The sequence below is a fragment of the Streptomyces sp. NPDC004609 genome (assembly GCF_042873655.1).
Lineage (GTDB): Bacteria > Actinomycetota > Actinomycetes > Streptomycetales > Streptomycetaceae > Streptomyces.
On sequence record NZ_JBIALS010000032.1, the window covers coordinates 1 to 57,671 of the forward strand.

45 protein-coding genes, 8 tRNA genes and 1 other RNA gene (1 of these 54 running past the window's edge) are annotated in these 57,671 nt (G+C 70.8%); 23 read left to right on the forward strand and 31 right to left on the reverse strand.

What is annotated here, in order from left to right:
- Window positions 1–81: 81 nt before the first annotated feature.
- From ACFYT4_RS27115 to ACFYT4_RS27140, 6 genes are all read right to left on the reverse strand, one after another.
- Entirely contained in the window at window positions 82–1,032 is a 951-nt protein-coding gene (locus ACFYT4_RS27115) for a hypothetical protein (protein WP_389274283.1), read from the reverse strand.
- Window positions 1,033–1,460: 428 nt separating this feature from the next.
- Window positions 1,461–3,878, reverse strand: a complete 2,418-nt coding sequence (locus ACFYT4_RS27120) for a DEAD/DEAH box helicase (RefSeq protein WP_389274286.1) — start codon at window positions 3,876–3,878, stop codon at window positions 1,461–1,463.
- 206 nt (window positions 3,879–4,084) lie between these two features.
- A complete protein-coding gene (locus ACFYT4_RS27125; protein ID WP_389274289.1) occupies window positions 4,085–4,660 on the reverse strand; it encodes a hypothetical protein in 576 nt (191 codons plus the stop codon).
- 389 nt (window positions 4,661–5,049) lie between these two features.
- Window positions 5,050–5,412 (reverse strand): fluoride efflux transporter CrcB, encoded by a 363-nt coding sequence (gene crcB / locus ACFYT4_RS27130; RefSeq protein WP_389274292.1) that lies wholly within the window; start codon window positions 5,410–5,412, stop codon window positions 5,050–5,052.
- Window positions 5,409–5,879, reverse strand: coding sequence for a fluoride efflux transporter FluC (locus ACFYT4_RS27135; RefSeq protein WP_389274295.1), 471 nt, complete (start codon window positions 5,877–5,879; stop codon window positions 5,409–5,411). The genes crcB and ACFYT4_RS27135 overlap by 4 nt, the downstream gene beginning before the upstream one ends.
- Window positions 5,876–6,226: a metallopeptidase family protein gene (locus ACFYT4_RS27140; protein WP_389274298.1), complete on the reverse strand. Its 351-nt coding sequence runs from the start codon at window positions 6,224–6,226 to the stop codon at window positions 5,876–5,878. Before ACFYT4_RS27140 ends, ACFYT4_RS27135 begins: the two co-directional genes overlap by 4 nt.
- Window positions 6,227–6,350: 124 nt before the next feature.
- On the opposite strand from ACFYT4_RS27140, the gene ACFYT4_RS27145 reads away from it, so the two are divergent.
- The 4 genes from ACFYT4_RS27145 (at window position 6,351) to ACFYT4_RS27160 (ending at window position 8,527) form a co-directional block, all read left to right on the forward strand.
- Window positions 6,351–8,141 carry a metallophosphoesterase gene (locus ACFYT4_RS27145; RefSeq protein WP_389274301.1) on the forward strand — a complete coding sequence of 597 codons (1,791 nt, stop codon included), beginning with the start codon at window positions 6,351–6,353 and terminating at the stop codon, window positions 8,139–8,141.
- A gap of 103 nt (window positions 8,142–8,244) precedes the next feature.
- Window positions 8,245–8,317: transfer RNA gene (locus ACFYT4_RS27150), tRNA-Glu, on the forward strand.
- A gap of 38 nt (window positions 8,318–8,355) precedes the next feature.
- Window positions 8,356–8,430, forward strand: a tRNA-Asp gene (locus ACFYT4_RS27155).
- 20 nt (window positions 8,431–8,450) lie between these two features.
- A tRNA-Phe gene (locus ACFYT4_RS27160) sits at window positions 8,451–8,527 on the forward strand.
- Window positions 8,528–8,570: 43 nt separating this feature from the next.
- Here ACFYT4_RS27160 and ACFYT4_RS27165 read toward each other — a convergent pair.
- The 3 genes from ACFYT4_RS27165 to ACFYT4_RS27175 form a co-directional block, all read right to left on the reverse strand.
- Window positions 8,571–9,491, reverse strand: coding sequence for a cytochrome c biogenesis CcdA family protein (locus ACFYT4_RS27165; protein WP_389274304.1), 921 nt, complete (start codon window positions 9,489–9,491; stop codon window positions 8,571–8,573).
- Window positions 9,488–10,210 carry a DsbA family protein gene (locus tag ACFYT4_RS27170; protein ID WP_389274307.1) on the reverse strand — a complete coding sequence of 241 codons (723 nt, stop codon included), beginning with the start codon at window positions 10,208–10,210 and terminating at the stop codon, window positions 9,488–9,490. The genes ACFYT4_RS27165 and ACFYT4_RS27170 overlap by 4 nt, the downstream gene beginning before the upstream one ends.
- A gap of 64 nt (window positions 10,211–10,274) precedes the next feature.
- Window positions 10,275–10,817, reverse strand: coding sequence for a hypothetical protein (locus ACFYT4_RS27175; protein WP_389274310.1), 543 nt, complete (start codon window positions 10,815–10,817; stop codon window positions 10,275–10,277).
- A gap of 125 nt (window positions 10,818–10,942) precedes the next feature.
- Between ACFYT4_RS27175 and hrpA the strand changes: the two genes are divergently transcribed.
- From hrpA to ACFYT4_RS27190, 3 genes are all read left to right on the forward strand, one after another.
- Window positions 10,943–14,893 (forward strand): ATP-dependent RNA helicase HrpA, encoded by a 3,951-nt coding sequence (hrpA, locus tag ACFYT4_RS27180; protein ID WP_389274313.1) that lies wholly within the window; start codon window positions 10,943–10,945, stop codon window positions 14,891–14,893.
- Window positions 14,894–15,011: 118 nt separating this feature from the next.
- Window positions 15,012–15,089 (forward strand) — tRNA-Asp (locus ACFYT4_RS27185).
- 675 nt (window positions 15,090–15,764) lie between these two features.
- The gene (locus ACFYT4_RS27190) at window positions 15,765–15,992 is read left to right on the forward strand and encodes a DUF6274 family protein (protein ID WP_389274317.1); all 228 of its coding nucleotides are present in this window, start codon (window positions 15,765–15,767) and stop codon (window positions 15,990–15,992) included.
- A 391-nt stretch (window positions 15,993–16,383) separates the two neighbouring features.
- Here ACFYT4_RS27190 and bldC read toward each other — a convergent pair whose 3' ends face one another.
- Together bldC and ACFYT4_RS27200 are read right to left on the reverse strand one after the other, a co-directional pair.
- The gene (gene bldC, locus ACFYT4_RS27195) at window positions 16,384–16,590 is read right to left on the reverse strand and encodes a developmental transcriptional regulator BldC (RefSeq protein WP_003949541.1); all 207 of its coding nucleotides are present in this window, start codon (window positions 16,588–16,590) and stop codon (window positions 16,384–16,386) included.
- A 478-nt stretch (window positions 16,591–17,068) separates the two neighbouring features.
- Entirely contained in the window at window positions 17,069–17,911 is an 843-nt protein-coding gene (locus ACFYT4_RS27200; protein ID WP_389274320.1) for a hypothetical protein, read from the reverse strand.
- 162 nt (window positions 17,912–18,073) lie between these two features.
- On the opposite strand from ACFYT4_RS27200, the gene ACFYT4_RS27205 reads away from it, so the two are divergent.
- Window positions 18,074–19,165, forward strand: a complete 1,092-nt coding sequence (locus ACFYT4_RS27205) for a Leu/Phe/Val dehydrogenase (protein ID WP_389274323.1) — start codon at window positions 18,074–18,076, stop codon at window positions 19,163–19,165.
- 281 nt (window positions 19,166–19,446) lie between these two features.
- A complete protein-coding gene (locus tag ACFYT4_RS27210) occupies window positions 19,447–19,698 on the forward strand; it encodes a DUF3073 domain-containing protein (RefSeq protein WP_389274326.1) in 252 nt (83 codons plus the stop codon).
- Between the two features lie 119 nt (window positions 19,699–19,817).
- Here ACFYT4_RS27210 and purM read toward each other — a convergent pair whose 3' ends face one another.
- The 9 genes from purM to purS all read right to left on the reverse strand — a co-directional run bounded on the left by purM (window position 19,818) and on the right by purS (window position 28,579).
- The gene (gene purM / locus ACFYT4_RS27215) at window positions 19,818–20,912 is read right to left on the reverse strand and encodes a phosphoribosylformylglycinamidine cyclo-ligase (RefSeq protein ID WP_389274328.1); all 1,095 of its coding nucleotides are present in this window, start codon (window positions 20,910–20,912) and stop codon (window positions 19,818–19,820) included.
- A 76-nt stretch (window positions 20,913–20,988) separates the two neighbouring features.
- A complete protein-coding gene (purF, locus tag ACFYT4_RS27220) occupies window positions 20,989–22,506 on the reverse strand; it encodes an amidophosphoribosyltransferase (RefSeq protein ID WP_389274331.1) in 1,518 nt (505 codons plus the stop codon).
- Window positions 22,507–22,590: 84 nt separating this feature from the next.
- Complete coding sequence (locus ACFYT4_RS27225) at window positions 22,591–23,409, reverse strand: META domain-containing protein (protein WP_389274334.1); 819 nt, start codon at window positions 23,407–23,409, stop codon at window positions 22,591–22,593.
- 52 nt (window positions 23,410–23,461) lie between these two features.
- Window positions 23,462–24,253 (reverse strand): sterol carrier family protein, encoded by a 792-nt coding sequence (locus ACFYT4_RS27230; protein WP_389274336.1) that lies wholly within the window; start codon window positions 24,251–24,253, stop codon window positions 23,462–23,464.
- Between the two features lie 83 nt (window positions 24,254–24,336).
- Entirely contained in the window at window positions 24,337–24,690 is a 354-nt protein-coding gene (locus tag ACFYT4_RS27235) for a hypothetical protein (protein WP_389274338.1), read from the reverse strand.
- A gap of 17 nt (window positions 24,691–24,707) precedes the next feature.
- Window positions 24,708–25,208: an ArsR/SmtB family transcription factor gene (locus ACFYT4_RS27240; protein WP_389274341.1), complete on the reverse strand. Its 501-nt coding sequence runs from the start codon at window positions 25,206–25,208 to the stop codon at window positions 24,708–24,710.
- A 175-nt stretch (window positions 25,209–25,383) separates the two neighbouring features.
- On the reverse strand, window positions 25,384–27,633 hold the full coding sequence (purL, locus tag ACFYT4_RS27245; protein WP_389274344.1) for a phosphoribosylformylglycinamidine synthase subunit PurL: 2,250 nt from the start codon (window positions 27,631–27,633) through the stop codon (window positions 25,384–25,386).
- The gene (purQ, locus tag ACFYT4_RS27250; protein WP_389274347.1) at window positions 27,630–28,334 is read right to left on the reverse strand and encodes a phosphoribosylformylglycinamidine synthase subunit PurQ; all 705 of its coding nucleotides are present in this window, start codon (window positions 28,332–28,334) and stop codon (window positions 27,630–27,632) included. The genes purL and purQ overlap by 4 nt, the downstream gene beginning before the upstream one ends.
- Window positions 28,331–28,579: a phosphoribosylformylglycinamidine synthase subunit PurS gene (purS, locus tag ACFYT4_RS27255; RefSeq protein ID WP_389274350.1), complete on the reverse strand. Its 249-nt coding sequence runs from the start codon at window positions 28,577–28,579 to the stop codon at window positions 28,331–28,333. Before purS ends, purQ begins: the two co-directional genes overlap by 4 nt.
- 343 nt (window positions 28,580–28,922) lie before the next feature.
- On the opposite strand from purS, the gene ACFYT4_RS27260 reads away from it, so the two are divergent.
- The 8 genes from ACFYT4_RS27260 (at window position 28,923) to ACFYT4_RS27295 (ending at window position 34,169) form a co-directional block, all read left to right on the forward strand.
- The gene (locus ACFYT4_RS27260; protein WP_389274352.1) at window positions 28,923–29,258 is read left to right on the forward strand and encodes an Lsr2 family protein; all 336 of its coding nucleotides are present in this window, start codon (window positions 28,923–28,925) and stop codon (window positions 29,256–29,258) included.
- Between the two features lie 116 nt (window positions 29,259–29,374).
- Window positions 29,375–29,446: transfer RNA gene (locus ACFYT4_RS27265), tRNA-Gly, on the forward strand.
- Window positions 29,447–29,524: 78 nt separating this feature from the next.
- Window positions 29,525–29,597, forward strand: a tRNA-Gly gene (locus tag ACFYT4_RS27270).
- Window positions 29,598–30,108: 511 nt separating this feature from the next.
- Window positions 30,109–31,026, forward strand: a complete 918-nt coding sequence (locus ACFYT4_RS27275) for an ABC transporter ATP-binding protein (protein WP_389274355.1) — start codon at window positions 30,109–30,111, stop codon at window positions 31,024–31,026.
- A gap of 1 nt (window position 31,027) precedes the next feature.
- Window positions 31,028–31,819, forward strand: a complete 792-nt coding sequence (locus ACFYT4_RS27280; RefSeq protein ID WP_389274358.1) for an ABC transporter permease — start codon at window positions 31,028–31,030, stop codon at window positions 31,817–31,819.
- A gap of 26 nt (window positions 31,820–31,845) precedes the next feature.
- Window positions 31,846–33,366 (forward strand): sensor histidine kinase, encoded by a 1,521-nt coding sequence (locus ACFYT4_RS27285; RefSeq protein ID WP_389274361.1) that lies wholly within the window; start codon window positions 31,846–31,848, stop codon window positions 33,364–33,366.
- A gap of 100 nt (window positions 33,367–33,466) precedes the next feature.
- Window positions 33,467–34,075 carry a response regulator gene (locus ACFYT4_RS27290; RefSeq protein ID WP_389274364.1) on the forward strand — a complete coding sequence of 203 codons (609 nt, stop codon included), beginning with the start codon at window positions 33,467–33,469 and terminating at the stop codon, window positions 34,073–34,075.
- 21 nt (window positions 34,076–34,096) lie between these two features.
- Window positions 34,097–34,169, forward strand: a tRNA-Gly gene (locus ACFYT4_RS27295).
- A 106-nt stretch (window positions 34,170–34,275) separates the two neighbouring features.
- Here ACFYT4_RS27295 and ACFYT4_RS27300 read toward each other — a convergent pair.
- The 6 genes from ACFYT4_RS27300 to ffs form a co-directional block, all read right to left on the reverse strand.
- Window positions 34,276–35,178, reverse strand: a complete 903-nt coding sequence (locus tag ACFYT4_RS27300; protein WP_389274367.1) for a phosphoribosylaminoimidazolesuccinocarboxamide synthase — start codon at window positions 35,176–35,178, stop codon at window positions 34,276–34,278.
- Between the two features lie 49 nt (window positions 35,179–35,227).
- Entirely contained in the window at window positions 35,228–36,685 is a 1,458-nt protein-coding gene (locus ACFYT4_RS27305) for a N,N-dimethylformamidase beta subunit family domain-containing protein (protein WP_389274370.1), read from the reverse strand.
- 581 nt (window positions 36,686–37,266) lie between these two features.
- Window positions 37,267–38,934 carry a hypothetical protein gene (locus ACFYT4_RS27310; RefSeq protein ID WP_389274373.1) on the reverse strand — a complete coding sequence of 556 codons (1,668 nt, stop codon included), beginning with the start codon at window positions 38,932–38,934 and terminating at the stop codon, window positions 37,267–37,269.
- Window positions 38,935–39,656: 722 nt separating this feature from the next.
- Window positions 39,657–40,907 (reverse strand): phosphoribosylamine--glycine ligase, encoded by a 1,251-nt coding sequence (gene purD, locus ACFYT4_RS27315; protein WP_389274376.1) that lies wholly within the window; start codon window positions 40,905–40,907, stop codon window positions 39,657–39,659.
- Window positions 40,908–40,965: 58 nt separating this feature from the next.
- Window positions 40,966–43,386, reverse strand: a complete 2,421-nt coding sequence (locus ACFYT4_RS27320) for a DNA polymerase III subunit gamma and tau (protein WP_389274379.1) — start codon at window positions 43,384–43,386, stop codon at window positions 40,966–40,968.
- 63 nt (window positions 43,387–43,449) lie between these two features.
- Window positions 43,450–43,546, reverse strand: an RNA gene (gene ffs / locus ACFYT4_RS27325) — signal recognition particle sRNA small type.
- A 72-nt stretch (window positions 43,547–43,618) separates the two neighbouring features.
- On the opposite strand from ffs, the gene ACFYT4_RS27330 reads away from it, so the two are divergent.
- Together ACFYT4_RS27330 and ACFYT4_RS27335 are read left to right on the forward strand one after the other, a co-directional pair.
- Window positions 43,619–43,706, forward strand: a tRNA-Ser gene (locus tag ACFYT4_RS27330).
- A gap of 314 nt (window positions 43,707–44,020) precedes the next feature.
- Window positions 44,021–47,089, forward strand: a complete 3,069-nt coding sequence (locus ACFYT4_RS27335) for an N-6 DNA methylase (RefSeq protein ID WP_389274382.1) — start codon at window positions 44,021–44,023, stop codon at window positions 47,087–47,089.
- A gap of 70 nt (window positions 47,090–47,159) precedes the next feature.
- On the opposite strand, the gene ACFYT4_RS27340 is transcribed toward ACFYT4_RS27335, so the two are convergent.
- From ACFYT4_RS27340 to ACFYT4_RS27350, 3 genes are all read right to left on the reverse strand, one after another.
- Window positions 47,160–48,929 carry a tyrosine-type recombinase/integrase gene (locus ACFYT4_RS27340; RefSeq protein WP_389274385.1) on the reverse strand — a complete coding sequence of 590 codons (1,770 nt, stop codon included), beginning with the start codon at window positions 48,927–48,929 and terminating at the stop codon, window positions 47,160–47,162.
- Window positions 48,930–48,940: 11 nt separating this feature from the next.
- Window positions 48,941–49,243, reverse strand: a complete 303-nt coding sequence (locus ACFYT4_RS27345; RefSeq protein WP_389274388.1) for a helix-turn-helix domain-containing protein — start codon at window positions 49,241–49,243, stop codon at window positions 48,941–48,943.
- Between the two features lie 138 nt (window positions 49,244–49,381).
- Window positions 49,382–49,945: a helix-turn-helix transcriptional regulator gene (locus ACFYT4_RS27350; protein ID WP_389274391.1), complete on the reverse strand. Its 564-nt coding sequence runs from the start codon at window positions 49,943–49,945 to the stop codon at window positions 49,382–49,384.
- A 232-nt stretch (window positions 49,946–50,177) separates the two neighbouring features.
- Here ACFYT4_RS27350 and ACFYT4_RS27355 point away from each other — a divergent pair, with 232 nt between their 5' ends.
- From ACFYT4_RS27355 to ACFYT4_RS27370, 4 genes are all read left to right on the forward strand, one after another.
- Window positions 50,178–51,737: a DnaB-like helicase N-terminal domain-containing protein gene (locus tag ACFYT4_RS27355; protein WP_389274394.1), complete on the forward strand. Its 1,560-nt coding sequence runs from the start codon at window positions 50,178–50,180 to the stop codon at window positions 51,735–51,737.
- A 260-nt stretch (window positions 51,738–51,997) separates the two neighbouring features.
- Window positions 51,998–52,723, forward strand: coding sequence for a DUF2637 domain-containing protein (locus ACFYT4_RS27360; protein ID WP_389274397.1), 726 nt, complete (start codon window positions 51,998–52,000; stop codon window positions 52,721–52,723).
- Window positions 52,724–53,158: 435 nt separating this feature from the next.
- A complete protein-coding gene (locus tag ACFYT4_RS27365; RefSeq protein ID WP_389274400.1) occupies window positions 53,159–53,575 on the forward strand; it encodes a MobC family plasmid mobilization relaxosome protein in 417 nt (138 codons plus the stop codon).
- Window positions 53,572–55,284: a relaxase/mobilization nuclease domain-containing protein gene (locus ACFYT4_RS27370; protein WP_389274403.1), complete on the forward strand. Its 1,713-nt coding sequence runs from the start codon at window positions 53,572–53,574 to the stop codon at window positions 55,282–55,284. Before ACFYT4_RS27365 ends, ACFYT4_RS27370 begins: the two co-directional genes overlap by 4 nt.
- A 185-nt stretch (window positions 55,285–55,469) precedes the next feature.
- Here the strand turns inward: ACFYT4_RS27370 and ACFYT4_RS27375 are convergent, their stop codons facing one another.
- Together ACFYT4_RS27375 and ACFYT4_RS27380 are read right to left on the reverse strand one after the other, a co-directional pair.
- Window positions 55,470–56,999 carry an amino acid permease gene (locus ACFYT4_RS27375; RefSeq protein ID WP_389274406.1) on the reverse strand — a complete coding sequence of 510 codons (1,530 nt, stop codon included), beginning with the start codon at window positions 56,997–56,999 and terminating at the stop codon, window positions 55,470–55,472.
- A 36-nt stretch (window positions 57,000–57,035) separates the two neighbouring features.
- Window positions 57,036–57,671, reverse strand: the 3' portion of a protein-coding gene (locus ACFYT4_RS27380) for a hypothetical protein (RefSeq protein ID WP_389274408.1). It continues 294 nt past the right edge of the window; the window shows 636 of its 930 coding nt (coding positions 295–930); the start codon falls outside the window, past its right edge; its stop codon occupies window positions 57,036–57,038.

Here is a 57,671-nt window from a genome sequence, read left to right on the forward strand (position 1 = left end):
GTGCGGACCCGTGCGCACAGCGCGAGTCAGAGCACTTCTCAGAATCGCTCCACCACCGGGCCAAAGCCCGGTGCACTGCGATTAGACCCGGTAGCCGTCCGGCACAGTTGTGGTGATCGGTGCCGCCTCGGGGTTGCGCCGGTCCCATGTGATGGCGTTGCTCCCACGAAGCATGAGCATATGGCGTTCGCCGAGTACGACGCTGTCCATCTCAAGCGGCTCCGGAAGCCGGGTCAGGTGCCCGGTCCCATAATCGAGCGCATAATCGAGCCAACCGTCCTTGCCCGGTTCCTGGAAGGCCAGGAGAACACCCTTCGCGTCCCTGCCCGTCCCATACCTGATACCCAGCAGTGTCACCGACGCCGGGATGCCCGTGACCGCTCGTTCCTCGACCGTGCCGTCCGCCGCGCGCCTCAGGATGCTCATCGCGCCGACCGTGCCGTCCGCCGCCTCCCGGACCGTGACGATCGAGTCGGCGGTGTAACCCTCGGCCCAGTAGTGGCCCTGGGGCACCTCCAGCGTGGTGACCGAACCGGTGGCCAGATCGGTGATCGCGACGCTCGTGGTTCCGTCGGGCCCCCTCACCACCTTGGCCCGCAGACCGGAGTGCCCGTCCTCCTCGGCGGCGGCGGGCGCGGGCTTCGTCTCGCCCGTCGCGTAGTCCGTCCACTGCTTACCGGTGAGACCTTCCCTCGTGTGCAGATAGCCGGTGGCCCCAGCCTCCAGGAGGGCTTCCTCTCTCGGCATGAACCGGGCGGGAGGCGGCAGCACCACGTCCTGCGCCGCGGGCTGGGCGGGCGCGGTGGTGTCCGCGGCCGTCGCCGCCGGGGCGGTCGCCGTGCACAGACTGGCGGCGAGGGCGATCGCGATCAGCGTCGCGGCCGTCCGGCCGGGGCCGGTCTGTCCCGTACCGGCCCGTCCGGTACCAGCCTGTCCCGGGTCCGAAGTCCTCCGGCCCGAAAGCCCTCGGCCCGTACGTCTCGGACCCGTGCGGCCGGCATCCGTCCGGCCGCGGTTGGAGCGATGGTGCACTGAAGATCCTCCCCTGCGCCCGGGCGGCGCCGATGCGTCCCGCCGGGCACGGATGCGCTGTCTGTCACCGGGGGTTGCCGGGCGGTGGGTCCCGGGGGCGTCACGGGCCCTGAGTCATGTGGTGACGGGGCGGTCCCCTGGGGCCGGAGGACATGTCATCGGCCCCGGGGCCATCGCACGTCGGCGCGCGCGTGTGTGCGTCGACGCGGCGGCCGGCCACGGTGGTACGGAGAACACACCCCGTATCCCCACCCCGAGCAGCCGGATCGTAACAGCGGCCTCACAGGCGGTGGAAGTACTTGGGCAGACCATGTTCCACGCAAAGGGCCCGCACCTCACGAGGAGGTACGGGCCCTGTCGAGCGATCGGTGACCGTGCGTCAGGCGTTGGCCGGCCGCGGACGGCCGGTGTTGCCCGGCGGCGGTACGTCAGCCGTTGCGCTTCCAGCGCGGCTTGTCGTCACGGCGACCGAAGGAGCCGGTGTTGGTGCCGGTGCCGGTGCTGCGGTGGTCACCGCGGTGGTCGTCGCGGCGGGCGTACGGGCGGTCCGAGGAGCCCGGGCGGAAGCCGCCCGAGGGACGGTCGTCACGCCGGTCGCGATTGAACGGACGGTCGCTGCCACGGTGGCCGCTGGGGCGGTCGTCACGGCGGAAGCCGCCCGAGGGGCGGTCGTCACGACGGTCGAAGGAACGCCCACCACGGTCATCACGGCGGTCACGGTTGAACGGACGGTCGTCACGGCGGTCACGGTCGAAGGAACGCCCACCGCGGTCGCCGCCACGGTCGCCACCGCGGTCGTCACGCCGGTCGTCACGGCGGAAGCCGCCCGAGGGACGGTCGTCACGACGGTCGAAGGAACGCCCACCACGGTCATCACGGCGATCGCGGTTGAACGGACGGTCGTCACGGCGGTCACGGTCGAAGGAACGCCCACCGCGGTCGCCACCACGGTCACCGCCACGGTCGTCACGGTCGTCGCGGCGGTTGTCGTGCGAACGGCCCCGGCGCTCGAAGTTGCCCCGGTCGTCACGACGGTCGTCACGGCGGTCCGCCTGCGGCTGCGGGGCCGCGGCTACGGCCGCCTCCAGCTCCGCCTCGGCGGCCTCGGTCACCTCGGCGATCGCGGCCTCGGGGTCGTCGCCCCGCTCACGCGCGGCGCGGGCCACCAGACGGTCGGCCTCCTCGCGGAGTTCGGCGGCGCGGCGCTGGACGCGCTCCAGCTGCCGGGCGAGGTCGGCGGCCTCCCGCTCGGCCTGCTTGGCGGCGTTGTTCGCGGAGTCGGCCTGGACCTCGGTCAGGGAACGAGCGCCGGTGATCTCGGCGACCTCCGGGTCGAACGCGCCCGCCCCGCCCACGATGTGACGCGAGGCGTCGACGCCCGCGTCCTCCATCAGCCGGAAGATCTGGCGGCGCTGGTGCGGCAGCGACAGGGAGACGACGACGCCGGACCGTCCTGCGCGGGCGGTACGGCCCGAGCGGTGCAGATAGTCCTTGTGGTCACCGGCCGGGTCCACGTTCAGAACCAGGTCGATGCCGTCGACGTGGATACCGCGCGCGGCGACATCCGTGGCGACGAGCGCGTTGACGTAGCCGTCCTTGAAGTCGGCGAGCGTCCGGGTGCGCGCGCCCTGGGTCATACCGCCGTGCAGCGCGTCCGCCTTGACGCCCGACTCGCGCAGCTGCTCGGCGATGCGGTCCGCGCCCAGCTGGGTGCGGACGAAGATGATGGTGCGGCCCTTGCGGGCGGCGATCGCGGCCGTGACCGGGGCCTTGTCCTTCGGCTTCACGACGAGGACGTGGTGGGTCATGGTGGTGACGTTGCCCTGGGCGCTGTCGACCTCGTGGCTGACCGGGTCGGTCAGATAGCGCCTGACCAGTGTGCTGATCTCGTTCTCCATCGTCGCGGAGAAGAGCATGCGCTGACCGCCGGTCGGCACCTGGTCGAGCAGTTCGGTGACCTCGGGCAGGAAGCCCAGGTCGGACATCTGGTCCGCCTCGTCGAGGATCGCGACCTGGACCTGGTCGAGGGAGCAGGCACCACGGTTGATGACGTCCCGCAGCCGGCCCGGGGTGGCGACGAGGATGTCGACGCCGCGCTCCAGGGCGTAGATCTGGTTGCCCATCGACGTACCGCCGCAGACGACCTTCATCTTCAGGCCGAGGACGTCGCCGTACGGCTGGAGCGCGTCCGCGACCTGCATCGCCAGCTCACGGGTGGGGGTGAGGATGACACCGCGCGGCTTCTTCTTCTCGGTGAATCCGCCGGAGAGGGTGGCCAGCAGCGGGAGACCGAAGGAGAGCGTCTTACCGGAGCCGGTACGGCCGCGGCCGAGGATGTCCTTTCCGGCCAGGGCGTCCGGAATGGTCGCGGCCTGGATCGGGAAGGGGACCGTCACGCCGTTCTGCGCGAGCTTGCGGACGACGCTCTCGGGGAGGCCGAGGTCCGCGAAGGTGGCCTCGGGGGCCGCGGACGGGTCGTCGGACGGGCCGTCCGACCCGGACGGCACGGAGGACTCGGCGGTCTCCACGGTCTCGGAGGCCTCGATGGTCTCCGGGGTCTCCGGGGTCTCCGCAGTGTCAGCGGCCTCGGACGTCTCGGTGGCCACGGTGACGGTCTCCGCCGCCGAGGCCGTCGTGACGGCGGCCTCGGCCGAGTCCGCGGACTCGGGAAGCTCGCTCCCGGGAGCCGCGGTCTCGACGTCAGGGGTCTCGACGCCGAGGGTTTCGAGGGTCACGGTTCCGGTGGCCGCGGCGGTCTCCGTGGCCGTGCCCGCGGTCTCGGTCAGGGCCTCGGCCGCCGACTCGTTCTCGGGCATGACGGGGTGCTCAGTACTGAAAGTGGACATGCGAAATGCGAAACCTTCCGGAGTCTCGGCACGCGCCCAAACTCCGTGATTTCGCAATTCGACCGCCTCTATGCGGTCAGCCACGGCTAGGGAGAGTACGCGCCACGCGGCGCTCTTCTGTTTCGGCGCCGGGCAATGGGATCAAACGATCTACCACCATACGCACCCTCCCCCACCCTAGGCAAACCACGCCGGAGTGACCCCCGTTACACCGCTCCCCTCCGCACCGGCCCCGGCTGCGGTGACGCCACCGGCTCCCAGGCCACCCCGGGGCCGTCGGTGTACGCCAGCCGCATCGCGCCCGCGTGCACCTCGGGCGCGGAGGAGGCCGACGGCGGATCGGTCGGTTCGACGGGCGGCTGTGTGGTGGGTTCCACAGGCGGCTCGGTGTGCGGCTCCTCCGGCGGCTGGGTCGGCTGTACGGACGGGGTGGGCCCGTCTCCGGTCGGCAGGGGCGCACCGGGCGGGTGCGGCCGGTCCCCGCCCCCGGGCGGCCGGGCGGCGGGACCCGCCGTACCGCTCGGGCTCGGTGTCGCGTCCGGCGCGTCGCCCTTGTCCCCGGATGCACCGGAGTCTCCCCGTCCGCCGCGGACGTGACGGCCGCCCGACCCCCCGTGGGCGCTCTCGTGCTCGGCCACGGCGCCACGCCGGTCCGAGGACTTGCCGGGCGCCGGCTCGGCGCTCTTGTCGTCGCTCACGCTCATACAGCCCGCCGTGGCTGCGAGCGCCAGCGAGGCGGCGAGCGCGACGGCCAAACGGCCGGGTGCGGACAACTGGCGCACGGGGGCACCTCCGGGGACGGTACGGGGACAGGGGCGCGGGATCCGCCACCGCGCGCGGGATGCGCACCCGGGCGCGGGGGTGCCCTGTCCAACTCCCCGTGCCCCGCAAGGGACACGCCCCAGAGCCTGACAAGTACACGACGGCACCGGGGCCCGCGCCACCACGGCCGCCGGGCCCGTACGGGCGACCCCGTACACCGGCCCGTACCACCGGACCCGTACACCGGCCCCTGCCGGCGGACCGGGCCGCCCCGCCGAAACCGCGCCCCGACGTGCCCGGGAGGCAGGCCGGGCACCCCGCCGCACCCGGCCGGTGGCAGGCAGCCCGGCCCACGCCGACCGCCCCGGGCCCCGGTCCGCCGCGCCGCCGGCCCCGGGAGCCCGCCGCACTACCCCAGCAGCGCCCGGGCCGACTCCGCCCCCAGCACCACCGCCGCGAGCCCCACCACCACCGACCCCACCGCGTTCGCCGCCGCGAGAAGGCCCCACCCGCGCTCGGCCAGCCGGAGCGTCTCGTAGGAGAAGGTCGAGTACGTGGTGAGCGCACCGCACAGCCCCGTGCCCAGCAGCGCGTACGTCTGCGAGGACACCGACGCCCCCGCCACCGCGCCGAGCACCAGACACCCCGCCGCGTTGACCGCGAAGGTGCCCCAGGGGAACACCGAGTCGTGGCGCGCCTGCACCGCACGGTCGGTCAGATACCGCAGGGGCGCCCCGACGGCCGCGCCCAACGCCACCAGCAACCACGTCATCTGACGGCCCGCCGGGTCAGCGCCGCGGCCAGCCACACCGCCCCGACGCAGCAGACGACGGTGCCCACCGCGTAGCCCAGGGCCGCCCCGGGCCGGCCGCTCTCCAGCAGCTCGCGGAAGTCCAGCGCGTACGCCGAGAACGTGGTGAATCCGCCGAGCACCCCGACCCCGGCGAACGGCCGCACCAGCGGATGCGCGCTCCGGCCGCCCTCGCCGATGAGGACCATGAGCACACCGATGAGGGCCGAGCCGACACCGTTGATCACCAGGGTCACCCAGGGGAAGTCCTGCGCCGGCCACGCCCGGGAGAGGGCGTAGCGCGCGAGGGCGCCGACGACCCCGCCCGCCGAGATCGCCGCGAGGACGGCCCACCGCCGCGCCCCGGACACCTCTGCCCGCTGGGCCGGCACATGAAGATCGACGTCCGGGTCGATGGCCTCCCCGGATCCCGGGGAGCCGGGGCTCACCCGTACCCCAGCGCGTGCAGCCGATCGTCGTCGATACCGAAATGGTGGGCAATTTCATGGACTACGGTGATTTCCGTCTCCTCCACCACCTCCTCGCGGCTCTGGCACATCCGCAGGGTCGGCCCCCGGTAGATCGTGATCCGGTCCGGCAGCACCCCGGCGTACCACTCGCCGCGATCGGTGAGCGGGGTCCCCTCGTAGAGCCCGAGCAGCTCGGGATCGTCGGCGGCCGGTTCGTCCTCGACGAACACGGCGACGTTGTCCATCAGCCGCGTCAGCTCGGGCGGGATCCGATCCAGCGCCTCGGCGACCAGTTCCTCGAACTCCTCGCGCGTCATCTCCAGCACGTGGCCATTGTCACGTACATCATGACGGCGGTCTCCCCGAGTCCTCCGCCGCCCGTGCGCGGTCCGTGCGCGGATCCGAGCCGGTGTTCGCATGGCGGCCGGTCCCGCTGGGCATACGCGCCCAATGGCACGCTCAGTCCGCGAAGTCCGGGAACGGGTCCGAGAACCGGTCCGAGCTGCCCTGCTCCGGCTCAGGAACCGGCGCCGGAGCCGTAACCGGAACGGGAACCCGAGCAGGACCGGGACCCGGCTCCGGCACGGGATCGGGACCGGGCTCCGGCACGGGTACGGCCGCCTCCGGGGGGTCCGGATCCCGCTCCCGTACGGACCGCTCCGGCGCGTACGCGGCCCGCTCGGGCGCGGATTCGGCCGGCTCCGGCAGCCGTACGACCGGATCCGGCGGCACTACCGCTCCCGGCACACCGAGCAGCCCACCAGCACACTCGTCCACACCCCGCACCCCTGGGCCCGCGCGCTCGGTCTCACCGTCGTCGTGGTCGCCGGCGCCTGGCTCGGGCTGCTGATCGTGGGCAGCGTCCACACCCCCGTCGGACCGATGAACACCAGCATGACGCTGCGGCCGGATCTCAGCGGCGGCACCAAGATCAACGTCTCGCCGCTGGGCGCGCTGGAGCTGGACTCCCACACGGCGCCCCTCCGGCTCGACGTGGACGTCGACCAGCTCGACCCCGCCCGCTCCACGGCGCTGGTGGAGCACCCCGAACGGCTGTCCGGCCTCCAGGACGAGGTCGCCCAGGACGTCGTCAGCGGCACCACCGAACTCGCCGTGCGCTCCTGTGCCGCCGTCGTCGGCGGAGCGACCGCCCTCGGGCTCGCCGTCTACCGCCGCCCCCGCAGGGCGCTGGCCGCCGGCGGGCTGGCGCTGGCGCTGCTCGCCGCGTCCGGGGTCACCGCGTTCGCGACCTGGAACCCGAAGTCGGTCCTGGAGCCCAGGTTCTCCGGTCTGCTCTCCAGCGCGCCCTCGCTCGTCGGCGACGCCCGCTCGATCGTCACCGAATTCGACGTCTACCAGAAGGAGTTGGCGCGTCTGGTCACCAATGTCACCAAGCTGTACGACGCGACCTCCACCCTGCCGGCGTATCAGCCGGACCCCGGCACCATGCGGGTCCTGCATGTCTCCGACATCCATCTCAACCCCGCCGCCTGGCACATCATCGCCACACTCGTGGAGCAGTACGGGATCGACGTGATCATCGACTCCGGCGACACCATGGACCACGGAACCGCCGCCGAGAACACCTTCCTCGACCCCATCCCCGACCTCGGCGCCCCTTATGTCTGGGTGCGCGGCAACCACGACTCCCGTATCACCCAGGCGTACCTCTCCCGGCTCAAGAACGTGCACGTGCTGGACGAGGGACGGGCCGTCAGCGTCGCCGGGCTGCGCATCGCGGGCAGCGGCGACCCCCAGTTCACCCCCGACCGCTCGGTGGTCGCCCAGGGAGATCCCGCTGAGCGGCTCATGGGCATCCGCCTCGCCTCCGCCCTGCGCGACCAGACCCGGGCCGGCACGCCCGTCGACATCGCGGTCGCCCACAACCCGGTCGCCGCCCGCGAGACGGACGGCACGGTCCCGCTCGTCCTGGCCGGGCATGTGCACCGCCGGGTCGACGAGGTGATGGAGCACGGCACCCGGCTGAAGATCGAGGGCTCCACGGGCGGCGGCGGACTGCGCGCGGTGCAGAACGACAAACCGGAGAAGGTACGGGCGTCGGTGCTCTATCTCGACCGCGCGACCCGGCGGCTCCAGGCGTGGGACGAGATCACCCTCGGCGGACTCGGTCTGACGACGGCCGAGGTCAGCCGTCATCTCCCGGAGGAGAACCGGCCCGGTGCCACCCCTCCCCCGCCCTCGCCGGGCACCCCTTCGCCCTCCCGTTCACCGGTGCCGTGAGCCGTTTCCCCCGGGGCCCGAAAACGGTTTTGGCGATACCTCCCGCCATCCCATATGCTTCTCACGTCCCCGACGCGCTGCGAAGCGCCCAGGCGGGCCCTTAGCCCTCATCGTCTAGTGGCCCAGGACGCCGCCCTTTCAAGGCGGTAGCACGGGTTCGAATCCCGTTGGGGGCACGCAACACGTGTGCGAGACTGGTGCTCGCACATTGCTTGGTCCTGTGGAGCAGTTTGGAGTGCTCGCCACCCTGTCAAGGTGGAGGCCGCGGGTTCAAATCCCGTCAGGACCGCTGCGGTCATGTCACCGCGTGGCTGGGTAGCTCAGTTGGTACGAGCGATCGCCTGAAAAGCGATAGGTCGCCGGTTCGATCCCGGCCCCAGCCACCACCCGAAGGGCCCGTCCGCCGGACGGGCCCTTCGCCGTGTGCCGTCACGCCTCCTCGCGCGTGCCTCCGGCCTCGCACATGTCCCCGGCCTCTCGAACGTCCCCTGTCTCGCGCGGGTCTCCGGCCCCCTGGACCGGGCCGGCGGTCGTCTCCCGGCGCCGCCACGCCCGTACGGCCGGGACGGCCACGGCCGCCGCCGCCACCCCGGCCAGCAGCACCCAGTCCGGGACCGCCTCGCCCAGGTCACCCGCCCAGCGTTCGGCGGCGAAGGAGGCGTCGACCGAGAGCAGCCCCGGCAGGGCCGTCGCGCCGTCGAAGGCGAGGAACAGCGCCCCGAGGACGATGAAGAAGAGGCCCGACAGCAGCGAGGTGGTGTGCAGGCTCAGGCGGCCCGCCGAGATGGGGCGGCCGCGCAGCCACGCGCGCCGGCCGAGGTCGAACCGCTCCCACAGCAGCGCGAGCAGAAAGAGCGGGACCGCCATCCCGAGGGCGTAGACCGCGAGGAGCAGTCCGCCGTAGACCGGGCTGCCGCTGAGCGCCGAGACCGTGAGGACGCTGCCGAGGATCGGGCCCGCGCAGAACCCGGCGAGGCCGTAGACCAGGCCCAGTGCGAAGACCGGGGCCGCCGTCGTGGGCCGGATGCGGCCGGAGAGCCGCGCGAGCCGGCGGGAGGCGAAGCCGAGGCCCAGGATCTGGGCGACGCCGAGGGCGATGATCAGCCAGCCGCCGAGAAGGACGAGGAGATCGCGGTTGCCGTAGAAGAACCGGCTCGCGTACGAGCCCGCCACACCCAGCGGGACCAGGGTGGTGGCGAGCCCGGCGTAGAAGATCCCGGTACGCAGCAGGAGCCGGCCCGCCGAGTCGAGCGAGTACGCGAAGAACGCCGGGAGCAGCAGGGCGCTGCACGGGCTGATCAGGGCGAGCAGACCGCCGAGGAAGGCGGCCAGATAGCCGATCTCGGTCACTTGGCGGCCTTGTACGCGGCCTCGATCGCCTGGGTGAACTCCGCGAGCGGCTGGGCTCCCGCGAGCGGGCGGCCGTTGATCAGGAAGGAGGGGGTGGAGGCGGCGCCCAGTCCGTACGCCTCGGCCTGGTCCTTCGCGACCGACGCCTTCGCGGCCTCGCTGTCGAGGTCCCGGGCGAAACGGTCCAGGTCGGGGACGCCCGCCTGCCGGGCCAGGGTCTTCAGCCGGTCCCGGGAGAAGCCCTTCTCCTTGGCGCCCTCGGCGAAGGCGGCCTCGTGGAACTGCCAGAACCTGCCCTGCTGCCCGGCGGCCCAGGCGGCGCGCGCGGCGTTCTCGGACGGCTCCCCGAAGATCGGGAAGTTGCGCCACTCGATACGCAGGACGCCCTGGTCGACGTACTTCCTGATGAGGGCGGGCTCGGTGTCGCGGGCGAACTTTCCGCAGAAGCCGCACTGGAAGTCGGCGTACTCGATCATCACGACGGGTGCGTCGGCGCGGCCGACGGCGAGGGGGTCCTTGGCGTCCCGGCGGGCGTATTCCTCCAGGCCGGGGACGGTGTCGGCGCCCGGGGCGGCGCTGACGTCGGCGACCGGTCCCGAGGTGCCGGGCGCGGCGGGGTCGTCGGGGCGGGTGGCGGTGTAGGAGGCGAGGCCGAGCAGCAGGGCGGCGACGGCGACACCGGCGCCGATGATCACGGGCTTGCGGGAGGAGGACGGCATGACGGTGGTACTCCTGAGCGGCGGAATGGGCGGAAAGGGCGTCCGTGGGTGATGGATGCCCCTTCTAGACGCGCAGGATCGACAGTTCCTCCGGGGACGGCGGTACGAGTGGCGGAGGCCGTCCGTCCGGCGGAGTCCCGGTGCCCGTCGCCGTCCGGGACCGCGCGTCCGTGGCGCAGTGGGTGTCCCAGGGCACGGGCGGCGGCTCGTACGCGGCGGTGGCGCGCGGCGGGGCCGACGGCTGCGCACCCCGGTCGCCGCCCTGCCCGGCCTTGCCGCAGCCGGGTCCCTGGCCCTGGGCCGTCAGGACCGGCCGCTCATCCCCGTACGAGGCCCCGGACGAGCCTGTGGCGGAGTCCGAGACGACCGTGTCCGTGTCCGTGGCGGAGATGACCGAGTCCGTGACCGAGTCCGAGACCGTGGCGGAGTCCGTGGCCGAGGACGGCACGTGCGCGTTCCCGGACGAGCCCGCCCCGGATGGAGCCGCCGAGAGGGCCGGGGCCGAGGACGGCGGGCAGAGCGCGAGCAGCACCGCGAACACCATGCCCAGCAGCGCGATCGCGGCCACCGGCGCACGGGACCGGTGCCGGTCGCGGCTGGGCGGCATGGACGCGCGGTCCCTTCGTGCGGACTCAAATACATGGCAGGTGAATGATCTGATCCATACTGCACCAGTTCGTGGAAGAAATGCGTTCGCCCCCGGTTTCCCGGGGGTGCGATCCTGGGGTCCGTATGTCTACTTCCTTCGCCGACCTCCAGACGCTGCTGGCCGGGGTGTCCCTGCGGGACGCCCACCGGCTCGGCCGCCGTCTCGAAGGCGCCCGCCGCATCCGTAAGCCCGAAGCGCGGCAGGCCGTGCTGGACGAGATCGCCGCCGAGGCCGAGCGCGCGTCCGCCCGGACCGCCCGGCGGGCGGAGCGCGTGCCGGAGATCTCGTATCCCGAGCAGCTGCCGGTCAGCCAGAAGAAGGACGAGATCCTGGAGGCGATACGGGACCACCAGGTCGTGATCGTCGCCGGTGAGACGGGCTCCGGCAAGACGACGCAGATCCCCAAGATCTGTATGGAGCTGGGGCGCGGTGTGCGCGGCATGATCGGCCATACGCAGCCCCGGCGCATCGCGGCCCGTACCGTCGCCGAGCGGGTCGCCGAGGAGCTGCGGACACCGCTCGGCGAGGCGGTCGGCTGGAAGGTCCGCTTCACCGACCAGGTCGGCGGCGACACCTTCCTGAAGCTGATGACGGACGGCATCCTCCTCGCGGAGATCCAGACGGACCGCGAGCTGCGCGCGTACGACACGATCATCATCGACGAGGCCCACGAGCGGTCGCTGAACATCGACTTCCTGCTCGGCTATCTGGCGCAGCTGCTGCCGAAGCGGCCGGATCTGAAGGTCGTCATCACCTCGGCGACGATCGACCCGGAACGGTTCTCGCGCCACTTCGGCGACGCACCGATCGTCGAGGTCAGCGGGCGCACCTATCCGGTGGAGGTCCGCTACCGGCCGCTGCTGGAGGAGGACGCCGAAGACGGCGCGGACAGCGACCGCGACCAGATCACCGCGATCTGCGACGCGGTGGACGAGCTCCAGGGCGAGGGCAAGGGCGACATCCTCGTCTTCCTCTCCGGCGAGCGCGAGATCCGGGACACGGCGGACGCTCTCGTCAAGAAGCGGTACCGCTTCACGGAAGTCCTGCCGCTGTACGCACGGCTCTCGCACGCCGAGCAGCACCGGGTCTTCCAGCCGCACACCGGCCGCAGGATCGTTCTGGCGACCAATGTCGCCGAGACCTCGCTGACCGTGCCCGGCATCAAGTACGTGATCGACCCGGGCACCGCCCGTATCTCCCGCTACAGCCATCGCACCAAGGTCCAGCGGCTGCCGATCGAGGCCATCAGCCAGGCGAGCGCCAATCAGCGCAAGGGCCGCTGCGGCCGTACGTCGGACGGCATCTGCATCCGGCTGTACTCGCAGGACGACTTCGACGCCCGTCCCGAGTTCACGGACGCCGAGATCCTGCGGACGAATCTGGCGTCGGTCATCCTCCAGATGACGGCGGCCGGGCTCGGCGACATCGAGAAGTTCCCCTTCATCGATCCGCCGGACCACCGCAACATCCGCGACGGTGTGCAGCTGCTCCAGGAGCTGGGCGCCTTCGACGCCGCGCAGAAGGACCCGAAGAAGAAGCTGACCCCGCTCGGGCGGAAGCTGTCGCAGCTGCCGGTGGACCCGCGCCTCGCCCGGATGGTCATCGAGGCCGACAAGAACGGCTGTGTACGCGAGGTCATGGTCATCGCGGCCGCGCTCTCCATCCAGGACCCGCGCGAGCGACCCGCCGAGAAGCAGACCCAGGCCGACCAGCAGCACGCCCGCTTCAAGGACGAGACCTCTGATTTTCTGGCGTACCTCAATCTGTGGCGGTACGTCCGCGAGCAGCAGAAGGAGCGCGGCTCCTCCAGCTTCCGGCGGATGTGCAAGCAGGAGTACCTGAACTTCCTGCGCATCCGCGAATGGCAGGACATCTACGCGCAGCTGCGCCAGGTCGCCAAGAGCATGGGCATCCATGTGAACGAGGAGGACGGCCCGGAGGCGAGCGTCCACATCTCGCTGCTGTCGGGGCTGCTCTCCCACATCGGCCTGAAGGACACGACGGGGGACGGCGGGAAGCCGGGCGGCAAGAACGAGTACCTGGGCGCGCGGGGGGCGAAGTTCGCCGTCTTCCCCGGCTCGGCGCTGTTCAAGAAGCCGCCCCGGCTGGTGATGTCCGCCGAACTGGTGGAGACCTCCCGGCTGTGGGCCCGCGTCAACGCGAAGATCGAGCCCGAGTGGATCGAACCGCTCGCGCAGCATCTGCTGAAGCGCACCTACAGCGAGCCGCACTGGGAGAAGGACCAGGCGGCCGTGATGGCGTACGAGAAGGTCACGCTGTACGGGGTCCCGATCGTCGCCCAGCGCAAGGTGAACTACGGGCGCATCGACCCGGAGACCTCACGTGAGCTTTTCATCCGCAACGCCCTGGTCGAGGGCGACTGGCGTACCCACCACAAGTTCTTCGCCGACAACCGCAAGCTGCTGACCGAGGTCGAGGAGCTGGAGCACCGGGCCCGCCGCCGCGACATCCTGGTGGACGACGAGACCCTCTTCGACTTCTACGACCAGCGGGTGCCCGACCATGTCGTCTCGGGCGCGCACTTCGACTCCTGGTGGAAGAGCAAGCGCCGTGAGGAGCCCGACCTCCTCGACTTCGAGCGCGAGATGCTCATCAACGAGAAGGCGGGTGCCGTCACCAAGGACGACTATCCGGACTCCTGGCGCCAGGGGCGGCTCGCCTTCCGGGTGACCTATCAGTTCGAGCCGGGTGCGGACGCGGACGGCGTCACCGTGCATGTGCCGCTCCAAGTGCTGAACCAGGTCACGGACGAGGGCTTCGACTGGCAGATCCCGGGGCTGCGCGAGGAGGTCGTCGTCGAGCTGATCCGCTCCCTGCCGAAGCCGATCCGGCGGCACTACGTGCCGGCGCCGAACTACGCGAAGGCGTTCCTGGAGCGCGCGGTCCCCTTGCAGGAGCCGCTGCCGGTGACGCTGGCGCGCGAGCTCCAGGGCATGGTCGGAGTGCCGGTGCGCGCCGAGGACTTCGATCTGGCGAAGGTCCCCGACCATCTGAAGATCACTTTCCGTATCGTCGACGAGCGCCGGCGCAGGCTCGCCGAGGCCAGGGACCTGGAGGCGCTGCGGCTGGAGCTGCGTCCCAGGGCCCGGCAGGCCCTCTCCCGGGCCGCGGCGGCGACCGCGGGACCGTCGGGTGAGTCCATCGAGCGCACGGGACTGACGGACTGGACGATCGGCACGCTGGCGAAGGTCTTCGAGACCCGGCGGGCAGGGCAGCCGGTGAAGGCGTACCCCGCGCTCGTCGACACCGGTGACACCGTCTCCGTACGCCTCTTCGACACCGAGGCGGAGCAGCGGCAGGCGATGTGGCGGGGTACGCGGCGGCTGATCCTGCGCACCATCCCCGTGAACGCCGCGAAGTTCGCCTCCGACCGGCTCGGCAACCAGCAGAAGCTGGCCCTGTCCCGCAATCCGCACGGTTCGGTCCAGGCCCTTTTCGACGACTGCGCGACGGCCGCGGCGGACAAGCTGATCGCCGAGCACGGCGGGCCCGCCTGGGACGAGGAGTCCTACCGCAAGCTGTACGACTCCGTCCGCGCCGACCTCGTCGACACGACGGTACGGACGGTGGACCAGGTCCAGCAGATCCTGGCCGCCTGGCAGGCGTGCGAGCGCCGCCTCAAGGCCACGAACAGCCCCGCCCTGATGAGCAACGTCGTGGACGTACGCCAGCAGTTGGCGGCGCTGATGCCGGCCGGGTTCGTGACCTCGACCGGGCTGCGGCGGCTGCCCGACCTGATGCGCTATCTGGTCGCGGTGGACCGCAGACTCCAGCAGATGCCGTCGGCCGTACAGCGCGACACCACCCGCATGGAGAAGGTCCACGAGATGCAGGACGAGTACGCCTGGCTGCTGGAACAGCTGCCCCGGGGCCGGCCCGTCCCGCAGAGCGTGCTGGACATCCGCTGGATGATCGAGGAGCTGCGGGTGAGCTACTTCGCGCATGCGCTGGGCACGGCGTATCCCGTCTCCGACAAGCGCATCGTGAAGGCCATCGACGCGGCGGCTCCCTGACCGGCGGGCCCGTCCCGCTCGTGACGGGCCCGTCGCCCACCGTGAGTTCGACCCCCGGGCCGGGCTGCTGTAGAGTCTCTTCTCGCAGCCCAGCACGGTTTTCGGAGCTGCGACTTCTGGTCCTGTGGAGCAGTTTGGAGTGCTCGCCACCCTGTCAAGGTGGAGGCCGCGGGTTCAAATCCCGTCAGGACCGCCAGGTTTTTCACGACCCCGCAGCCTCGATGAGGCGCGGGGTCTTCTGCATGCCACGGCACCCGCGGGCGCGCCGCCTTGTGCCGCGGGGGCCCCGCGGCTCGGGCTCCGTCCTCAATCGCCGGACGGGCTCGGAGGTGCGCCCCGCCGGCGCCTGCGGGGATACGGCGCCTCCGTGGCCCCGGAAGGTACCAGTGGCCGGCACCGCGACCGCCCCTCACCACACCCTCCGTCCTCAATCGCCGGACGGGCTCCGGGGTCTCGGCGGCGGCACGGAGAGCAACCCAGCCCCGCCGACGCCTGAGGCGCAAGAACCCGCGCCAAGGGGAAAGAGGCCCAAAAACCGGCTGCGGCAGCGGGAACCACACGGACCCGCACCCCGGGAGGCAGGACGCCCAAAACACTCCCGCCGGCGATTGAGGCGCGGGGGTCCGGGGGCAGAGCCCCCGCCAGGCGGCCCGCACCGGCGGTGGGGCTCGCGCAGGGGCCAAGTGGCCCGGGGAGCCAAGAGGTTGGCCACGGGCGGCGAGAGACCGCCTCACGCGCCCCGGATGGCCCCAGGACACCCACTGCCGCCGCACCGCACCCCGCCGCCCCGGCAAGCCCCTTGACGGGGCCGGAGGCGCCGGGTACCCATCAAGGAGAGGGCGGCACACACCCACGGGCGGAGGTGACGTGCATGGCGGCGTCCACGACACGACGGCACGAAACCCGTGCCCTCCTGCGCGCCCACCTCGCCGCCGCCTCCGGCTACCGGCACCTCACCCGCCGGTGCCCCGTCTGCCGCCATCTCCAGCGCCTCGCGACGGAATCCGAACCCGGCACCGACACCGCCTGCGAGACCGACCCCGAACCCGCGCCCGGAGCCGTCCCCGGAGCCGGGGACGAAGGTCCCGGCACGGAGTGACTTCGGCCCGGTCCCCCGCCGCTCGCGAAGTGACACGCTCGATGTTGGCAAGAGTTGCACGGTGTGACGGGTGTCACCGTATAGGTTTTCAGAACCCGGGTTCTTAGGCCCTCCCTACAGGTGACAAATTTAGTATGTGCAATTGCACCTCCCGGCAGGCGCCGTCGCGTCCCCCCGCGAACCCTCCCCGAACCGCCCCGGCGCCCGCCTCCCCGGACCCCTCCGCGTCTACCGAGGAGTACACCGTTAGCGCATGAAAAATCGCGCTGGACCCGGCGGAGTCCAGCGCGATCAAATGACTGCGGGCCTGTTGGGGCAGACGCCCGTCATGTGGAGCTAGGGGTGGGCCTCACCAGGATGGGGGTCCCGGAACTGCCCGATCAGCAAGGCTTCACGCCTCGCTGCGCTGCTGCGGAATACCCGCCAGCAGTGCGCGTACCTCTGCCTCGCGGTACCGGCGATGCCCTCCGAGCGTGCGGATGGACGTGAGCTTGCCTGCCTTGGCCCAGCGGGTGACCGTCTTCGGATCCACGCGGAACATCGTGGCAACCTCAGCCGGGGTCAGCAGCGGCTCGGCATCAGGGGTGCGAGCTGTCATGAGCGGCCTCCTCGGGAGAACCGAACCTTCTCGGTTCTTTCCTCTAAATTCTGCACCTTGACCCGCGTTGCCCGAAATGGCGGACGCGGGCCGAGTCGGTTATAGGACGAACGGCTTGTCCTCGGCACTACAACTACACCATCTGTCCAGCCACGTCGGCCAAACCGACGGAATTGCCCTCCGAGGTGTCCAACAGCGGCGGAACGCCGATGGACCATGCCATAGCGGACAGTCACGTCACAGTGACGATCAGTCACAGAGCGATCAGGAGTCACCAGACCCCCCATAGAGCGCAATGCCGAGCAATCCGCCCGTACTTGGGCGGAAGGAACCCTCCCCGGACTCCTTGTCCTATTTTGACACGAGGGAGGGCGATAGGCGCAAGGGCCCCGTTAGTGCAGTCCGTCACGCTTGAGGCAAAGGCCCGGATCGGGACCTAGGGCCTGAGGCGAAAGACTTCAATCATCCACGGATTCGCTCAGTTCGCGAACTGAAGCTCCCTCACCACACGCCAGCGCTCGACCAGGCGGCCGTAGGCCTCCCCGGCGCCCTCGCCGTCACCCGCCCGCAGGGCCGCGATGCCCGCGGCCACATCCGCGGCCGAGTGGTCGCCGTCGAGCTGCGGCCCGGTCAGCGCGTGGACCAGACCGCCGTAGTCCAGCTCGACCAGGGAGCGCGGATGGAACTCCTCCAGCCACTTGCCCACATCCACCAGCCCCTCGGTGAGCGGCCCGCCGCCGTCCGCGGACTCCCGCAGCGCCCTCAGCGTCCGCGCGGTGCGCCGCCGGGCCTGCACCATGGGCGTGCGGTAGCGCATCACCGCCGCCCCCGGCCCGGCCGGCTCGTACTCCCGCTCCTCGTCGCCGAAGAGCGCGAACCACCGCACCGGCACCTGCCACACCGCCGTCCTGATCCACGGCCGGGCGTCCGGATTGCGCTCGCGCCAGGCCTCCCAGTCCGCCGCGGCCTGCCCGCGCACCACGGGCGGCAGCACGGCGTCCAGCAGGGGCCCGGGAAACCGCTCCGACAGCTCCTCCAGCGCCAGCCAGCCGCGCAGCCGGGTCCGCCAGGGGCAGACGCAGACCGTCCCGTCCACCTCCGCGACGAAGGCGTCCCCGCTCTCGTGCACCCGCACGGGCACCGGTGGCGTGGGCAGCAAATCGGCCAGCGACCGCCTCAGTTCGTCCTGTGCCGTGGGGGTGGCGCCACGGGTCGCGTAACGGGCCCAGTGGCCCCGTTCGGGCTCGGGGAAGGCCGCCAGGGGCTCGTACACCCGCAGATAGGACGCGTAGGGAACGATCACCGAGGACACCGCTGGCATACCGCAAATCCTTCCACGCCCTCACTCCTCCGCACTCCCCGAGCGGGTGATCCTCGGCACTGCGCCGGATCTACGCCCGCGTAGGACTTACCCTCGTCCCCAACTGGGGCTTCCCCCACCCCGGGAAGCCCGCCCGCCGCTTCGTACTTGGGAGTCACTACCGTGACCGATGTGACCGGCGCTCCTGCAGATGTACTGCACACCCTCTTCCGGTCGGACCAGGGTGGCCACGAGCAAGTCGTGCTCTGCCAGGACCGCGCAACCGGCCTGAAGGCCGTCATCGCCATCCACTCGACCGCCCTGGGCCCGGCCCTCGGCGGCACCCGCTTCTACCCGTACGCCTCCGAGGCGGAGGCCGTCGCCGACGCGCTGAACCTGTCCCGGGGCATGTCGTACAAGAACGCCATGGCCGGACTGGGCCACGGCGGCGGCAAGGCCGTGATCATGGGCGACCCGGAGACCCTCAAGAGCGAGGAACTGCTGCTCGCCTACGGACGTTTCGTGGACTCCCTCGGCGGACGGTATGTGACCGCCTGTGACGTCGGGACCTATGTCGCCGACATGGACGTGGTCGCCCGGACCACCCGCTGGGCCACCGGCCGCTCCCCCGAGAACGGCGGCGCCGGCGACTCCTCGGTCCTCACCGCGTACGGCGTCTTCCAGGGCATGCGGGCCTCGGCCCGGCATCTGTGGGGCGAGTCGTCGCTGAGCGGACGCACGGTCGGTGTCGCGGGCGTCGGCAAGGTCGGGCACCACCTGGTGAACCACCTCCTGGAGGACGGCGCCGAGGTCGTGATCACGGATGTGCGCCCGGAGTCCGTACGGCGAATTCAGGCCAGAAACCCCCAGGTGACGGCGGTCGCGGACACCGACGCGCTCATCGAACTGCCCGGACTCGACGTGTACGCCCCCTGTGCGCTCGGCGGCGCGCTGAACGACGACACCGTCCCGCGGCTCAGCGCCCGGATCGTCTGCGGCGCCGCCAACAACCAGCTGGCGCACCCCGGCGTCGAGAAGGACCTCGCCGACCGCGGGATCCTCTACGCGCCCGACTACGTGGTGAACGCCGGAGGTGTGATCCAGGTCGCCGACGAACTGCACGGTTTCGACTTCGACCGCTGCAAGGCCAAGGCCGCGAAGATCTACGACACCACGCTCGCCATATTCGCACGTGCGAAGGAGGACGGCATTCCGCCGGCCGCGGCGGCCGATCGGATCGCCGAGCAGCGCATGGCGGAGGCCCGCCGGCGCTGACGCCGCACGGCGTCACGGCCCGCCGCCCTGGGAGACAAGACTCACCCCGGTCGGCGGGTCGAGTGCCCAGAAGAGGTTAATATCGCAGTTGACCAGCGAGGACGGGGCTCCTCGCAGGTCCTGCGAAGTGGCACGTCATGCGGGCGGCGTACCGTATGGCCGCGGAAGCAGGTACCGTTGAAGCCCTACGGGCCGGTCTCTCTGCGGAGAGTCCGTTCCGAATCATGAACGCGTGTCAAGACTCTGGGGCCGTCGAGCCCCGTCACCGAGGGGGTCGAGCCATGGGGCGCGGCCGGGCCAAGGCCAAGCAGACAAAGGTCGCCCGCCAGCTGAAGTACAACAGCGGCGGGACTGACCTGTCGCGTCTGGCCAACGAGCTGGGCGCATCGACTTCGAGCCAGCCTCCGAACCCGGAGCCGTTCGAGGACGACGACGAGGAAGACGACCCGTACGCGCGGTACGCCGACCTGTACAACGACGACGAGGACGACGACGAGGACGACGCACCGTCGTCGCAGCGTCGCGGCGCTTGACCTCGTACCGACCACCGACCCGGTCCTGGGGCACCACCCCACGGACCGGGTTCTGTGCTGTTCGGCTCACGCATCGCCGCGTCTGATCCCGGTCGTCGTCGGCTCGCCCGCCGCGGCCGTCAGACCGCGTAGTCGCCGACGAGCTCCGCGCCCGTGGTGTGCTCGCCACGGTCGGTGATCTCACCGGCGATCCAGGCGTCCAGACCGCGGTCGGCGAGCAGGGTCAGCGCGACCTCCGCCGACTCGGCGGGGACCACGGCGATCATGCCCACGCCCATGTTCAGGGTCTTCTCCAGTTCGAGGCGGTCGACCGCCCCGGCTCGCCCGACGAGGTCGAACACCGGTCCCGGGGTCCAGGTCGCACGGTCGACGACCGCGTGCAGGGTGTCCGGGACGACCCGGGCGAGATTGCTGGCGAGCCCGCCGCCGGTGACGTGGCTGAAGGCATGGACCTCGGCGGCCCGGGTGAGCGCCAGACAGTCCAGGGAGTAGATCCGGGTGGGCTCCAGCAGTTCCTCGCCGAGGGTGCGGCCGAACTCGTCGACCCGCTGCTCCAGCGCCATGCCGGCCCGGTCCAACAGGACGTGGCGGACCAGTGAGTACCCGTTGGAGTGAAGGCCGGAGGACGCCATGGCGATGACCGCGTCACCCTTACGGATACGATCCGGGCCCAGCAGCAGGTCGGCCTCCACCACTCCCGTACCGGCGCCGGCGACGTCGAAGTCGTCCTCGCCCAGCAGTCCGGGGTGCTCGGCGGTCTCGCCGCCGACCAGGGCGCAGCCGGCCAGCACACAGCCCTCGGCGATGCCCTTGACGATGGCGGCGACCCGCTCGGGGTGGACCTTGCCGACGCAGATGTAGTCGGTCATGAACAGCGGCTCGGCGCCGCACACGACGATGTCGTCGACGACCATGCCGACGAGGTCGTGGCCGATCGTGTCGTACACGCCCATCTTGCGGGCGAGATCGACCTTGGTGCCGACGCCGTCCGTGGCGGAGGCCAGCAGCGGGCGCTCGTAGCGCTTGAGGGCGGAGGCGTCGAAGAGCCCGGCGAAGCCGCCGAGACCGCCGAGGACCTCGGGGCGGCGGGTCTTCCTCACCCACTCCTTCATCAGCTCGACGGCACGGTCGCCGGCCTCGATGTCGACGCCCGCGGCCGCGTAGCTGGCGCCGGATCCGTCCTGCGGGGCTCGCTCAAAGGATTCAGCTGTCATGACAAGGGAAGCCTTCGTATCGTTGCTGCGGGGCCCGTGCGCGGTGAGTCACAGGTGCTGTGGATCACGGCGGGGCCTACGGGCGGCGGAGGGCGTCGGCGGCGTCCGCGCCGCCCGCCAGCTCCGTTTCGAGAAGCTGCTTTCCGAGCAGCTCGGGGTCGGGAAGCTCCATCGGGTACTCGCCGTCGAAGCAGGCGCGGCACAGATTCGGCTTGGCGATGGTGGTCGCCTCGATCATGCCGTCGATGGAGATGTACGAGAGGGAGTCGGCGCCCAGCGAGGCGCCGATCTCCTCGATCGTCATGCCGTTGGCGATCAGCTCCGCGCGGGTGGCGAAGTCGATGCCGAAGAAGCAGGGCCACTTGACCGGCGGGGACGAGATCCGGATGTGGACCTCGGCCGCGCCCGCCTCACGGAGCATCTTGACCAGGGCGCGCTGGGTGTTGCCGCGGACGATGGAGTCGTCGACGACGACGAGCCGCTTGCCCCGGATGACTTCCTTGAGGGGGTTCAGCTTGAGGCGGATGCCGAGCTGGCGGATGGTCTGGGACGGCTGGATGAAGGTGCGGCCCACATAGGCGTTCTTCACCAGTCCGGAGCCGTAGGGGATGCCGCTCGCCTCGGCGTAGCCGATCGCGGCCGGGGTGCCGGATTCCGGCGTCGCTATCACCAGGTCGGCTTCGACGGGAGCTTCTTTGGCCAGTTTCCGGCCCATCTCCACACGGGAGAGATAGACGTTGCGGCCGGCGATGTCCGTGTCGGGACGGGCCAGATAGACATACTCGAAGACACAGCCCTTGGGCTTCGCTTCTGCGAATCGGGATGTGCGGATGCCGTTCTCGTCTATGGCGATCAGCTCGCCGGGCTCGATCTCGCGGACGAAGCTCGCGCCGCAGATGTCGAGGGCGGCGGACTCGCTGGCGACGACCCATCCCCGGTCGAGGCGGCCGAGGACCAGCGGGCGGATGCCCTGCGGGTCACGGGCCGCGTACAGGGTGGACTCGTCCATGAAGACCAGCGAAAAGGCGCCCCTGACCTGGGGCAGCACCGTCGCCGCCGCTTCCTCAACGGTGAGCGGCTTGCCGTCGGCGTCGACCTGGCCCGCGAGCAGCGCGGTGACGAGGTCCGTGTCATTGGTGGCGGCGACCTGAGTGGCGCGCCCGTCCCTCTGGGGCAGGGCGGCGACCAGCTCGGCGAGCTGGGCGGTGTTGACCAGGTTGCCGTTGTGTCCGAGCGCGATGGAGCCGTGGGCGGTGGCCCGGAAGGTCGGCTGGGCGTTCTCCCAGACGGAGGCTCCGGTCGTCGAGTAGCGGGCATGGCCCACAGCGATGTGCCCTCGGAGGGAGCCGAGGGATGTTTCGTCGAAGACCTGCGAGACCAGGCCCATGTCCTTGAAGACGAGAATCTGCGAGCCGTTGCTCACCGCGATACCCGCGGACTCCTGGCCGCGATGCTGAAGGGCGTAGAGCCCGAAGTACGTGAGCTTTGCGACCTCTTCTCCGGGAGCCCAGACACCGAAGACGCCACACGCGTCCTGGGGGCCTTTCTCACCGGGGAGCAGATCGTGATTGAGTCGACCGTCACCACGTGGCACGGCACCGAGTGTAGGCGAGATCGACCACTGGTCCGAATTGGGGAGGCGGGGAATCCGGATCCGGGCCCGTGGCCGGCCTCCCGGTCAGCCGCCCGCGACGGCGGCGAGGCGCTTGTCCGCGGGGCCGGTCAGGGTCATCTGGCGGTGCTGGACGCTGAAGGTCACCTGCCGGTCCAGCACCTTCCGCAGATGGGCTTCCACCTGGCCTTTTGCGCCGTCGCACAGCATTTTGGTGCTGGTGATCCGGCCGAGGACGATCTTCGAGCCGGAGACCTTCGCCGTGCCGCTGAAGGTGTTGCAGCCCAGGTTTCCGGCGACGGTGCCGTCCTTGCGGAAGACCAGATGCGCTGCCCCCTCCGCTCCGGCGGGCACGGAGGCCGCCGTATCGGCTGTGATCAGGGAGTTCACGGTCCACTTGGTGCCGAGGAGCGGCGCCGGGGGCTCGATGGTGAGGGTCACCGTGTCGCCGCCGCGCCGGTTGGTGAGTGTGAGTTTCTTCTCGTCGTCGGAGAGGTCGGCCTTCAGCCGTCCCTCGATGACGGAGAGCAGGGTGTCCTCGAAGTCCGCGGCCGGGCCGGGGCAGCCGATCTCGGTCCGTTCGGCGGGGCTCAGCACCAGGATGTCGCCCTCCAGCTCGGCGTCCGCGCGGAAGCCGTTGCACCCGGTCTCGCCCTGGACGGTGCCCTCGGCGGGGAAGTGCAGGCTCGCGCCCGCGGGGGCCTTCGTCTTCCGGCCCTCGGAGGTCAGGCTCTCGATGGTCCAGTGCACGTCCGTGATGGCCAGATCGGCCAGGGCCTTGTGACCGCCCGCCTCGCCGCCGCTCCCCGAGACCGTCTGCGAACCGCAGGCGGCGAGCGTGACGAGGGCCAGGATCGCGGCGGGGATGCTCAGCTGGGTACGCATGCCCCTGGGACGGACACCGCGGGACTCCGGTTCCCGTGCGGCCCCCGGGCGCTCAGCCCAGGACCGGGAGCAGGGCGGCCAGGTCGGCGCGCTCCCCGCTGGCGCTGACCCGCGCCGCGTCGACCGCCTCGGCCCACTCCGTACGCCCGGTGGCCAGGCGGATCCAGGTCAGCGGGTCGGTCTCGACGACATTGGGCGGGGTACCGCGGGTGTGCCGGGGGCCCTCGACGCACTGCACCACCGCGTACGGCGGCACCCGGACCTCGACCGAGCCGCCCGGGGCCTTCGCCGCGAGCGCGTCGGCGAGCAGCCGGGTGCAGGCGGCGAGCGCCTGGCGGTCGTGGGGGACGGACAGGCCGGCCGCGTCGTTCAGGTCGTCGGTGTGGACGGTCAGCTCCACGGCCCGGGTGACCAGGAAGTCCTCCAGCCGCATGGCCCCGAGGCGGGTGGGGACGAGCCGGTGGCCCGGGGTGTCGGCCAGGGCGCCGGCGAGGCGGCTCGCGGTGCGCGTGTAGAGCTCGCCGAGCTGTCCCGCGGAGGCCGGCTCCCGGGGGTCCTCGTCGATCGGTCCGGCGTACGCGGCGGTGGCGGACGGCCACTCCAGCAGGCTGACCTCGGCCTTCGCCGGCTCCGGCCGCTCGATGCCGCGGACGACGCTCTCGGCCACCAGCGCCATGTGCGCGGCCAGTTCGCGTACCGTCCACTGCCCGAGCCGGGTGGGCAGCGCCAGTTCGGCGGGGCCGAGGGCCTGGACGGCCTCGCGCACACTGCCGAACTGCGCGAGCACGGCCGCGCGGGTCCGGACGGGGTCGTAGCTGCGGGGACGCTTCCTCACCGGGGGCATGATCCCGAGCCTAGAGCCTCGTACCACCGGCCGTGGAGCGGGGCCGGTGGGGTGCGGTCCGGGGGGTGGGTCGGGTGTCCTGGTCACATGGGTCGGGCACCCCGTCGGGCATCTGGTCGGACACCCCGTCGGGCACCCGGCTGGTCACCGGACGGGACCTCGTCCGCCGGGCTGTTGTGCGCGATCCAGCGGCCGGTGACCGGCGGGGCCACCTCGATGGCGGGCGGGCGCTCCCGGGCGGCGTGCTCCCTGCGGGCCGCGCGGCCGTTGAGGAGGTCGAGCACGACGGCGGGAATGGCGGGCAGCACGACCCACAGGGAGTGGCCGGGCAGACCGATGGACACGTCGGCGATCAGCAGCGCGGCGAAGGTGATCCAGCAGATCCGGGCGATGATCGCTGCCGGCTTCCGGCTCCGGCTCTCATGGCGTACGGGCATCGCCGCCCTCCCCCAGGTCATGGACAGGCCGCGGTGAGGACCACCAGCAGCGGGACGACCCGCGCGGCGGGAACCTCGTAGCGGCCACGGCTCTCGATGTGCAGCCAGCCGGTACTCGTGAGCTGACGCAGGTGGTGGTAGACCTTGCCGGTCGTGCCGAGCCCCACCGGTTCGGTCAGTTCGGCGACGGTGCGCCGGCCCGCGAGGATCTCGCGCAGGAGCCGCAGCCGTACGGGATGGCCGAGCGCGGCGAACGATTCGGCGGCGTCGGACCAGTCGCCTTCGAGCAACTCCTCGGTGAGGGCGCCGTACTGCCACTCGTACCGCTCGTGCGTCGGCAGCCGTACGGCTCCGGTGAACATCACGCCGCCGTCACCGGCGCCGATCCCGGCGAGCTGCTCCTTGAGGCCTTCCAGCGCCCACAGGGGACCCTCACCGATGCTCGGGGCCTCGGCGCGCTCCTTCTCCAGTGCGCCGAGCCGGCGCTCCAACTCGGCTACACGCTCCTCCAGATCCATGACTCCGAAGATACGTAATTACGTAATTTCTCGCAAGGAGTCAACAGCAGAGCCCCTGCCCGAACGTGTCGGACAGGGGCTCGTGATGCCGTGACCGGGCAGGGGCCGGCCGGTGGGGCGGTCGGGCAGTCGCTCAGGCAGACGGGCGGTCAGGCCCTCCAGCCGTCGGACCGTCTCACACGAGCAGACCGGGAATGGTCTCCTCGTGCGCCGTGCGCAGTTCGCCCAGCGCGATGCCGAACTCGCCCTGGACCTCGACCTCGTCGCCGTCCACGACACCGATACGGGTGGCGGGCAGCCCGCGCGCCCCGCACATGTCGGTGAACCGCAGTTCCTCGCTGCGCGGCACCGCGACGACCGCGCGGCCCGCCGACTCGCTGAACAGGAAGGTGAACGCGTCCAGTCCGTCCGGGACGACCAGCCGCGCGCCCGTCCCGCCGCGCAGACACGACTCCACGACCGCCTGGATCAGCCCGCCGTCCGACAGATCGTGCGCCGCGTCGATCATTCCGTCGCGGGAGGCGGAGATCAGGATCTCGCCGAGCAGCTTCTCCCGGTCCAGGTCCACGGCCGGGGGCAGCCCGCCGAGGTGATCGTGGATCACCTGCGACCAGGCCGAGCCACCGAACTCCTCGCGGGTGTCCCCGAGCAGATAGAGCAGCTGCCCGTCCTCGGCGAACGCGATCGGCGTACGGCGGTTGACGTCGTCGATCACACCGAGCACCGCGACGACGGGCGTCGGGTGGATCGCGGTCTCACCGGTCTGGTTGTAGAGCGACACATTGCCGCCCGTGACCGGCGTACCGAGCTGGAGACAGCCGTCCGCGAGACCACGGGTGGCCTCCGCGAACTGCCACATGACCGCCGGGTCCTCGGGCGAGCCGAAGTTCAGGCAGTCGGAGATCGCCAGCGGCCGGGCGCCGGAAGCGGCGACATTGCGGTACGCCTCCGCCAGCGCGAGCTGGGCGCCCGTGTACGGGTCGAGCTTGGCGTAGCGGCCGTTGCCGTCGGTCGCCATCGCCACGCCCAGGTTCGACTCCTCGTCGATCCGGATCATGCCCGCGTCCTCGGGCTGGGCCAGCACCGTGTTGCCCTGGACGAACCGGTCGTACTGGTCCGTGATCCACGCCTTCGACGCCTGGTTGGGCGAGGCCACCAGTCTCAGGACCTGCTCACGCAGCTCGGCGCCGGTCGACGGGCGGGGCAGCTTGCCCGCGTCGTCCGCCTGGAGGGCGTCCTGCCAGTCGGGGCGGGCGTACGGACGGTGGTAGACCGGGCCCTCGTGGGCGACGGTCCGCGGCGGGACGTCCACGATCTGCTCACCGTGCCAGAAGATCTCCAGCCGCTCGCCCTCGGTGACCTCACCGATGACGGTCGCGATGACGTCCCACTTCTCGCAGATCTCCAGGAAGCGGGCGACCTTGTCCGGCTCGACGATCGCGCACATGCGCTCCTGCGACTCGCTCATGAGGATCTCCTCGGGCGAGAGGGTCGCGTCGCGCAGCGGCACGGTGTCCAGGTCGATGCGCATACCGCCGGAGCCGGCGCTCGCCAGCTCGCTCGTGGCGCAGGACAGACCCGCGCCGCCGAGGTCCTGGATGCCCGCGACCAGCTTCTCCCGGAAGATCTCCAGGGTGCACTCGATGAGGAGCTTCTCCTGGAAGGGGTCGCCGACCTGGACGGCGGGCCGCTTGGCCGGGCCGGTGCTCTCGAAGGTCTCCGAAGCCAGCACAGAGACGCCGCCGATGCCGTCGCCGCCGGTCCGCGCGCCGTACAGAACGACCTTGTTGCCCGGTCCCGACGCCTGCGCAAGATGGATGTCCTCGTGCTTCATCACGCCGATACAGCCGGCGTTGACCAGCGGATTGCCCTGGTAGCAGGAGTCGAAGACGACCTCGCCGCCGATGTTCGGCAGGCCGAGGCAGTTGCCGTAGCCGCCGATACCCGCGACGACACCCGGCAGCACCCGCTTGGTGTCGGGGTGGTCGGCCGCGCCGAAGCGCAGCGGGTCCACGACGGCGACCGGGCGGGCGCCCATCGCGAGGATGTCGCGCACGATGCCGCCGACACCGGTGGCCGCGCCCTGGTAGGGCTCGATGTACGAGGGGTGGTTGTGCGACTCGACCTTGAAGGTGACCGCGTACCCCTGGCCGACGTCCACGACGCCCGCGTTCTCGCCGATGCCGACGAGGAGCGCGTCGCTCTCCGGTGCCTTCTCGCCGAACTGCTGGAGATGCACCTTGCTCGACTTGTACGAGCAGTGCTCCGACCACATGACCGAGTACATCGCCAGCTCGGCGCCGGTCGGGCGGCGGCCCAGGATCTCCCGGACGCGCGCGTACTCGTCTTCCTTGAGACCGAGTTCGGCCCAGGGCTGGCCCGCCTCGGGCGTCTCGGTCGCGTGCTTGACGGTGTCGAGTGTCATGCCGTGACCAGCTTCTTGATGATGGAGGTGAAGAAGGCGAGGCCGTCGGTGCGGCCGGTGCCGATCAGGGGTTCCACCGCGTGCTCGGGGTGGGGCATCAGCCCGACGACATTGCCCGCCGCGTTGGTGATTCCCGCGATGTCGCGGAGCGAGCCGTTCGGGTTTCCGTATCCCTCGGCCGCCTCGCCGTCGGCGAGATAGCGGAAGGCGACCCTGCCTTCGGCCTCCAGCTCGTCGAGGACCCGCTCATCGGCGACATAACGGCCGTCGATGTTCTTCAGCGGTACGGAGATCTCCTGGCCCTGTTCGTAATCGGAGGTCCAGGCCGTCTCCGCGTTCTCCACCCGCAGCTTCTGGTCGCGGCAGATGAAGTGGAGATGGTTGTTGCGGAGCATCGCGCCCGGCAGCAGATGCGACTCCGTGAGGATCTGGAAGCCATTGCAGATACCGAGAACCGGCATGCCCGCCCTGGCCTGGTCGATGATCGTCTCCATCACCGGCGAGAACCGGGAAATGGCTCCGGCGCGCAGATAGTCGCCGTAGGAGAACCCCCCGGCGAGGACCACGGCGTCGACCTGCTTGAGATCCTTGTCACGGTGCCAGAGCGAGACGGGCTCGGCGCCCGCGAGGCGCACGGCCCGCAGACTGTCCCGGTCGTCGAGCGTGCCGGGGAAGGTGACGACTCCGATACGAGAGGTCACGACTCGTCGACCTTTACGACGAAGTCCTCGATGACGGTGTTGGCGAGGAACGTTTCGGCCATCTCGTGGATGCGGGCGAGGGCGGCTTCGTCGACCGGCCCGTCCACCTCCAGCTCGAAGCGCTTCCCCTGACGTACGTCCGCGATGCCGTCGAATCCGAGGCGGGGCAGTGCGCGCTGCACCGCCTGCCCCTGGGGGTCGAGGATCTCGGGCTTGAGCATGACGTCGACTACGACGCGTGCCACGGGCACTCCCGGGTGGTGTGTTGCGAGGGCGGTCCGCCCAGCGTACCCGGCCGGAAAATCTACTCGCGTAGAGGATCGTGGATATCGGGCCGCCGGACCGGGTGCGCGAGCGGGCACCGATGACGGGAAGGCGCAAGGTAACGGACGGCGAAAATCCGGGGAAATATCCCCGCAGTCATTGCCGGGGACACGCGCAGGTAATTGCGCGGGCTTCACAATGTGTGGTCGGCCGCTGTACAAAGGAATACATGAGAGCCGCTTGTGGCCCTCAAACATCCGGAAATCCGGTATCACCACATGTCAGAACCGGGGACGGTGGTACCGCGGGAAAGGACCGATATCCGTGGCTCAGCGAGTAGTGATCGCACTCTTCGACGACATCGACGGCGGAGAAGCGGCGGAAACGGTCATGTTCGGTCTGGACGGGAAGTCGTACGAGATCGACCTCAATACCGCCAACGCAAAGAAACTGCGCAAGGCACTCGCGCCCTACGTCGCGGCGGGTCGAAAGCAGACAAACACCGGGAAGCGCGGCAGGCACCGCGGCACCTACAAGCACACCGCGCTGGAGCCGGCCCCCGCGGCCGTCCGGGCGTGGGCGCAGTCCAACAAGATGGACGTGCCGGCCCGGGGCCGCATCCCGAAGGCGGTCTACCAGGCGTTCCGCGAGGCGAGTTGAGCAGGCGCGTCCATCCGTGGCCGGAGCGGGTGCGGAGTTGCGCTGCACCCCAGGGCGTCGGCTAGAGTTTGAAGCACGCCGAGGGGCGAGGCCGCAAGGCCCCACCTCAGCAGCGTGCGGGTGTAGTTCAGTAGTAGAACATCCCCCTTCCAGGGGGAAGGCGCAGTGTGCGATCCCTGTCACCCGCTCTCGTCGCTTTACCGGTCGCTCATGAGGATCAGGTAGGGTGGTGTCGCACCGCTCGGTGAAAGCCGCGCGGGAGCAATGCGGACGTGGCTCAGTTGGTAGAGCATCACCTTGCCAAGGTGAGGGTCGCGAGTTCGAATCTCGTCGTCCGCTCTGATCGAAGATTGAGGCCCTGGTCGGAAGACCGGGGCCTTTGTCGTGTCCGCGTCGCGTATTCCGCACGGGGGTCCCGCCCCTTATCCGGCCACGTACAGGTGCCGTATCCGGCCATGTCTCCCCGGCGGCCGATGTCCGCCCGTGAACGAGTCGTACGGCTCCCACACCGCGCCCGCCCGCTGGTGTTCCGCGCGGACGGGCGATTTCCACGGCCGGAATCCGGCACCCCGTCCGGCCGGCGGTCCCGGGCGCGTATCCCGCCCGCGGTGCGGGCCGCGTAACCCGGCCGCCCGAGCCCGCCGTCCGAGCCCGCGGTGCGTGTCCCGGCCGTGCCGTCCGGCCGTCCCGGTCCGCGTGCGCGGATCCCGGCCGATCGGGTTCCGGGATCTCCCGGTGCGCCTTTCCCAGCCGCCCCCGCGCGGCGATCGCCCGCGCCGATGACATTTGTCATCGCGGCCGGTGACACCGCGCACTGCCCGCCTCCGCACGCGGGCGGAAACCTGGAGGCATGACCACAGACCAGTACGTGATCACGGCAGAGGACCTGCGGCGCAGCTACGCGGGTGGCTTCGAGGCCGTGGGCGGTGTCTCGTTCTCCGTGGCGCGTGGGGAGATCTTCGCGCTGCTCGGGACGAACGGCGCGGGCAAGACCTCCACCGTCGAGCTGCTGGAAGGGCTCGCCGCCCCCACCGCCGGGACCGTACGGGTGCTCGGCCACGACCCGTACCGCGAGCGGGCGGCCGTACGCCCCCGGATCGGCGTGATGCTCCAGGAGGGCGGATTCCCCTCCGATCTCACCGTGGCGGAGACCGCCCGGATGTGGGCCGGATGCACCAGCGGGGCGCGCCCGGTCGACGAGGCGCTGGAGCTGGTCGGGCTCGGCGCGCGGGCCCGCGTACGGGTCAAGCAGCTGTCCGGCGGTGAGCGCAGGCGGCTCGATCTGGCGCTGGCACTGCTGGGGCGCCCCGAGGTCCTCTTCCTCGACGAGCCGACGACCGGACTGGACGCGGAGGGGCGGCGGGACACCTGGGACCTGGTGCGGGCGCTGCGCGACACCGGCACCACGGTGCTGCTGACCACGCACTATCTGGAGGAGGCCGAGTCGCTCGCCGACCGGCTGGCGATCATGCACCGGGGGGCGATCGTCACCTCGGGCACACCCGCCGAGGTCACGGCGTCCCGGCCCGCCCGGATCCGTTTCCTCCTGCCCGCGGGAGTGCCCGTGGGGCGGCTGCCGCTCTCCCTGCGGGCGGGGGCGGACGGCCGGCGGATCGAGATCCGTACGCATCGGCTCCAGGACTCGCTGGAGGAGCTGCTGCGGTGGGCCCGGGAGTCGGACCTGCAGCTGGAAGGGCTCGACGCCCGCTCGGCGTCGCTGGAAGAGGCGTTCCTGGAGATCGCGCAGACGGAAATGGTGGGTGCGTGACATGGCGGCGACGACGGTGACCGGGGTGCGCAGCACGACGGCGGGCCGGCTGACGGCTCTCGGACGGGCCGAGCTGACCCTGCTCGTACGGAATCGGACCGCGCTCTTCGTGGCGCTGCTGATGCCCCTGCTGATGGTGCTGGCGATGAAGTCCTCGCTGGACCGGATCGATCTGGGCAAGGCCGGGATGACCATCGCCGAGGCGTCGGTGACCGGCGGCATCGGGATGGTGCTGCTGCTGGTCGTCCATCTCAATCTCGTCTCCACCTATGTGGCGCGGCGCGAGGAGCTGGTACTCAAGCGGCTGCGCTCGGGCGAGGTGTCCGACCGGGAGATCCTCGCGGGGACCGCGCTGCCGGGCGTGGGGCTCGCGCTCGTCCAGTGCCTGCTGCTGGTCGTGGCCGGTGTCGCCCTCCTCGATCTGGAGGCGCCGCGGCGGCCCGACCTGCTGATCGGGGGCATCGCCGCCGGGGTGGTCCTGCTCACGGCCCTCGCGGCGCTCACCGCGGCGGTGACCCGGACCGTGGAGAGCGCGCAGATCACCACGATGCCGATGTTCATGATCTCGGTGGCGGGCTCCGGTCTGCTCGTACCGCTCGAAGTCATGCCCGAGAAGATGGCGGCGATCTGTGAACTGCTGCCGCTGAGCGGGGTCATGATGCTCGTACGGGCCGGATGGTTCGGGGCCGGCGACACCGGGGAGCTGATGACGGCGATCGGCACCGCCTTGGCCTGGACCGTGTTCTCGGTGTTTGCTGTGCAGCGGTGGTTCCGCTGGGAGCCCCGCTGCTGACCTGTTGTTTTCCTGGAGGAGTCGCCGTGCGGGTGAAGGGCTGGAGCGGGCGCAGCGGGCTCGCCAAGGTGGATCTGTACACGCGCGGCACGGTCTATCTGATCGTGTGGGTCGGAGCGCTCGGGCTGACGGCCATGACCCTGTCCCTTTCCGTGCGCGTGCAGGCGCCGCTGCCGCTCGCCGTCCTCGCGCCGCTGCTCGGCATCACGATCGGGGTGGTCTGCGGACGGCTCGCCCGGCGCGCGATGGACTCCTATCTGGGGCAGGGGCAGGTGCCCTCGCGGCTGCTCGGGTGGGCCGTCGCCGTGACGGCCGCGGAGTGCGGTGTCGTCCTCGCGCTCACGCCCTCGATGACCGAGGACGCTCTGCTGGACGTCTTCCCCTCGCTGATGGCGTGGACGCTGGCTCCGTTCCTCACCGTGCACTGTCTGCTCGTCCGCAAATGGACCACCGTGCTGGTCCAGGCGGGCGTGCTGACCGTGGTGTGCGGGCTGGTCGCCCTGATCGTGGGAAGCCCCGAGGAGGTGCTGGCCACCTTTGTCGTCGTCGGGTTCGTGACCGGGTGGATGGCGTTCACCTCACGGGCGTCGATGTGGGTGCTGGGGGTGATGTGGCAGCTGAGGCAGGCCCGCGATGTGGAGGCACGGCTGGCGGTCGCGGAGGAACGGCTCCGCTTCGGCCGCGATCTCCATGACGTCCTGGGCCGGAACCTCGCGGTCATCGCCCTCAAGAGCGAACTGGCCGTGCAGCTCGCCCGGCGCGGGCGGCCCGAGGCCGTGGACCAGATGAGCGAGGTCCAGCGCATCGCCCAGGACTCCCAGCGCGAGGTACGCGATGTGGTGCGCGGCTACCGCGAGGCCGACCTCCGGGTGGAGCTGGAAGGAGCGCGCGCCGTGCTGGACGCCGCCGGGATCACCTGCACGGTGGTCCAGGACGACGTGGAGCTGCCCGGCGAGGTGCAGTCCGCCCTCGGGTGGGTCGTCCGGGAGGCCACGACGAACGTCCTGCGCCACGGGGACGCGCGGCGCTGCACGATCTCGATGGGCACGGTGGACGACTCCGTGGTCCTCGTCGTCGAGAACGACCGGGCGGGCGAGGGCTCCTTCCTCTCGGTCGGCGGCGGTTCGGGCCTCGCCGGGCTGCGGGAACGGCTCTCCGCGGTGGACGGCACCCTGAACTCGGGCCCGGTGCGGGGTGGCCGTTTCCGGGTGACGGCGCGGGTCCCCGTGCCGGCGGAGGCGGAGGCGGGACCCGGGCCGATCCGGAAGGCGGGTACGGGAACGGGGAGCGAGCCGGGCGCGGGAACCGCCCGGGCAGCGGGGGCCGGGACCGGGCGTGAGCCAGCCGTCGGCGCGTCCCCGGAGGCGGGCGCGTCCCCGGAGACGGGGGCGATCGCGGAGACGGGGGCGAGCGCGGAGACCGCCCGGGAATCCGCCGTACCCCGCCGGAGCGGTCGCCGACGGCCCGAACGGCCCGGCCCGAGGCCGGCAGCCCCGCGCACCGGCCCGGACGGTGCACCCGGGCAGGGCATGGAGGGCGCGGCATGAGGGTCCGTACCGCGCGCACCGGACCCGCGGTCCCGCACCGCACCGGGGAGAGCCCCTGGGCGCCCGCCGGAGCAGGGGTGCGTACGCCCGAGGAGACCGCATGACCGTACGCGTACTGCTCGCCGACGACGAGCACCTCATCCGTGGTGCCCTCGCCGCGCTTCTCGCGCTGGAGGACGATCTCGAAGTCGTCGCGGAGGCGGCATCCGGCACCGAGGCGCTCGCCATGGCCCGTGCCCACCGGCCCGATGTCGCCGTGCTCGATCTCCAGATGCCCGGCGCCGACGGTGTGAGCGTGGCCACATCGCTGCGGGCCGAACTCCCGGGGTGCCGGACGATGATCGTCACCAGCCACGGCCTGCCGGGCCACCTCAAACGCGCCCTCACGGCGGGCGTCCGCGGCTTCGTCCCCAAGACCGTCAGTGCCCAGCGGCTCGCCGAGATCATCCGTACCGTCCACGCCGGAAACCGTTATGTGGACCCGGAATTGGCCGCCGACGCGATCTCCGCCGGGGACTCGCCGCTGACCGCGCGGGAGGCCGAGGTGCTGGAACTCGCGGCGGACGGCGCCCCGATCGCGGAGATCGCGGAGCGGGCGTCCCTGTCGCAGGGGACCGTACGGAACTATCTGTCGTCGGCCGCGTCCAAGCTGGGGGCGGAGAACCGGCACACCGCGGTCCGTCTCGCCCGGGCGCGAGGTTGGGTATAGTGGGCTGCGCGCACGGCGCACGCGGACGTAGCTCAGTTGGTAGAGCGCAACCTTGCCAAGGTTGAGGTCGCCAGTTCGAACCTGGTCGTCCGCTCAGCGTGAAGGCCCCGGTTCTCCGAAGAGAACCGGGGCCTTTCCCGTCCCCGGGGCCTTTCCCGTCCGCTCCCGCCCCCGGCAGGGGCCACCGGGGCACCCTGGGCTCAGTGCCAGGGCAGGCCCGTCAGCCGCTCGTACGCCTCCACGTACTTGGCGCGGGTCGCCTCGACGATCTCCGGCGGGAGCGGGGGCGGCGGCTGCTCGCTGCGGCGGTCCCAGCCGGACGCGGGCGAGGTCAGCCAGTCGCGGACGAACTGCTTGTCGTACGAGGGCTGGGGGCGGCCCGGCTGCCAGGTGTCGGCCGGCCAGAAGCGCGAGGAGTCAGGGGTCAGCACCTCGTCCGCGAGGATCATCCGGTCGTCGGTGTCGAATCCGAACTCGAACTTCGTGTCGGCGAGGACGACGCCCCGGTCGCGGGCGATGTCCCGGGCCCGGGTGTAGATCGCGAGCGCGGTCTGGCGCAGCAGGGCGGCGGTCTCCGCGCCGACCTGGCGGGCGACCTCCTCGTAGCTCACGTTCTCGTCGTGGTCGCCGACGGCGGCCTTGGTGGCCGGGGTGAAGATCGGCGCGGGCAGTTCGGAGCCGTCCGTCAGGCCCTCGGGGAGCGCGAGCCCGCAGACCGTACGCGTCTCGTTGTACTCGGCGAGCCCTGAGCCGGTGAGATAACCGCGGGCGACGGCCTCGACGGGGACCATGCGCAGGGACGTGCAGACGAGCGCCCGGCCCGCCCAGTCGGCGGGCGCGCCGTCGGGGAGGTCCGTGCTCAGCACATGGTTCGGGACGATGTCCTGGAGCAGCTCGAACCACCACAGCGAGAGCCGGGTGAGGATCCGGCCCTTGTCGGGGATCTCGGTGGGGAGCACCCAGTCGAACGCGGAAATGCGGTCGGTGGCGACCATGACGAGGTTCCCCGCCTCGTCCCGGTAGAGCTCGCGCACCTTGCCGGTGTGCAGATGCACCAGGCCCGGTACCTGGATCGGTTCGGGCTTTTCGACGAATCCGGACACGGTTCCTCCGCGTTGCTCACGACTGGTGGTGCCCATTGTCCCAGTCGTCTCAGTCGCGTTTGCAGATGCGGTCGAGGAGGTTGGCGGTGGCGCGCTGGACCCGCGTGTCGACATGCCCCGGACGGTCGAGTGCCGGTGACCAGGCGAAGGTGCCGGACGCGAAGACGAGCGCGCCGGACGGCGCTCGGTACAGCGAGGTCTCCTGGTGCCGGAGCGCGCCCTCGCCGTCCCGGTAGGGGGAGTGCGCGAGCAGGATGCGGCGCCGGTGGTCGGGGAGCGGGGTGCGCGGGAAATAGCGGTCCGCCTCGCCCGCGACGAGCCCCGGCAGCTCGTCGCCCTCGCCCGCGCCGGTCGCCTCCCAGAGCCAGTGGCCCGCGTTCCGTACGACCAGGGGGTGCGGCTCGGGGACCCGGCCCGCGTACTGGATGCCCAGCAGCTGCTGCTCCGCCCGGTCGATGTCCCGCCAGAGCGCGGGCTTCCCCGGCCCCCGGCGCTTGCGGCAGGTGAGCAGCCGGTTCGGTACGCCGGAGGCGGACGCGCCCAGCTCCACCTGCCAGTACATGGTGTTGGCGGAGAGGAAGACGAGGGAGGTCCCGCGGTCGCGCGCGGCCTCGGCGGTACGGCGCATGGGGGCCGACCAGTACTCGTCGTGGCCCGGGAAGACCAGGCCCCGGTAGCGGGCGGGGTCGACGCGGCCCGCGTGCAGATCGCCGGTGTCGGCGTACGCGAGGTCGTAGCCGTAGCGCTCCGCCCAGCGGATGAAGTCGTAGGCGTGGCCGACGTGCAGGGGCAGCCCGGCACCCGCGTACGGGCGGTCGAACGAGACCGTGATCGCCGCGTCCGGCTCACCGAGGAGCCGGCCCTCCTCGTCCCACGCGTGGTACAGGCTCGCGCCGGTCCGGCCGTCCTCCGGATAGAGGTTGTACGCCTGCCAGGTGATGTCCGGGAGGAGCAGCAGCAGATCGGCGGGCCGGTCGTCGCGGACCGTGAACGGGATGTGGGAGCGGTAGCCGTCCACGGTGGTCAGGACGGCCACATACGCCCCCACCGACCAGAACGAGGGCACCTGGAGCCGCCAGGACATCCACCAGTGGTGGCAGGAGACCGTGCGGCCGGCGGTCAGCGGGGGCGGCTGGACGATGCCGGCGAGCCGGGGGCTGGTGGTGACCTTGAATGCGCCGTGTCCCGCGTAGTGCCCGATGCGGTAGACGTCGACCGAGAACTGCTGGGGCGGGTCCACGGTGATGTGGAAGTCGAGCGCGTCGCCGGGGGCGACGGCTCCCGTGGAGACGAAGCCCTTGATCTGGCGCCGTACGTCGTCGGCGGTGCGCGGGGCGCGGGCGCTTCGGCCGCGGTCCGGGTCCGCGTACCAGGGCACCGCCTGTCCGCTGGCGTCGATGTACTGCTCGCTGCTGCGCAGCCAGGGCAGCGGACCCTGCCCGAAGGGGTCCGACACGGCATGGGCGAGAGCGCCCGATTCCCACCGCCGGATCTGCTCCGCCCCCATGGTTCCGCGCCCCTCCTCGTACCCGCCCGGGCGGGTCCGTGACCCTCTTCACGGACGCCCGCGCACATCAGTGCGTAACGGTGAATATCTGCGCACGTCCGTGCGCGTCCGCACACATCCCGTGCCGCGCCGACCGGCCGGCGCCGGTCTCCAGCACATCACATTACGCACGCGCACGGTCACCCTTCGTTGTGAATTGTTGCGCGCTTGAGTTTTTTCGTGCGGGTTCGGAGGTGTTTTCGATGATTCAGGGAGTGGGGGCGCATATGACCGAGCGGGGCGCACGGGTGGCGGGAGGTTGCTCGCGCGGTGGGGCCGCGGGCTCCAGGCGTACGGGGGCGGGCTCGCGGGGCGCGGTGGGTGCGGGGGTTTCCCTCGGGTGCCGGGGTACCTGGCGCGCCGGGAGCGGGGGCGCGCCGCGGCGGGCGGGGCGGGTGCTGCCGGGGCAGGCGAGGCGCGGGGGCGGGCGAGGCGCGGGGGCGGGCGAGGCGCGGGGGCGGGCGAGGCGCGGGGGCGGGCGAGGCGCGGGGGCGGGCGAGAGGGTTCGGACGGGCCCGGGGTCGTATCCGGTGGAACGCGGGCTACACGAGACGGACCGGCTTCTCCGGGCGGATGCCCGTCGTCGTGAGCCAGGTGCGCAGGGGGCCCGGGTCACCGTCCTCCGTGAGCGTGAGCACCCGGGTGGTGAGATCGGCGCAGCGCTCGCCCTTGATCAGGAGCGCGGGACCGTCCAGCCAGTCGAGACCGGGTGCGGCGCCCGCCGTGTCGACCGCCGCACAGCAGACCATCGCGGTGACGTGGTCCGCGAGCAGCTCGCGGCCCGTGCGCGGGGGCTGCAGCGGGAACAGGGGCAGCGGATCCGCCCCCCAGCCGTTGAGCGTGTCACCCGCGCTCCTGGCGACGGGCGCGACGGCGGCCGCCTCCTCACGGGCGACCTCCGCGCTGATCCCGGCCGCGAGATGCTCACCGGCTTCCTCGCCCTCTTCGGCGAGATGCCCCATCACCCGCGCGAGCGTGGGACCGTCGGGGGCGGCCGAGGGGGCCACCCCGAGCCCGTCGAGCACACGGTGGAGGCGGGCCGCCTCCGTACGCCATTTGCGGTCGACGACCTCCTCCGGATACTGCCGCCAGTCCACCGGGGACCAGTCGGGTCCGGTCTCGGCGGGTCCGCCGTGGAAGAGACGGGCGGCGAGCAGCGACGCGGCCTCGTCGACCAGCCCGGGCTCCTCCAGCAGATCGCACGCGGGCCGCTCGCCCAGACGGGAGGCGAACCCCTCGGCGAGGCGATCGCGGCGGGACAGCTCGGTGAGGGCGGAGACGACGCCGGCGTCCAGCCGGGAGGGCCAGCGGCCCATGCGCCAGGCGGGCAGCGCGACGCGGGTCAGGAGCCGGTCCCAGCCCGCGTACGCGAGGCCGACCTGCTCCTGGGCGACGATCCGCAGTCCGTAGTCCACGGTCTGCGCGCGCTCGGAGGCGGCGGCGGCGACCCCGCGCTCCATCTCGGCGGCAGCCGACTGACAGCCGCGCAGCAGCAGCCGGGCGACCCGGCCGACAAACCCGAGCGCCGCCCTCCGCAGGGGGCGCAGCGGTCGTATCAGGCCCGGTGCGGGGCTCTCCGCGACGGCGAAGGCCGCGTCCAGGCCCCGTACGAACCGGCGGGCCGCGGCTATGTCGGGGTGTGCGGACGCCGCCGTGCCGGCGACCACCGGGGCGAGCAGGGCGCGCAGCTCGGCGACCCGCATCCACCACAGGAACGGCGAGCCGATGACCAGCACGGGCGCCTCGGCCGAACGCCGCCGGCGCCCGCTTCGTATCGCCTGGGGCAGGGCGTGGGCCGGGTGGGTGCGGTCCTCCAGCCAGCTGTCGCAGTCCGGGGTGAGCGCCAGCGCGGAGGGCGCGGGCACCTCCAGGCGCTCCGCCAGATCTCTGACCAGGCGGTACAGATCGGGCGCCGCACGCTCGGAGACCTCGACGGTGGGGCTGAGCGCCGGGCTGGCCCGGACGATCACCGCCGCGACGGCCGCCGCGATCAGCAGCACGGCCACCGCGACCACGCCCGCGACCACCCGCGCGGTGTCCCAACTCCCGCCGCTCATATGGCCGGTGACACCACCCGCGAGGAGCACGACGGCAACGGCCGCGGGCAGCAGCGCCACGGCCACCGCCCTGCTGCGGACGCGCAGCACGGCCAGCGCCCGTGAGCGCGCGGCCAGTGCACCGATCGACTCATCGATTCCGGTAGCTGACACGATCGGTCCTCACCCCCTCTGCCCTGCGACGGTGTAGGTGTACTCCCCCACTGTGGCACCCGCCACCGACATCGCAATGCCGGTGGGCCAAGTGCCGGAACGCCTTCGCCGCACCATAGTTGGGGCTTCGGCGGCCGTCATCCGGATGGCTCAGCGTCACTCGATGGAATGGCTTCGGGCAAAGGTGATGACGGGATTCCGACAGTGTGGGTTCAGTACAGGACTGTGCGGACGCGCCATCCGGCACGGGCACGGAGTCCCGCACGGGCACGGAGTCCCGCACGGGCGCCGGATTCAGCACCGGCGCAAGCTGCGGTGCCGGCGCGGGATGCCGTTCCGACGCGGGCTTCCGTTCCGACGCGGGATGCGGCGCGGGCGCGGGTCGACGGCGGACGGTCCCGGGCCCGGGATGCCCGCCGGGTCCCCGGCCCCTGAGGTACGCGGAGTGCCCCGGGGTCATGAGGTGCCCGGGAGCCCTGAGGTGCCCGGGGTGCGGCGGCTGGGCGGGGCTCACCGGGTTCCCGGGGTACGCGGCGCACACGCGGTGCGCGGCGCCCGTGAGCCCGCTGAGCGGCGGCTGAGGCCCCCGGTCCGAGGCGCCCGCGCATCCCGTCGGCACCCCTCGGTGCCGGGCCGCCCGCGCCAGGACCGCGTGGACCGGCGAACCCGCGGCCCCGGGGCGCCGGAGGTCCCGGCGCACGTCAGGGCCCGGCGCGCGGGGCCTATCCCTCCGCGACCGCGCGGGCGATGTCGGTGCGGTGCTGGGACCCGTCCAGACGGATTCTGCCCACGGCCTCGTAGGCCCGCTCCCGCGCCTGACGCAGGTCCTTCCCCGTCGCCGTGACGGACAGGACCCGCCCGCCCGCGCTGACGACGGCGTCGCCGTCGCGCCGGGTCCCGGCATGCAGAACGTACGCATGGGGCGCATCCTTCGCCGCGACGTCGTCGAGCCCCTCGATCGGATCACCCGTACGGGGGGTGTCCGGGTAGTTGTGCGACGCGACGACCACGGTGACGGCGGCCTCGTCGCGCCACCGCAGCGGCGGCTGGTCGTCGAGGGTGCCCTTGGCCGCGTGGAGGAGTACGCCCGCGAGCGGGGTACGCAGCCGGGCCAGTACGACCTGGGTCTCCGGGTCGCCGAAGCGCGCGTTGAACTCGATGACCCGCACACCGCGCGAGGTGATCGCGAGACCCGCGTACAGCAGTCCGGCGAACGGCGTACCGCGCCTGCGCAGCTCGTCCACGGTCGGCTGGAGCACGGTCGTCATGACCTCGTCGACCAGCTTGGGGTCGGCCCAGGGCAGCGGTGAGTACGCGCCCATGCCACCGGTGTTGGGGCCCTCGTCGCCGTCGAGCGCGCGCTTGAAGTCCTGGGCGGGACTGAGCGGAACGACGGTTTCGCCGTCGGTGACGGCGAAGAGGGAGACCTCGGGGCCGTCGAGGTACTCCTCGATGACGACTCGGCCGCAGGCGATCGCGTGCTCGCGGGCGGCGGCGAGATCGTGGGTGACGACGACGCCCTTCCCGGCGGCGAGACCGTCGTCCTTGACGACATAGGGGGCGCCGAAGGCGTCGAGGGCCTCGTCGACCTCCTCGGAGTTCGTACAGACGTAGCTGCGGGCGGTGGGCACTCCGGCCGCCGCCATCACGTCCTTGGCGAACGCCTTGGAGCCCTCCAGCCGGGCCGCCTCGCGGGAGGGGCCGAAGCAGGGGATCCCCGCCGCGCGCACGGCGTCGGCGACCCCGGCGACCAGTGGCGCCTCGGGCCCCACGACGACGAGCCCGGCCTCGATGCCGGTCGCCAGGCGGGCGACGGCGTCGCCGTCGAGAGCGTCGACCGGGTGCAGCTCCGCGATCTCGCCGATGCCGGCGTTGCCGGGCGCGCAGTGCACAGCGGTGACGTCGGGGTCGAGGGAGAGAGAGCGGCACAGGGCGTGTTCGCGGGCGCCGCCGCCGATGACAAGGACCTTCACGGGCGCCAGCCTAACCGCCGCCCGCCACCGGCCTGTACGGACCTCCTCACCGGCCCTCCTATTCGTTTGTGTATTCCTCCACCACGGTCGCGCCCAGCTCGCGCACGATCAGGTCGTGACCGGAGAGCGCCGAGTCCACGAGATCCGGGTCGTCGTCCTCGGGCACATCGTCCTCGGGGGCGACCGGGGGCGAGGTGTGCGCCTGGGCGTCGGGGGCGGAGCGCGGGGGGCCGTCGGGCCGCTGGAGGGCGGACGGAGCGGTCTGCTGTACGGGGGAGGGCGGGCCGCCGGGGGCGTACGCCGGGGAGGCGGGCGGCGACGCGGAAGGCCGGGCCGAGGCGGCGGGCTGGGCCGGGCGGGGCGCGCCGCCTCCGCCCGGGCCGGCGGGTCCGCCGTGACCGCCCGGTGCTCCCTGGCCCGAGGGGCCGGCGGGGGCGTGCGGGGCGGCCTGTCCCGAGGGGGCGCCGTAACCGCCGGGTCCGCCGGGGCCCGAGCCCGGTCCGGGGCCGCCGGGGCTTCCTCCGGCACCGCCCGAGGGGTCGACGATCGCCTCGACCTTCCACTGCACGTTGAACTGCTCGGCGAGAGCCTGTCGCAGCACCTCCTCGCTGCCGCTGCTCGCGAAGTTGTCCCGGGCTCCGGCGTTGATGAAGCCGAGTTGGAGGGTGGTGCCGTCGAAGCCCGCCACCTGCGCGTTCTGGCTGAGCAGGATCCAGGTGAAGCGGCGGCGGTTCTTCACGGCCTCCAGGATGTCCGGCCACATGTTCCGGACCTGCCCGGCGCCCTGGGCCATACCGGGCGAGGGCGCGGAGGCCGGTGCGGACGGGGGCGCGGGGGCCGCCGGGGGCTGCTGGGCGGGGGGCTGCTGGGCCGGGGGCCGGGCGCCCTGTCCCGGGGCGGACGCGGTGGGCCAGCCACCGGGGCGGCGACCGGCCTCAGCGGCGGGCTGCTGGGGCTGCGCGGGCGCCTGCCCGGGGGCCTGTGCGGCGGGCTGCTGGGTGGCGGGCTGCTGGGTGGCGGCGGGCCAGGCTCCCGGTCGCTGCGGCTGCTGTGCCTGCGGTGACGGTGGCTGCTGGTGTTGCGGCTGCGGCGGGGCGGCGGGCGCGCCTTCGGGTGCGGCCGCTCCGGGCCGTACACCGGGCTCCCGGACCGGCTCCCTGACCACCGGACCGTCCGGACCGGGCATGTGCGGGGCGGCCTCGGGCCCGGGGACGTACCCCATGGCGACGGTCCCGGGGCCGGCTCCGGTCGCCGCGGGTGCCATCCCCGCCGCGGGCCCGGTCGCCGGCGGACCGGCGGAGAACGCCACCGCAGCCGCCGCGCCTCCCCGCTCCAGCCGCTCCAGCCTGGCCTGCGTCGAACGCTCGTCGTCGAAGGCGGCGGGCAGCAGAACCCGCGCGCAGATCAGCTCCAGCTGGAGCCGCGGCGAGGTCGCACCGCGCATCTCGGTGAGCCCCGCGTTGACCAGATCCGCGGCACGGCTCAGCTCGGCCGCCCCGAAGACGGACGCCTGCGCCCGCATCCGCTCGACCACATCGGCGGGGGCGTCGATCAGCCCCTTGTCCCCCGCGTCGGGCACCGCCGCGAGGATCACCAGGTCCCGGAGCCGCTCCAGCAGATCGGCGACGAAGCGCCGGGGGTCGTTGCCGCCCTCGATGACCCGGTCCACGACCTCGAAGGCCGCGGCTCCGTCCCCGGCCGCGAAGGCGTCCACGACCGAGTCGAGCAGCGATCCGTCCGTATAACCGAGGAGGCCGGTGGCCATGGCGTAGGTCACACCCTCCTCGGTCGCGCCCGCGAGCAGCTGGTCCATGACGGACATCGAGTCCCGGACCGAGCCCGCCCCGGCCCGTACGACAAGAGGAAGCACACCGTCCGCGACGGGGATCTTCTCCCTGCCGCACACCTCGCCAAGGTAGTCCCGCAGGGTGCCGGGCGGCACGAGCCGGAAGGGGTAGTGGTGCGTACGCGACCGGATGGTGCCGATGACCTTCTCGGGCTCGGTGGTCGCGAAGATGAACTTGAGATGCTCCGGCGGCTCCTCGACCACCTTCAGCAGAGCGTTGAAGCCCTGCGGGGTGACCATATGGGCCTCGTCGATGATGTAGATCTTGTAGCGGCTGCTCGCCGGCCCGAAGAACGCCTTCTCCCGCAGGTCACGCGCGTCGTCCACACCGCCGTGGGACGCCGCGTCGATCTCGATGACGTCGATCGACCCCGGCCCGTTCCGGGCGAGGTCCCGGCAGGACTGGCACTCCCCGCACGGCGTCGGCGTAGGCCCCTGCTCACAGTTCAGACAGCGCGCCAGGATCCGCGCGCTGGTCGTCTTCCCGCACCCTCGCGGCCCGCTGAACAGGTACGCGTGGTTGACCCGGTTGTTCCGCAGGGCCTGCTGCAACGGGTCGGTGACATGCTCCTGCCCGATGACCTCGGCGAACGACTCGGGGCGATAGCGGCGGTACAGCGCAAGGGACGACACACCTACGAGGCTATCGGGCCCCACCGACAGCCGTCCCCCACCCGCACCTCTCCCCGCCCCCAACGCAAGGGCCCCCCACGCACCCGCCAGAGCCGACCTACCCTTGCTGCCTTCCGGCCCTGGGGGAGTTCAGTCAGATAGCGCCACGTGAGGGGCTGCGCACAGGGTACCCGATCCACAGGGGTGGGAACGAGTTCGCTAGCACTCCTCAGCGTCTTGTATTGTTTGCGGCGGAGGATTCGCCTAGTGGCCTAGGGCGCACGCTTGGAAAGCGTGTTGGGGGCAACCCCTCACGAGTTCGAATCTCGTATCCTCCGCCAGTGCCTCACCGGGCACGATGTCGAAGGGCTCCACCGTTCGCGGTGGGGCCCTTCGACGTGCGTGGTCTCAGTTCTGGTCTCAGTTGGCCCAGCCCCCTGGACCGCGCCTTCGAGACTTCAGCGCCCGAACGGCTGATCACCTGCGGTCCAGGCGGCAGAATGGGGCTGTTTCTGGTTCGCCGCCGCGTCCCGCTGTTGACGTCCGCGGTCTCGGCAGAGGGAAGGAGTGGGACGCCTCACAACGTCTCCCAACGATCAGTGCCTGCGTGACCCCGCGCAGCGCCCGCACGGAGCACGTCGCGTCCACCACAGCTATGACCACAGCCCCGCAGACCAATCTTGAGAAGCTGTTGGCAAGGCTCATCGACCGTAAGCCGGGAAGGTCGGAGGCCACTCTCCAGGCGGACGTGCGCAACCTTCTCCTGGATGGCGGGCTGAACCTTGGGGACGATGACCTAGACGAGGTAGTCGTCAACCTGGAGGCTCAGGTCGGCGACCGCCGCCGTATCGACATCGAGATCGGCTACACAGCGATCGAGACCAAGAAGGACCTGAGGAGTAAGAGCGTCCTCAAGGACGCCGAGGAGCAGCTGGCCGGCTACGTGTTCACTCGGACCGAGCAGGTAGGCCAGCGGTATGTCGGCGTCCTGACTGACGGCGCAGACTGGCGGGCCTACAGCCTGTCGGGGGACACGCTGGTACAGGTCAGCCGTTTCGAGGCGAAGGCGCGCACTGCCCCCACAGAGCTGCTCACGTGGCTGGAGGGCGTCCTCGCCACAGCAGTAGGGATCCGGCCTACACCGGAGGCAATCGAGTCGCGCATGGGCGTGGAGAGTGCCTCTCACCAGCTCGACAGAGCCACACTGGCCGCGCTCTACGCTCAGCACAAGGATGAGCCAACCGTAAAGCTCAAGCGCGAACTGTGGGCTCGCCTGCTCCGCAGCGCCCTGGGAGCTCAGTTCGAGGACAGTGACGAACTGTTTATCGAGCACACATTGTTGGTGAACAGCGCCGGGATCATCGCACACCTCGTCCTCGGCATCGAAGTGAAGGACGTTCAACCTGCGACTCTGGTCAAGGGGCAGCTGTTCACCCAAGCGAACATCTTCGGCGTCGTCGAGTCCGACTTCTTCGGTTGGATCATCGAGGTACCTGGTGGGGAAGCCTTTGTGCGCACGCTCGCCCGGCGCCTTGCCCGATTCTCCTGGGCAGAGGTCGAGCACGATGTCCTTAAGGTCTTGTACGAGTCGGTCATCGCGCAGGAGACCCGGAAGAAGCAGGGCGAGTACTACACCCCCGACTGGCTGGCCGAGAAGGTCATCGCAGACACCATCACGGACCCGCTCAACCAGCGTGTAATGGACCCATCCTGCGGCTCTGGGACGTTCCTCTTCCACGCAGCGCGCCGGTACCTGGAGGCCGCCGACACAGCTGGCCAACCGCTGAAGGTTTCACTCGCACGACTGACCGACTACGTGGCAGGTATTGATCTCCACCCTGTCGCAGTCGCCCTCGCGCGAGTGACCTACCTACTGGCCATCGGGCGTGACCGACTTATTTCGGACGAGCGTGAGCACATAAGAGTCCCGGTCTACCTTGGAGACAGCATCCAGTGGCAGCAAAGGACTGATCTAATCGATCACGGGCATCTCGTGATTCGCACTGGCGCTGGCGGGAAATTCTTCGAAGATGAACTGAGGTTCTCCGAACACTTGCTCGCAGATGCTGGCAGATTCGACAGCATTGTCAACGAGCTAGCCGACAAGGCAGCCGACCGGCCTAAAGGAACCACTCCCTCGCTAACTGCGATGTTCAACCGTCTCGGCATCTCGTCGAAGGAGGACCAGGAGGAGCTGACAAACAACTTCCGACTGTTGTGCGATCTCGTTGACGAGGGGCGCAACCACATCTGGTCCTACTACGTACGCAACCTTGCCCGACCCATGTGGCTCTCGCGCGTAGAGAACCGCGTAGATGTTCTGGTAGGTAACCCACCGTGGCTGTCGTACCGGCACATGCCCAAGGACATGCAGAAGCTGTTCAAGGAGATGTCCCAAGCACGCGGCCTGTGGCGAGGCGACGAGGTCGCCAGCCATCAAGACCTATCCGGCCTGTTCATTGCCCGTGCCGTCCAGCAGTACCTGCGCGAGGATGGAACGTTTGCCTTCGTGGTGCCTAATCCCGTGCTCGATCGCCCCTACTGGTCTGGATTCCGCGCAGGCGACTTCCAGGATCCGGAAGGTCCTGCGAAGGTCGCGTTTTCCGGTTCATGGGATCTGCGTCGACTGAGGCCACACTTCTTCCCGCGTGGCAGCGCCGTCATCTTCGGTCAGCGTATCTCCGTAGAGATTGGCGAGGCGGCACAGGGAAATAATCCAGTACCGCTTCCCAAATCCACCGAGCGCTGGATCGGAAAGATTGCGAAGTCTGCCACAAAATGGGCAGAGGTTGAGAAGTGGGTCAAGCGCGAACAGGCAGAGCTGAAGTACGTGGGGGAGGACTTGATCACGTCACCCTACAAACCACGCTTCATCAACGGTGCCACGATCTACCCGAAGTACCTTTTCTACGTGGTACCCCAGAAGGCCAATTCCTTGGGGCTGGGCAGCAATCGCGTTGCCGTCCGATCTGAGCGCACCAACCTGGAGAATTCCCCTTGGAAGAACCTTCCGGATTTGGAAGGCATCGTCGAGAAGGAGTTCATTCGGCCCGTTCTACTCAGTGAGAACGTGTTGCCCTATCGTCTTCTGTCACCAAAGAAGGCAGTTCTGCCCATCGAGGGCAACAATACGCTTCTGCACGGGGAACACCCGCATCTGGACAGGTACCCCGACATGGCCAAGTGGTGGCGTCAGGCAGAGGAACAGTGGCTCGCGCACCGCAGCAGCGAGCGACTGACCCTCCTGGAACGCCTCCAGTTTCATCGCGGCATGTCGACGCAGCTTCCTGGCACTCACCTCCGGGTTGTATATGGCAAGGCTGGCATGCACGTCACCGCAGCCCTCCTTGACGACCCTGGCGTGATCATCGACAACACGTTGTACTGGGGCACGGTAGCGACGCGCGAGGAAGGCATGTACCTCACTGCCATTCTCAACACCCCAGCCCTAACAGAAGTCGTGCGTCCCCTCATGGCGTACGGCAAAGACGAACGCCACATCGACAAGGCCGTCTGGCAGCTGCCGATCCCTCTTTTCGACCCGCTAGACCCCATTCACAGCCGACTTTCCGAGTTGGGTACTGCCGAGGCCGAGCTTGTAGCCCAACTTGACCTCGACGAGACGAAGAGTTTCGTGAAGCTCCGCCAGGTCCTACGTCAGGCCATCGTCGACTCCCCAAACGCCGAGGAGCTCGACCAATTGGTACGTCTGCTCTTGGAGTAGTCGGGAGCGGCACCGATTCCAGTTAACTTGCGCTGGGCTGACCTGGCAGGCCAGCCCAGCGCAATTTCGATTACCACTCGTCGGTGTCGCCGTACTTTCCCGGATGCCGTGCGCGGTCCACAGCCTGTGCACAGGCTTCGACGAAGGCCGCCTCGACAGCCGTTGTGTCCGTGCCTCGCACCTGGGCCTCGACCTCCTGGCCCGTGCCGGCGCGTCGGGCCGTGCGCCAGGCTGAGGCGCGGTCGGTGTAGCGGTCGGTCTCGAAGTCCCAGGCCGGCACCGACCACTGCTCCGAGACACCGGTTGCTGCGCGTTCCCCGCCGGGGAGGAACAGGGCTCGGGCGTGGAAGACCTCGGCCCGCTCCGGTACACGGTCGCGGATGGGGCTCGCGCCGCCGAGGCCTTGGTGTTCCCAGCGCCAGCGGTCCCACTCCTCGACCTCGGCGGTGTGGTCGGGCCAGTCCTGGCTCCAGCGTGCGACGACCTCGTCGGCGTGCTCGCGGTGGAGGAAGGGCACGCGCCGCTCGCCGAGGCGGGCGACGTGGACCGACAGCTCGGCGGGGACGGGACTCTGGCTGGTCTCCGGCGCAGCACTTCCTGTGGTCTCGTCCGTACCCCACAGGAGGCCGCCGACCTTGGCCGCGGTGTCTTTGAGTACGCGGCTGGTCAGGTGCTGGTAGCGGCGGCGCATCCGGGCGGATTTGCCGGGTTCCCAGCCCATGATGGCGTCGACGACCGCGTCGGGGACGCCGAGGATGAGCAGCACCGTGGCCGCGGTGTGGCGGGCGTCGTGGAGGCGGGCGTCGCGAACGCCAGCGGCTTTCAGCAGCTCCTTCCACTTGTGGTAATCCGTGTTCGGGTTCAGGGGCTCGCCGGTGGGCGAGGTGAACACGTATCCCTTCTCCGTCCACAGGTCACGGGCACGGGCTCGCTCGCGGGCCTGCTTCTCGCGGTGCTGGCGCAGGAGCTGGAGCAGCTCGTCCGGGGCTCCGATGGGGCGCTGACCCGCTCGGGACTTGGCGTTCTTCGTCTCTCGGCGGGTGTTGATCTTCTGGGGGCAGTAGCCGGGCTTGCGTCCGCAGCGGTCGCCGCAGCCGTGCTTGTAGCGGGGCCGCAGTCGGCCACGGCGTACGCGGATGACGCCGAGTTCGAAGTCGACGTCGTCCCACTGCATGCCGAGGACCTCGCCCTGGCGCAGGCCGAGGGCGAGTGCGATGACCCAGCGGGCGGTGTTGCGGTGCTTGCCCGCTTCGGCGAGGAGGCGTTGGACCTCCTCGACCGTGTACGGCTCGACCTCCTCCTCTTCGACCCTGGGGGCCTTGGCGATGGAGGCGGGATTCGAGGTGAGGTGCTTGCGGCGTACGGCCTCGTTCAGCGCCGTGCGGATCGTGCGGTGGGCCTGGTGAGCGGTCCCCGCGGCGCTACCGTTGTCCTGCATCTTTTTGTAGAAGCGCTCCAGGTGCTCGGGGTCGAGCTTCTCCAGGCGGTGGGCGCCCAGGCCGGGGATGAGGTGGTGGTAGACCGCTACCCGGTAGCCGTCGATCGTGTTCTCCGAGACGTGTGCGGCGGCGATGTTCTCGACCCAGTGGGTGAGCCACGTCGTCACGGTCCAGGACTGGCCGGCCTTGCGGACCGCACCCTTGTCGCGCTGGCGTTCCAGCTCGCGGACGACCTTGGTGACCTCGGGGCGGGTCTTACGGCTGACGTGACGCCGGTCCGGGGCCCCGTCGTCCTTGACCCCGACGGTGACGCGGCCGTGCCAGCGGCCGTCCTTGCCGAGGTAGATGGATGAGGCGCCATTGGGCTGGCGGGACTTCTGGGGTTTCGTGGTCTTTGCCATGTGCGCCCTGTTCAGGCCACAGGGCGGAAGTCCGTGGCCTGGGGACGGCGGGCTAGGAATTCACCGACTGCCTCGGCGGGTATGCGGCGCAGGCTGCCGATCTTGACGGAGCCGATTTCTCCGGACGCGACATACTCGTACATCTTCGTGCGGCCGATGCCGAGGCGGCGGGCGGCTTCGGTGACGGTGAGGCCGACGAGGGTGGTGTCACCGCGGTCGGCGCCGCGTGCGGCTATGAGCGCGTGGAGGCAGTCCTCGGGGACGTTGAGGAGCTGGGCGATCTGGGCAAGGGGCAGGGTGGTGCTCTGCGGCAAGGGAGGCTCCTTGACCGGCGGGCGAGGGCGGCAACCCAGGCAGCAATGCCGGTCGATCGTTGGTATGGCGGTTGTGGGATTTTCAGGGGGCACGGGGTCGTCGGCGTTCGCAGCGCCGGTTCGGCCGTGGTGGAGTGGCTACTGGGCGGGAGGCTGTTCGGAGTCGGCGTTCGGCCACATCCGGTCGGGGCCGAGCCAGCTTTGCAGCTTGCTGCTCGCGCCGCGGTGGTGGCGGAATTCTCCGGCGGAGGCGACTTCGAGTTCGTGCATCAGCAGGACCTTGACCATGTCCGCCTGGTCGGGGTGGGCCTTCGCGTAGTCGTCGAGCTCGGCCATGATGCGGTCCTGGGCCTTGCCCAGGGTGCGCCACTCCTTCCACTTCTCGACGTACTCGCCGACAAGCCGTCTGACCTGGGCGTTCATCAAGCCGCCCGGAGGGCTGGTCAGCTCGTCGAGGGGGAGGTCGAAGACTTTGGAGAAGCCGAGCGCTTCGTCGAGGTTGACCCGGCGGCGTGGTTTGCCGCTCTCGATGCGCCAGATGGCGGACTGGTTGATCGGGTGGCCGGCCTTGGTCATCTCCTCGGCGAGTTTCGCCGTGCTCCAGTCGCGGACCTCGCGTTCCATGCGGATGCGCTCGGCCACGTGGTTCTCGGGTTCCGGCCGGTCCGTCCCGGCGCGGGCGGCGCCGTCTTCACTGCTCATCGGGCGCATCTCCTCTCGCTGTGGGCTCGGGCCGATGACGAATAGCTAACACCAACCCAATATGCATTGCAAGCCATTCCCATTTGAATCGTTGCTGGTAGTGTTGCGGATGCCCCTGATCGGGGGCGGACATGAAGAAGCCCCCGGCGCCTGCGAGCACCGGGGGCGAAGCAGAAACCCCACAACCGCCATACCTAACGATTCGCCGGCCCGGCCGGGGTTGCCGCCCCATATGGCCTGCCGGGTGAGGAGTCCTGTGCACGAGGGTACGTCTCCGCCTGCCCAGATACCATCCCGCTCCCAGGAGCCCCCTGCCCCGGCTTACGGATCGCAGATGGAGCCGCCCTTCAACGTGGACGCCGAGCGCGCGGTGCTCGGTGCCTGCATGCACGACAGCGGCATCATCGACACAGTCCGGCCTGCCCTAGGCGAGGACGCCTTCTACCGGCCGGCCCACGAGACCATCTGGCGCGCGTTGCTCGGCCAGCACCGCGAGGGAAAGCCGACCGATCCGATCGTCCTCACCGAGCTGCTCCAGCAGCAGGGTGACCTGCAGCGGATCGGCGGTGCCGTATACCTGCACCAGCTCGCCGACGCGCCTTACGGCACCGGCAGCGCGGAACACCACGCGGAGATCGTCCGCAAGAAGGCCGATCTCCGCCGACTGCTCACCTCGGCCGTACGCACCGTCCAGCGCGCACAGGAGCCCGGCGCCGACCCCGAGGCGATACGCAGCGAGGTCGAGGCGGAAGTGCGCGCGGAGCGCGAACGGGCACTCGCCTCGGGCCAGGGCCGCCTCTCCCGCTTCGCCGTCAATGGATGGGCCTTCGTGACGGAGAGCGGTGCGGACTCCGAGCCCTTGTGGGGCACCCGCGAGAAGACCGTCTGGGCCCCGGGCGAGAGCCTGATGATCGTCGGGCCGCCAGGAGTCGGCAAGACCACCCTGGCCCACCAGGTGGTCTTCGCCCGGCTCGGCCTCCAGGAAACAGTCCTGGAGATGCCCGTGGCCCCCAGCAGGCGGGTGCTCTACCTCGCCATGGACCGCCCCCGGCAGATCGCCAAGGCCATGGCCCGGCGCACCTTCCCTTGCGACGAAACGATTCTTCGCGATCGGCTCGTCGTCTGGCAGGGCCCCCTTCCCGCCACCCTCGACAAGGAGCCGGACCTCCTCTCCGACCTCGCCGCCGCCCACCAGGCCGACACCATCGTGATCGACAGCCTCAAGGACGCGGTCAGCACCATGGTCGACGACAGCCTCGCCGTCGCCTTCCACAACGCCCGGATGCGCGCCCTGCGCGAAGGCGTGGAGATCATGGAGCTTCACCACCAGCGCAAGGCCACCGCCGACGCACCGCGCGGCCAGCGGCCCGCCCTGGACCAGGTCTACGGCTCCACCTGGCTCACCGCCGGAGCGGGCAGCGTCCTCTTCATCACCGGACGGGCGGGAGACCCGGCGGTCACCCTGCACCACCTCAAGACCCCCACCGGCGAGATCGGCCCGCTCGACATCACCCACGACCACGTCCGTGGCACCACCACCGTCGACCCCACCAGGGACCCGGCCGTGCTGCTGCGGAACGCCCCGAACGGCCTGACCGCCCGCGACCTCGCCACCGTCCTGATCGGCGGAGGCGACCCCGAGCGCGCCGACGTGGAAAAGGCACGCCGCCACCTGGCCCGCCTCGTCGACAGCGGGCTGGCGACCAAGGCCGACGGCATCGCCGGCGGAGCCGGAGGCGGACAGCAAACCCGCTACTACCCCTCCGCCCGCCACCTCACCGCCGTCGGCTGAACCGCATCGGACCCACCGGGCGATCACGGACCCGTACACGCGGCTCTTGCTCTCAGACACCGCCGCGAACCGCTCACAGCGCACACGCGCACCGCGAAACCGCAGGTAGAGCGATCACACAAGCGTCCACGCCGTACACGCGCCCAAGCGATCACGCGCGGGGCCCCCCTTTAGAAGGGGGCCCGCGTGTACGCCCCCCGCGTGAACTCCCGTGTACGCACCCTCTCCCCCACTCGTACTAACCAGGAGCCCTGACTTCCATGGCCTCGTCCGCTATACCGCCCGCGCGCCCCGGCACCGGTCACCGAGTGACCAGTTGGGACCGCGCCGCGATCCTCTCCCTCGGCAGCGCCGCCTGCACCCTCTCGTACGACGCCCTCCAGCAGATGGCCGTCGCCATCCACGTCCGCGGACTCCTCACCTACCTGTTCCCGCTCGTCATCGACGGGTTCATCGCCTACGGCGTACGCGCCCTCCTCGTCCTGCGCACCGCCCCGTTCCGGGCCCGCCTCTACGTCTGGGCCCTCTTCGGCACCGCCACCTGCGCCAGCATCTGGGCCAACGCCCTCCACGCCGTACGCATCAACCAACAGAACCCGCCCGGCACGCTGCACCTGAGCGACCTCACCGTCGGCATCCTGTCCACCCTCGCCCCACTCGCCCTCGCCGGAGCCGTCCACCTCCACATCCTCATCACCCGCGAAACCACCACCGACACGACGCCCCGGCCGGTACCCCTCCCCGATCCGGAACAGCCCACCAGCGAACCAGCGACCACCACCCGACGAGGTGGGCGGCCGGCGGACGCAACCCTCGACGAATTGGTGGAGATCGGCCGGATCGCCGTCGCCGAGCACGGTCGCGTCTCCCGCTCCGTCGTCCTGCAAGCGATCAGGGACAAGGGCCTCAAGGTCGGCGGCGAACGGCTGACCGAGGTCATGAACACCCTGCGGGCCGAATCGGAGACCAGCCTCATCGACGGTTGACCGGCGCTCGACCGGAACAGACGGGGCGGTCGGAACCCTTCCGACCACCCCCGCCCCAGCAGCCCTCGCCGCGTCGCTTTCCCGCCTCGTCATCGTCTCCCGCTCTGGATGTCCACCGTGAAACACGACCCGCACACCCCGACCGCCGCAGAACACTCCGTCCCGCGTCCGGTGAAGTCGCCGAAGCTGCTGGCCCGTCTGCGGCGGGCGTTCACCAGCGTTGCCCCTGGCGGAGCCAGTAGTACCCCGAGTCCGACTCAAGGCCGGTCTTCGGGGATCTCCGCCCCGGAGGTGGCCGAGACGGCCCGGCGCCAAGGGGCGCCGGACCAGGGGTCCGGGGCCGAGGGCGGCCCCGAACCGGACACACTCCACGCCGTCCAGCAGCAGATCCTCCACCCCGCAACCATCACCGCGCCCGTGTGTGATGAGCCGACCGTGACGGCTGTCCAGCCTGCGATCCGTCGTTTCACCGGCACCAAACGCACCATCCGTGTCGGCCCGCTCCGCTTCACCGACGCCGAGCGCCTGCTCCTCCAGGAGGCCGCCTCCGAACACGGTTACAAGGGTGAATCGGGCTTCGCGGCGGACATCGTCCTCGCCTTCGTTTCCGGTCGCTTCACCGCCAACCTCCCGCTGTCCGAGGACCGCCGCCGCACCCACATGTTCCGCGCCCAGGTCCTGCGTCAGCTCAACCGCACCGGAAACAACATCAACCAGATCGCCCGCGCCCTCAACAGCGACCGGACCCCGCCCGACATCCGGCAGCGCCTCGCCGAACTCCAGGACCTGCTGGAGCTGATCGCCGAAGCCCTCCACCGGCCGGCCGATACCGGAACGGACCTCGCCGCGTGATCGCCGCCATCAAACCGGCCGGATCCAACACCCGCGGACTCCTCGCCTACCTCTACAGCCTCGACACCCACGACCAGCACTTCGACCCCCATATCGTCGCCGCCTTCGCCACCCTGGGCCTGCCCGACCCCGGCCGCGACGAGAACGCCACCCTCACCCAGCTCGCCCGCCACCTCGACGAACCCGTCCATCTCCGCAACAGCGAGTTCGGCAAGAAGGTCACCGACCACGTCTGGCACTGCCCCGTCCGCGCCGCACCCGAGGACCGGCACCTCTCCGACGCCGAGTGGGGCGAGATCGCCCAGCGCATCGTCGAAGCCGCCGGCATCGCCCCGCCCGGGGACGACCTCGCATGCCGGTGGATCGCCGTCCGCCACGCCGACGACCACATCCACATCCTCGCCACCACCGTCCGCGAGGACGGCCGCCAGCCCAAGCTCCACGACAGCGGCATCCGCGTCGGCGACGCCTGCCGCCAGATCGAGAAGGACTACGGCCTGCGCCGACTGAAGAAGGGCGACCACACCGGCACACGCGCCCCAACCCAGGCCGAGATGCACAAAGCCGCCCGCCTCGGCTGGGAACAGACCAGCCGCCGCTGGCTCGAAGACCGCGTCCGCGCCGCCATCCCCCACGTCACCGACACCGAGGAACTCCTCGCCTACCTCGCCGCCGACGACATCGCCGTCAAACCCCGCCGAGGACCCTCCGGAGACCTCCTCGGCTACGCCCTCGGCCGCCCCGGCGACCTCAACAAAGACGGCGAACAGATCTTCCACCCCGGCGGGAAACTCGCCCCCGACCTCACCCTCCCCAAACTCCGGGCCCGCCTCGAAACCACCGGCCCCGAGGAACACCCCGCCGCCCGCCGCACCCACCCCACCACCGCCTGGCACCAGGCCGTCGACACCCTCGACACCTTCCCGCACGGCCTCGCGGAAGACACCCACGCCCAGGCCCACATCACCGCACTCGGCGAACTCATCGAAGCCACCGCCCAGAAAGCCCCCACCCACCTCCAAGCCGAACTCCAAGCCGCATCAAAGGCGTTCGCCCGCGCCCAGCGGTCACAGATCCGGGCCGAGCACCACGCCGCCCGCACCCTGCGCACCGCCGCCCGGGACATCGCCCACACCGCCACCGGCCCCGACGGCAGCGCCCTCGCCGCCCTGGTCGCCGCACTCGTCTGGGCCGCGATCCTCTCCGCACGCTGGCACGAAGCAAAGGGCCACGCCCACCAGGCCGACGCCGCCCACCAAGCCGTCCAACACCTCCAGGCAGCGGCCGATCACGCCCTCGAACCCCAGCTCGCCGCCCTCGAACACCGCCAGCCCAGGGAACCCGCCCGCCGCGTCCTGGCCCGCGACATCCACGCCGCCATCCCCGACCACGCCGACCGCATCCTCACCGACCCCGCCTGGCCCGCCCTCGCCACCGTCCTCACCGACGCCGAAGCCCGCGGCCACCACCCACAGCAACTCCTGCGTGAAGCTGCCGCCCAACGCGAACTCACCACCGCCCGCCAACCCGCCCGCGTCCTCATCACCCGCATCCAGCACACCGCACGCAACCCAGTAGCCAACCACCGCGCCGAAGCAGCCCGCAGCCGCTCCGTCGCCACGGCATCGATGCTCACCCATCAGGCCAGCGGTCTGCCGCCCGCCAAAGCAATCCCTCCGACCGGTCCACACCACAGGCCCCGCCGATAGGAGGGCCATGAGGGTAGGGGTGTTCACCGTGCCGGTGAACACCCCTACGGTGTAGATACCCATCAGCCCGAACCTGCCGTGGGCAGGGCAGGAGGGCCCTTCGGCGCGGGGTCTCCGCCCGGGACTGCGCAAGGCCGTCGTCGTACGTCTCAGGCTGCACCGCGCTGGTACCCGCGAGGCCCGGCCTATGGCCGAGTGGTCTCCTGCCCGCAGGCGCGCTCACGGCTGGGGCTGGAGTTCCCGGGGTGGGCGGGGTTGAGGAACCACTTCCGGGCGGAGACGAGCCACCAGGTGCCGCAGAAAGCGAGGACGACGCCGACCGCGATCGGAGCGTAGTTGAAGGTCTTCGCGGTGATCGGCGAGCTCTGCGGCAGCATGAACAGCACCGTGATCACCAGCACCCAGACGATGGCGACCGTGCCGACGACAGTGGACCAGGAACCGAGGTGCCACGGACCTCGTTCGAACCGGTTACCCATCCGCAGCCGGAGAAAGGTGGGGATCACGTAGGCGATATACAGGCCGATAGTCGCGATGGAGGTCACGGCCGCGTACGCGGTGCTGTTCCACAAGTAGGGCAGACCGAGGACGAAGGCCCCGCCGGTGGCGAGCCAGACGGCGTTGGTGGGGGTGCGGGTGGCGGGGCTGAGTTTGTGCCACGTCCGGGAGAAGGGCAGAGCGCCGTCCCGGGAGAAGGCGTAGATCATGCGCGAGTTGGCGGTTACGGACGCCATGCCGCAGAAGAGCTGCGCCACGATGATCACGAGCAGCAGCCACTTCCCGGCCGCCGCGCCCAGGGCGTCCATGAGGATCTGGGCCGGGGGCACGCCCGTGGCCGAGTCGAGGGCCCCTGCGTAGGACTGGATGGCGTAGGTGAAGCCGAAGAGGAGGACGAACCCGGCGGCGAGGGAGACGAGGATCGAGCGGACGATCCCCTTGGGCCCTGCGGTGGACGCGTCGATGGTCTCCTCGGTCATATGGGCGGAGGCGTCGTAGCCGGTGAAGGTGTACTGCGCCATCAGCAGCCCGATCAGCACCACGTAGACGCTGGAGGTGAAGCCGGTGTTGTTGACGAACTCGCCGAATACGAAGCCAGCCGACTGATGCCGATCGGGGATGAGCACCAGGGCGCCGCAGATGACGAGAACCCCGAGGATGTGCCACCAGATGGACACCTCGTTGAGGAAGGCGACGATCCGCACGCCGAAGGTGTTCAGGACGCCGTGCAGGGCGAGGATGATCCCGAACAGCGTGATGGTGTGAGCGGGCGTGGCGGCGTAGCCGAACTGGAGATCCAGCAGGGCGTTGAGGAAGGTGGCGGCACCGAAGTCGATGCCCGCGGTCACGGCTATCTGGCCGAGGGTGTTGAACCAGCCGGTGAACCACGCCCACGCCGCAGCTGAGCGCTTCGGGGCCATCCGGTGCGCCCAGAAGTACAGGCCGGCGCTGGTGGGGTAGGAGGAGCAGACCTCCGCCATGGAGAGCCCGACGAAGAGCGTCATGAGGCCGACGAACAGCCAGCCCCACATGATCACCGCCGGACCACCGGTGTCCATGCCGTAGCCGTAGAGGGTCATGCAGCCGGACAGGATGGAGATGATCGTGAAGCTGACGCCGAAGTTGGCGCGGCCGGACATGGAGCGGGAGAGCGTCTGCTGATAGCCGAGTTGCTTGAGGCGTTCCTCGTCGGAGACGCGGGAGACATCGAGGGGCACGGGTTTCTGTCCTTCGTACGGAGGGGAAGGCTGGATTCAGTGGCGTCGGCGCCGCGGTGGGCTGTAGGCCCAGGCGCGGTGCCGAAGAAACAGGTCATGGGCCCGGCCGCAGTACGACCAGGGGACATGCGTGGCGTAGGGGCCGATCGCGTCGAAGACCTCCAGGGCCTCCGCGTGCCGGTTCGCGTACGACAGGGCATGGGCGAGGTAGTTCGCGTCGTCGGCGAAGCACGCGTGCGGGTGCGGTGCCCGGTAGCGCCACCACCGCTCCAGTACGTGGTCGGTCTGTGGGCAGTCGACCCAGGGGTGAATGGCCAGTCCGTACGCTCCTCGGTCCCGCTCCTGGCGGGACCGGTGTGCTTCCGCCAGGACGGTGAGGGGCAGGACCGCGATGGGTAGGCCCTGGGGAGCGATGGACGCCTGTTCCTCGGCCCACCAGGCCGCCTCGCCCTGCGCCCCGTGGTGCCGGGGGAGCAGATAGGTGAGCACCTCGTGGTGGGCCTCACGGTTCCAGGGGTCGCGCTGCTTGATCTCTTCCCAGATGCTGCCGAGCGCGTTCCGGTCGGGAGCGTGGGTACGCAGCAGCGCGAGCAGGACCACAAGCGGGGCCACGTCCTCCGGCCATGCGTTCAGCGCGTTGCGGCAGGTGGCCCAGGCGTCCTTCATCAGGGC

Bases quoted from the DNA above. Each gene is read 5' to 3' on its own strand.
- ACFYT4_RS27120 (WP_389274286.1), bottom strand. From the start codon at position 3,878: ATGTCCACTTTCAGTACTGAGCACCCCGTCATGCCCGAGAACGAGTCG.
- crcB (WP_389274292.1), bottom strand. From the start codon at position 5,412: ATGACGTGGTTGCTGGTGGCGTTGGGCGCGGCCGTCGGGGCGCCCCTG.
- ACFYT4_RS27145 (WP_389274301.1), top strand. From the start codon at position 6,351: ATGGCACGCTCAGTCCGCGAAGTCCGGGAACGGGTCCGAGAACCGGTC.
- ACFYT4_RS27170 (WP_389274307.1), bottom strand. From the start codon at position 10,210: ATGCCGTCCTCCTCCCGCAAGCCCGTGATCATCGGCGCCGGTGTCGCC.
- ACFYT4_RS27175 (WP_389274310.1), bottom strand. From the start codon at position 10,817: ATGCCGCCCAGCCGCGACCGGCACCGGTCCCGTGCGCCGGTGGCCGCG.
- hrpA (WP_389274313.1), top strand. From the start codon at position 10,943: ATGTCTACTTCCTTCGCCGACCTCCAGACGCTGCTGGCCGGGGTGTCC.
- ACFYT4_RS27190 (WP_389274317.1), top strand. From the start codon at position 15,765: ATGGCGGCGTCCACGACACGACGGCACGAAACCCGTGCCCTCCTGCGC.
- bldC (WP_003949541.1), bottom strand. From the start codon at position 16,590: ATGACAGCTCGCACCCCTGATGCCGAGCCGCTGCTGACCCCGGCTGAG.
- ACFYT4_RS27200 (WP_389274320.1), bottom strand. From the start codon at position 17,911: ATGCCAGCGGTGTCCTCGGTGATCGTTCCCTACGCGTCCTATCTGCGG.
- ACFYT4_RS27210 (WP_389274326.1), top strand. From the start codon at position 19,447: ATGGGGCGCGGCCGGGCCAAGGCCAAGCAGACAAAGGTCGCCCGCCAG.
- purM (WP_389274328.1), bottom strand. From the start codon at position 20,912: ATGACAGCTGAATCCTTTGAGCGAGCCCCGCAGGACGGATCCGGCGCC.
- ACFYT4_RS27225 (WP_389274334.1), bottom strand. From the start codon at position 23,409: ATGCGTACCCAGCTGAGCATCCCCGCCGCGATCCTGGCCCTCGTCACG.
- ACFYT4_RS27230 (WP_389274336.1), bottom strand. From the start codon at position 24,253: ATGCCCCCGGTGAGGAAGCGTCCCCGCAGCTACGACCCCGTCCGGACC.
- ACFYT4_RS27235 (WP_389274338.1), bottom strand. From the start codon at position 24,690: ATGCCCGTACGCCATGAGAGCCGGAGCCGGAAGCCGGCAGCGATCATC.
- ACFYT4_RS27240 (WP_389274341.1), bottom strand. From the start codon at position 25,208: ATGGATCTGGAGGAGCGTGTAGCCGAGTTGGAGCGCCGGCTCGGCGCA.
- purL (WP_389274344.1), bottom strand. From the start codon at position 27,633: ATGACACTCGACACCGTCAAGCACGCGACCGAGACGCCCGAGGCGGGC.
- ACFYT4_RS27275 (WP_389274355.1), top strand. From the start codon at position 30,109: ATGACCACAGACCAGTACGTGATCACGGCAGAGGACCTGCGGCGCAGC.
- ACFYT4_RS27280 (WP_389274358.1), top strand. From the start codon at position 31,028: ATGGCGGCGACGACGGTGACCGGGGTGCGCAGCACGACGGCGGGCCGG.
- ACFYT4_RS27290 (WP_389274364.1), top strand. From the start codon at position 33,467: ATGACCGTACGCGTACTGCTCGCCGACGACGAGCACCTCATCCGTGGT.
- ACFYT4_RS27305 (WP_389274370.1), bottom strand. From the start codon at position 36,685: ATGGGGGCGGAGCAGATCCGGCGGTGGGAATCGGGCGCTCTCGCCCAT.
- ACFYT4_RS27335 (WP_389274382.1), top strand. From the start codon at position 44,021: ATGACCACAGCCCCGCAGACCAATCTTGAGAAGCTGTTGGCAAGGCTC.
- ACFYT4_RS27340 (WP_389274385.1), bottom strand. From the start codon at position 48,929: ATGGCAAAGACCACGAAACCCCAGAAGTCCCGCCAGCCCAATGGCGCC.
- ACFYT4_RS27350 (WP_389274391.1), bottom strand. From the start codon at position 49,945: ATGAGCAGTGAAGACGGCGCCGCCCGCGCCGGGACGGACCGGCCGGAA.
- ACFYT4_RS27355 (WP_389274394.1), top strand. From the start codon at position 50,178: ATGGCCTGCCGGGTGAGGAGTCCTGTGCACGAGGGTACGTCTCCGCCT.
- ACFYT4_RS27360 (WP_389274397.1), top strand. From the start codon at position 51,998: ATGGCCTCGTCCGCTATACCGCCCGCGCGCCCCGGCACCGGTCACCGA.